The 44,304-nt window shown below is 66.3% G+C and carries 38 protein-coding genes and 1 pseudogene (1 of these 39 cut by a window edge); 12 read left to right on the top strand and 27 right to left on the bottom strand.

Features of this window, described 5'->3' with window-relative positions; all coding sequences use genetic code 11:
• Positions 1–76: 76 nt before the first annotated feature.
• Positions 77–1,507 (top strand): isochorismate synthase, encoded by a 1,431-nt coding sequence (locus JMF86_RS17445; protein WP_011547167.1) that lies wholly within the window; start codon positions 77–79, stop codon positions 1,505–1,507.
• A 13-nt stretch (positions 1,508–1,520) separates the two neighbouring features.
• Here JMF86_RS17445 and JMF86_RS17440 read toward each other — a convergent pair whose 3' ends face one another.
• Complete coding sequence (locus JMF86_RS17440) at positions 1,521–2,405, bottom strand: LysR family transcriptional regulator (protein WP_011547166.1); 885 nt, start codon at positions 2,403–2,405, stop codon at positions 1,521–1,523.
• A 78-nt stretch (positions 2,406–2,483) separates the two neighbouring features.
• Between JMF86_RS17440 and JMF86_RS17435 the strand changes: the two genes are divergently transcribed.
• Positions 2,484–3,785, top strand: a complete 1,302-nt coding sequence (locus tag JMF86_RS17435) for an aspartate aminotransferase family protein (protein ID WP_011547165.1) — start codon at positions 2,484–2,486, stop codon at positions 3,783–3,785.
• A gap of 73 nt (positions 3,786–3,858) precedes the next feature.
• On the opposite strand, the gene JMF86_RS17430 is transcribed toward JMF86_RS17435, so the two are convergent.
• A complete protein-coding gene (locus JMF86_RS17430) occupies positions 3,859–4,608 on the bottom strand; it encodes an SDR family oxidoreductase (protein WP_011547164.1) in 750 nt (249 codons plus the stop codon).
• 41 nt (positions 4,609–4,649) lie between these two features.
• Here JMF86_RS17430 and JMF86_RS17425 point away from each other — a divergent pair, with 41 nt between their 5' ends.
• The 3 genes and pseudogenes from JMF86_RS17425 to JMF86_RS17415 all read left to right on the top strand — a co-directional run bounded on the left by JMF86_RS17425 (position 4,650) and on the right by JMF86_RS17415 (position 7,011).
• Positions 4,650–5,627 carry an AraC family transcriptional regulator gene (locus JMF86_RS17425; protein WP_011547163.1) on the top strand — a complete coding sequence of 326 codons (978 nt, stop codon included), beginning with the start codon at positions 4,650–4,652 and terminating at the stop codon, positions 5,625–5,627.
• A gap of 73 nt (positions 5,628–5,700) precedes the next feature.
• A pseudogene (locus JMF86_RS17420) lies at positions 5,701–6,559 on the top strand (helix-turn-helix domain-containing protein).
• 44 nt (positions 6,560–6,603) lie between these two features.
• Positions 6,604–7,011, top strand: a complete 408-nt coding sequence (locus JMF86_RS17415) for a DUF2000 domain-containing protein (protein ID WP_011547161.1) — start codon at positions 6,604–6,606, stop codon at positions 7,009–7,011.
• A 30-nt stretch (positions 7,012–7,041) separates the two neighbouring features.
• Here JMF86_RS17415 and JMF86_RS17410 read toward each other — a convergent pair whose 3' ends face one another.
• The 4 genes from JMF86_RS17410 to JMF86_RS17395 form a co-directional block, all read right to left on the bottom strand.
• Entirely contained in the window at positions 7,042–7,392 is a 351-nt protein-coding gene (locus JMF86_RS17410; RefSeq protein WP_011547160.1) for a VOC family protein, read from the bottom strand.
• 65 nt (positions 7,393–7,457) lie between these two features.
• Positions 7,458–8,381 (bottom strand): DMT family transporter, encoded by a 924-nt coding sequence (locus tag JMF86_RS17405; RefSeq protein ID WP_011547159.1) that lies wholly within the window; start codon positions 8,379–8,381, stop codon positions 7,458–7,460.
• Between the two features lie 13 nt (positions 8,382–8,394).
• A complete protein-coding gene (locus tag JMF86_RS17400; protein WP_011547158.1) occupies positions 8,395–9,381 on the bottom strand; it encodes a 2OG-Fe(II) oxygenase family protein in 987 nt (328 codons plus the stop codon).
• A 29-nt stretch (positions 9,382–9,410) separates the two neighbouring features.
• Complete coding sequence (locus tag JMF86_RS17395) at positions 9,411–10,391, bottom strand: hypothetical protein (RefSeq protein WP_011547157.1); 981 nt, start codon at positions 10,389–10,391, stop codon at positions 9,411–9,413.
• Positions 10,392–10,523: 132 nt separating this feature from the next.
• On the opposite strand from JMF86_RS17395, the gene JMF86_RS17390 reads away from it, so the two are divergent.
• Positions 10,524–11,375 (top strand): LysR substrate-binding domain-containing protein, encoded by an 852-nt coding sequence (locus JMF86_RS17390; RefSeq protein ID WP_011547156.1) that lies wholly within the window; start codon positions 10,524–10,526, stop codon positions 11,373–11,375.
• Positions 11,376–11,468: 93 nt separating this feature from the next.
• Here JMF86_RS17390 and JMF86_RS17385 read toward each other — a convergent pair whose 3' ends face one another.
• From JMF86_RS17385 to JMF86_RS17365, 5 genes are all read right to left on the bottom strand, one after another.
• The gene (locus tag JMF86_RS17385) at positions 11,469–12,170 is read right to left on the bottom strand and encodes an ABC transporter ATP-binding protein (protein WP_011694813.1); all 702 of its coding nucleotides are present in this window, start codon (positions 12,168–12,170) and stop codon (positions 11,469–11,471) included.
• Entirely contained in the window at positions 12,170–12,943 is a 774-nt protein-coding gene (livG, locus tag JMF86_RS17380; RefSeq protein WP_006480715.1) for a high-affinity branched-chain amino acid ABC transporter ATP-binding protein LivG, read from the bottom strand. The genes JMF86_RS17385 and livG overlap by 1 nt, the downstream gene beginning before the upstream one ends.
• A complete protein-coding gene (locus JMF86_RS17375; protein ID WP_006480714.1) occupies positions 12,940–14,211 on the bottom strand; it encodes a high-affinity branched-chain amino acid ABC transporter permease LivM in 1,272 nt (423 codons plus the stop codon). The genes livG and JMF86_RS17375 overlap by 4 nt, the downstream gene beginning before the upstream one ends.
• Positions 14,212–14,222: 11 nt before the next feature.
• Positions 14,223–15,149, bottom strand: a complete 927-nt coding sequence (livH, locus tag JMF86_RS17370) for a high-affinity branched-chain amino acid ABC transporter permease LivH (protein ID WP_012339584.1) — start codon at positions 15,147–15,149, stop codon at positions 14,223–14,225.
• A gap of 183 nt (positions 15,150–15,332) precedes the next feature.
• Positions 15,333–16,451 carry a branched-chain amino acid ABC transporter substrate-binding protein gene (locus JMF86_RS17365; protein ID WP_006480712.1) on the bottom strand — a complete coding sequence of 373 codons (1,119 nt, stop codon included), beginning with the start codon at positions 16,449–16,451 and terminating at the stop codon, positions 15,333–15,335.
• 785 nt (positions 16,452–17,236) lie between these two features.
• Between JMF86_RS17365 and JMF86_RS17360 the strand changes: the two genes are divergently transcribed.
• Complete coding sequence (locus JMF86_RS17360) at positions 17,237–17,890, top strand: hypothetical protein (RefSeq protein ID WP_011547153.1); 654 nt, start codon at positions 17,237–17,239, stop codon at positions 17,888–17,890.
• A 156-nt stretch (positions 17,891–18,046) separates the two neighbouring features.
• Here the strand turns inward: JMF86_RS17360 and JMF86_RS17355 are convergent, their stop codons facing one another.
• From JMF86_RS17355 to JMF86_RS17320, 8 genes are all read right to left on the bottom strand, one after another.
• Positions 18,047–18,487: a hypothetical protein gene (locus JMF86_RS17355; RefSeq protein ID WP_226292312.1), complete on the bottom strand. Its 441-nt coding sequence runs from the start codon at positions 18,485–18,487 to the stop codon at positions 18,047–18,049.
• Between the two features lie 493 nt (positions 18,488–18,980).
• Positions 18,981–19,370, bottom strand: a complete 390-nt coding sequence (locus JMF86_RS17350) for an SMI1/KNR4 family protein (protein ID WP_226292313.1) — start codon at positions 19,368–19,370, stop codon at positions 18,981–18,983.
• A 107-nt stretch (positions 19,371–19,477) separates the two neighbouring features.
• Entirely contained in the window at positions 19,478–23,962 is a 4,485-nt protein-coding gene (locus JMF86_RS17345; RefSeq protein WP_011547150.1) for a DUF6531 domain-containing protein, read from the bottom strand.
• A gap of 7 nt (positions 23,963–23,969) precedes the next feature.
• On the bottom strand, positions 23,970–24,392 hold the full coding sequence (locus JMF86_RS17340; protein WP_011547149.1) for a DcrB-related protein: 423 nt from the start codon (positions 24,390–24,392) through the stop codon (positions 23,970–23,972).
• Between the two features lie 28 nt (positions 24,393–24,420).
• Positions 24,421–26,541, bottom strand: coding sequence for a type VI secretion system Vgr family protein (locus JMF86_RS17335; protein WP_011547148.1), 2,121 nt, complete (start codon positions 26,539–26,541; stop codon positions 24,421–24,423).
• A 404-nt stretch (positions 26,542–26,945) separates the two neighbouring features.
• A complete protein-coding gene (locus tag JMF86_RS17330) occupies positions 26,946–27,458 on the bottom strand; it encodes an OmpA family protein (protein ID WP_011547147.1) in 513 nt (170 codons plus the stop codon).
• 86 nt (positions 27,459–27,544) lie between these two features.
• The gene (locus JMF86_RS17325; protein ID WP_011547146.1) at positions 27,545–28,813 is read right to left on the bottom strand and encodes a diguanylate cyclase domain-containing protein; all 1,269 of its coding nucleotides are present in this window, start codon (positions 28,811–28,813) and stop codon (positions 27,545–27,547) included.
• Complete coding sequence (locus JMF86_RS17320; protein ID WP_041489359.1) at positions 28,810–29,517, bottom strand: YfiR family protein; 708 nt, start codon at positions 29,515–29,517, stop codon at positions 28,810–28,812. The genes JMF86_RS17325 and JMF86_RS17320 overlap by 4 nt, the downstream gene beginning before the upstream one ends.
• Before the next feature lie 424 nt (positions 29,518–29,941).
• Here JMF86_RS17320 and JMF86_RS17315 point away from each other — a divergent pair, with 424 nt between their 5' ends.
• The 5 genes from JMF86_RS17315 to JMF86_RS17295 all read left to right on the top strand — a co-directional run bounded on the left by JMF86_RS17315 (position 29,942) and on the right by JMF86_RS17295 (position 36,555).
• The gene (locus tag JMF86_RS17315) at positions 29,942–30,829 is read left to right on the top strand and encodes a LysR family transcriptional regulator (RefSeq protein ID WP_011547144.1); all 888 of its coding nucleotides are present in this window, start codon (positions 29,942–29,944) and stop codon (positions 30,827–30,829) included.
• Between the two features lie 164 nt (positions 30,830–30,993).
• Positions 30,994–32,430, top strand: coding sequence for an amidohydrolase family protein (locus tag JMF86_RS17310; RefSeq protein ID WP_011694815.1), 1,437 nt, complete (start codon positions 30,994–30,996; stop codon positions 32,428–32,430).
• Positions 32,431–32,502: 72 nt separating this feature from the next.
• Positions 32,503–33,843, top strand: a complete 1,341-nt coding sequence (locus JMF86_RS17305; protein WP_011694816.1) for an MFS transporter — start codon at positions 32,503–32,505, stop codon at positions 33,841–33,843.
• 14 nt (positions 33,844–33,857) lie between these two features.
• Complete coding sequence (locus JMF86_RS17300) at positions 33,858–35,198, top strand: amidase family protein (RefSeq protein WP_011694817.1); 1,341 nt, start codon at positions 33,858–33,860, stop codon at positions 35,196–35,198.
• A 115-nt stretch (positions 35,199–35,313) separates the two neighbouring features.
• The gene (locus JMF86_RS17295; protein WP_011547140.1) at positions 35,314–36,555 is read left to right on the top strand and encodes an FAD-binding oxidoreductase; all 1,242 of its coding nucleotides are present in this window, start codon (positions 35,314–35,316) and stop codon (positions 36,553–36,555) included.
• 52 nt (positions 36,556–36,607) lie between these two features.
• Here the strand turns inward: JMF86_RS17295 and JMF86_RS17290 are convergent, their stop codons facing one another.
• The 8 genes from JMF86_RS17290 to JMF86_RS17255 all read right to left on the bottom strand — a co-directional run.
• Positions 36,608–37,753, bottom strand: coding sequence for an alpha-hydroxy acid oxidase (locus tag JMF86_RS17290; RefSeq protein ID WP_011547139.1), 1,146 nt, complete (start codon positions 37,751–37,753; stop codon positions 36,608–36,610).
• Between the two features lie 182 nt (positions 37,754–37,935).
• Positions 37,936–38,703 carry a FadR/GntR family transcriptional regulator gene (locus JMF86_RS17285; RefSeq protein ID WP_006480703.1) on the bottom strand — a complete coding sequence of 256 codons (768 nt, stop codon included), beginning with the start codon at positions 38,701–38,703 and terminating at the stop codon, positions 37,936–37,938.
• A gap of 68 nt (positions 38,704–38,771) precedes the next feature.
• Positions 38,772–39,662: an amidohydrolase gene (locus JMF86_RS17280; protein WP_011547138.1), complete on the bottom strand. Its 891-nt coding sequence runs from the start codon at positions 39,660–39,662 to the stop codon at positions 38,772–38,774.
• A 67-nt stretch (positions 39,663–39,729) separates the two neighbouring features.
• Positions 39,730–40,671, bottom strand: coding sequence for an ABC transporter substrate-binding protein (locus JMF86_RS17275; protein WP_011547137.1), 942 nt, complete (start codon positions 40,669–40,671; stop codon positions 39,730–39,732).
• 82 nt (positions 40,672–40,753) lie between these two features.
• Positions 40,754–41,791: an ABC transporter permease gene (locus tag JMF86_RS17270; RefSeq protein WP_006480700.1), complete on the bottom strand. Its 1,038-nt coding sequence runs from the start codon at positions 41,789–41,791 to the stop codon at positions 40,754–40,756.
• Between the two features lie 36 nt (positions 41,792–41,827).
• Positions 41,828–43,366 carry a sugar ABC transporter ATP-binding protein gene (locus tag JMF86_RS17265; protein ID WP_011547136.1) on the bottom strand — a complete coding sequence of 513 codons (1,539 nt, stop codon included), beginning with the start codon at positions 43,364–43,366 and terminating at the stop codon, positions 41,828–41,830.
• A 12-nt stretch (positions 43,367–43,378) separates the two neighbouring features.
• Positions 43,379–44,155 carry an SDR family oxidoreductase gene (locus tag JMF86_RS17260; protein ID WP_011547135.1) on the bottom strand — a complete coding sequence of 259 codons (777 nt, stop codon included), beginning with the start codon at positions 44,153–44,155 and terminating at the stop codon, positions 43,379–43,381.
• An 87-nt stretch (positions 44,156–44,242) separates the two neighbouring features.
• Positions 44,243–44,304, bottom strand: partial view of an L-fuconate dehydratase gene (locus JMF86_RS17255; protein WP_011547134.1) — the 3' end only. The gene runs 1,216 nt beyond the window's last position; 62 of the gene's 1,278 nt are visible here — the last part of the coding sequence; the start codon falls outside the window, past its right edge — the gene reads right to left on this strand; its stop codon occupies positions 44,243–44,245.

The raw sequence follows: 44,304 nt of genomic DNA, 5'->3' as shown, positions 1-44,304 counted from the left end.
AAACGCTGTTCGCCCAGCTCATCGCGTGGTACATCGCACAGCAAACGCAATACTGGCGACAACAGCGGGGGCTTGCATGAACGCCGGCCTTCCGCTGCTGCACGACACGTTCGCGCGTGCGGCCCGCGCCGCCGCCACCGGCACGCCGACGCTGGCGTCGGTCTCAGTGCCGCTGCGCCCGCTCGACTTCTTCGACCTGATCGCCGCGTGGGACGACGGCGTCACGCCGTGGTGCTTCCACGAAGCCGGCGATGCGTCCGTCACGCTGTACGGCTGGGATTGCGCGGTCGAACTGAGCGCCACCGGCGACACGCGCTTCGCGCAGATCGATGCGCGCTGGCGCACGCTCGTGAGTGATGCAATCACGGCCGGCCCGCAGCCGCCGCGGCTGGTCGGCGGCTTCCGGTTCGATTCGCGCGGCCCGCGCAGCGCGCACTGGGCATCGTTTCCCGATGCGAGCATGACGCTGGCGAAGCTGCTGATCGTGCGCGAAGGCGATGCGCACTGGGCCGTCTGCCAGCAGGTCGTCGCCGCCCACGACGATCCCACCGCGCTCGCGCATGCGTGCCTCGCGCGGATCGAGTCGCTCGGCACGCTTGCACCGGCCGCGGAAGACGACGCGCCGCACCTGCTGCACACGCAGGCGCTGCAGGCGGGCGAATGGCAGCACGAAGTCCGTCGTGCGGTGGATGCGATCCACGACGGCGCCTTCGGCAAGGTCGTGCTCGCCCGCGACGTGCTCGAACAGTACGCGCGGCCTGTGGCGATCGCGCCGCTGCTGCGCCGGCTGCGACGGCGCGACGCGCATGCGCACCTGTTCGCGGTCCGTCGCGACGGAGCGTGCTTCGTCGGCGCGACGCCGGAACGGCTCGCGCGTGTCGCGGCCGGCGACGTGCGCACGCATGCGCTGGCCGGCACGATCCGGCGCGGCGCCACGCCCGACGACGATCGCGCACTCGGCGCCGCGCTGATGGCTTCCGCGAAGGAGCGGCTCGAACATGCACTCGTCGTCGACGCCATCCGCGCCGCGCTCGCGCCGCTGTCGCGCGCGCTCGACGTGCCCGATCAACCGTCGCTGCACCGGCTGCCGAAGCTCCAGCACCTGAGCACGCCGATCCGCGCGACGCTGAATGCGGATGCGACGCTGTTGCAGGTGGTCGCGGCGCTGCACCCGACGCCCGCGGTGGCCGGCCATCCGCGCGCACCGGCGCTCGACCATATCCGTGCGTACGAAGGCTTCGATCGCGGCTGGTATGCGGCGCCGATCGGCTGGATCGATGCGCACGGCAACGGCGATTTCATCGTCGCGCTGCGCTCGGCGCTGATCGCGGGCGGTGCGTGCCGGCTGTTCGCGGGCTGCGGCATCGTCGCCGATTCCGAGCCGGTCAACGAATATCAGGAAACCGAACTGAAGCTGTCCGGCATGCAGGCGGCGATCCGCGTGCGCGACGCGGCGGCGGAGCGGCCGGGCCACACGCAGGCGTCGGCTTCGTCGATGGTCGACTGATTCCCGTCGGCCGTCAAAGCAACGGCAGCGTTTGCCGGATATGGTCGGCGAAGGCTGCCGTCAGGTGCGACGGCCGCTTCCGGTCGAACCGCAGCGTAATGCCCACGGCGGGCAACGGCGGCAAGCGCGGATCGCCGTTGACGATCGCGAGGTCGGCCGGCACGGCCGTCTGCGTCATCACCGCGAACGCCTGCCCCGAGCGCACCAGCGCGATCAGCCCGGCGAGGCTGCTGCTCGCATACGCGACGCGGTAGTCGCGGCCGACGCGGTTCAACGCGTCGCACGCCGCGAGGTGATCGAGCGTGTCGCGATCGGACAGCGCGAGCGGCAGCGGATCGAAATGCGCGGGTGCGAGCCCCGGATAGCCGATCCAGACCAGCGGCTCGCGGCGAATGACGTCGTCGGTCGCGCCGTCGTCCGGCACGGAAATCATCGCCAGATCGACCGCGCGCTTCTCCAGCTGTTCGACGAGTCGCGGCGTCGGCCCACAGACGACTTCGACGATCGCCTGCGGATGCTGGCTCGAAAACTGCCGCAGCAGCGACGGCAGCCACACTTGCGCGTAATCGTCCGGGCACCCGAACCGGATCGTCCCCGACAGCCCCGTGCCGCACAGGTCGGCCATCGCCTCGTCGTGCAGCCGCAGGATGCGCTGCGCATGCACGAGCAGCCGCTCGCCCGGCTGCGTCAGCACCACGCCACGGCCGGTGCGCTGGAACAGCGGCTGGTCGACCACTTCCTCGAGCCGCTTCATCTGCTGGCTGAGCGCGGATTGCGTGCGGCCGACGCGCGCGGCCGCGCGGCTCAGCGCGCGCACCTCGGCGATCACGACGAACGAGCGCAGCAGGTCGATTTCGAGCGAAAGCGCCAAGGTATTAGCCCCTTTTCTAGCTTGCATTAGAACTATTCGATTCCATCAAACCAGACGCGCGCCTAGACTGCAAGCGATCCCTGCCCTTTTGCCCGGAGCCGCCCGATGTCCCTGAACGACGACGCAACCTTCTGGCGCAACGCCAGGCAGCACCTGGTCCGCTACGGCGGCACGTTCGAGCCGATGATCGTCGAGCGCGCGAAGGGCAGCTTCGTCTACGATGCCGACGGCCGCGCGATCCTCGATTTCACGTCGGGCCAGATGAGCGCGGTGCTCGGCCACAGCCATCCGGAGATCGTGTCCGTGATCGGCGAATACGCGGGCAAGCTCGACCACCTGTTCAGCGGGATGCTGTCACGGCCGGTCGTCGAGCTCGCGACGCGCCTGGCCGACCTCACGCCCGCCGGGCTCGACCGCGCGCTGCTGCTCAGCACCGGCGCGGAATCGAACGAGGCGGCGATCCGGATGGCGAAGCTCGTCACCGGCAAGTACGAGATCGTCGGCTTCGCGCAGTCGTGGCACGGGATGACGGGCGCCGCCGCGTCGGCCACGTACAGCGCCGGCCGCAAGGGCGTCGGCCCCGCGGCGGTCGGTTCGTTCGCGATTCCGGCCCCGTTCACGTACCGGCCGCGCTTCGAGCGCAACGGCGCGTACGACCCGCTCGCCGAGCTCGACTACGCGTTCGACCTGATCGACCGCCAGTCGAGCGGCAATCTTGCCGCGTTCATCGCGGAGCCGATCCTCAGTTCGGGCGGGATCATCGAGTTGCCGAACGGCTATATGGCCGCGCTCAAGCGCAAGTGCGAGGAACGCGGCATGCTGCTGATCCTCGACGAGGCGCAGACGGGCGTCGGCCGCACCGGCACGATGTTCGCGTGCCAGCGCGACGGCGTGACGCCCGACATCCTGACGCTGTCGAAGACGCTCGGCGCCGGGCTGCCGCTCGCGGCAATGGTCACGTCCGCGGCCATCGAGGAACGCGCGCACGAGCTCGGCTACCTGTTCTATACGACCCACGTGTCCGACCCGCTGCCGGCGGCGGTCGGCCTGCGCGTGCTCGACGTCGTGCAGCGCGACGGCCTCGTCGCGCGCGCCAACACGATGGGCGAGCGGCTGCGGCGCGGCCTGCTCGACCTGATGGAGCGCTTCGACTGCATCGGCGACGTGCGCGGACGCGGGCTGCTGCTCGGCGTCGAGATCGTCAAGGATCGCCGCACCAAGGAGCCGGCGGACGGGCTCGGCGCGAAGATCACGCGCGAGTGCATGAAGCTCGGGCTCAGCATGAACATCGTGCAGTTGCCCGGCATGGGCGGCGTGTTCCGGATCGCGCCGCCGCTGACCGTCAGCGACGAAGAGATCGACCTCGGCCTGTCGCTGCTGGAGCAGGCGATCGAGCGCGCGCTGTAACGTAACGCCGTTCTCTCCGTCACGCGGTCCGTCGCGCCGGCTCAACCGGCCGGCGCGACGGATTGACGCTCGATCAACCCGCTTCCGCCGCCCACGCCTGCGCATCGGCGCCGGCCGGCATGCGCATCGGGCTGGACGGATCGGTCGCCGCGCGCCACACGGCTTCGGCGACGTCCTGCGCGTGGGTGATCGGCCCCGACGCATCGAGCATCCGCGCGACGGCCTTGCCGACGAAATCCGCATACGCCTCGTGCTCGAAGCCGTGCATGTTGGCTCGTGCGTTGTCGGAGAAACGCGTGTCGGGCGCGCGGCCCGGCAGCACGAGATGCGCGCGCACGCCGAACGGCTCGAGCTCGGCCGCCATCGATTCGGTATAGGCATTGACTGCCGCCTTGCTCGCGCGATACGCGCTGACCAGCGGCAGCGCTTTCAGCGTGACGCTCGACGTGACGTTCACGACCACGCCGGCCCCGCGCGCGCGAAACTGCGGCAGCACGACCTGCGTCACCGCGATCGTGCCGATCGTATTGGTGTCGAACAGCGCGCGCACCGTGTCGAGCGGCAGGAGTTCGGCCGGTGCGGCCGCGCCGACGCCCGCGTTGTTGACGAGCACGTCGATCGGGCCGGCGGCGTCGATCGCGGCGCGAATGCTGTCCGCGTTCGTCACGTCCAGCGGCAGCACGCGCAAGCGCTCCGACGGCGGCAGCACGTCGTCGTTCGGCTTGCGCATCGTCGCGACGACCTGCCAGTCGCGCGCCAGGAAATGGCGCGCGATTTCGAGGCCGAAGCCGGAGGAACAGCCGGTAATCAGTACGGTCTTCATGCGAACTCCTCGGGTGTGTTGAGCATGTGTCCGTACGATAGATGGCCGGAACCGTATTCGCTACAATCGACAATCCGCTTTTCTTTTGCGAGAGTCCGACCATGATCGACCCACTGACCGAAGTCGTGACGCTGCTGCAACCGGGCGCGCGGTACTCGAAGTACGTCCGTGGCGCGAGCCCGTGGGCGATCAGCCGCACGGTCGCCGGCGAGCCGTTCTATTGCGCGGTCCTCGACGGCGGGTGCCGGATCGCGATCGACGGGCACGCGCCGATCGAGCTGCTGGCCGGCGATTTCATGCTGATTCCGGCGGCCTACGGCGTGGCGATGTCGAGCCTCGAACCGCCGCCGCCGGGCGTCGACACCGCGCCGCCCGTCATGCTCGACCACGGCGAATACCGGATCGGCGATCCGGCCAATCCGGTCGACACGCGGATGATGGCCGGCAACTGCAGCTTCGGTTCGCCCGACGCGGCGCTGCTGGTGTCGTTGCTGCCCCGCTTCGTGCACGTACGCGGCGAGCCGCGGCTGACCACGCTCGTGCAACTGGTGCGCGACGAATCGCGCGCGCAGCGGCCGGCCCGCGAGATCGTGCTGGCGCGCCTGCTGGAAGTGCTGCTGATCGAGGCGATGCGCTTCACGACCGGCACGCATGCATCGCCCGGCCTCGTGCGCGGGCTCGCCGACAGCCGCCTCGCGGCCGCGCTGCGCCGGATGCACGAGCGCCCCGCCCATCCGTGGACGATCGTCGAACTCGCGAAGGAAGCCGCGCTGTCGCGCTCGACGTTCTTCGAACGCTTCAGCCGCGCGGTCGGCGTCGCGCCGATGGAGTACCTGCTGACATGGCGCATGGCGCTCGCGAAGGATCTGCTCCGCCGCAACGAAGGGCGCATCGCGGAGATCGCGGCGCGCGTCGGCTACAGCTCGGCGAGCACCTTCAGCGTCGCGTTCGCGCGGCACGTCGGCCGGCCGCCCGCGCAATATGCGCGCGACGAACAAGCGATGGTGAGCGAATCATGACCCGCACCCGTCCTCCCTGTTCCGCCACCCGCCACCCCGTTTCGTCGCGCCACGACGACGGTCGAGGCCCCCGATGACGACCGACGCCAAGGCCGTGGGCACGACCGACCACTGGCTCGTCGCGCGCCGCGACGCGGAAACCGGCATCGAGATGCCTGCACGCGCATTTCAACGGCCATGCGTACGATGCGCACGATCACGACGACATGCTGGTCGGCTTCACCGAACAGGGCGTGCAGCGCTTTCAGTGCCACCGCTCGCTGCATACCAGCGTGCCGGGCCGCGCGATCCTGATCGAGCCGGGCGCGATGCACGACGGCCACGCGCCTGAGGCGGGAGGCTTCACGTACGGGATGCTGTACCTGCCGCAAGCGTGGGTCGAGCGCGCCGCGCGCCGGCTCGACCTGCCGGGCCTCGGCAGCGTCGAAGCCACGTTCGGCCATACGCTCGTCGACGATCGCGGCCTCGTCGACGCGATCCGGAACGCGTTCTTCGCGATCCACGACAACGAAGGCCGGCTCGCGCGCGACCAGACGCTCGACCGCCTGCTGATACGGCTCGGCAGTCAACTGGGCGGCCCGCTCGCACTGGAAAGCGGCGTCGTGCCGCCCGCGATCGCGCGCGTACGCGACCTGCTGCACGCACACATGGACGGCAACCTCGGCCTCGACGAACTCGCGAGCGTCGCCGGCATCGACCGGTTCCGGCTGACGCGGATGTTCCAGCGTGCGTTCGGCACGTCGCCGCACGCATACCTCGTGCGCTTGCGGCTGCGCGCCGCGCGCAAGCTGCTGGCTGCCGGCCGCACGCCCGCACAGGCGGCCGCCGACGTCGGCTTCGCGGACCAGAGCCACCTCGGCCGCTGGTTTCGCCGCGCGTACCGGATCACGCCGGCCGCGTACCGGCAACTCTGCACAAACGTTCCAGACTGATCGCGCACGACGTCCGATCATGGGCGCTCCAACGAGGAGCAAGCATGTTCGATACCAAAGTAGCGCTGATCGTGCGCGACGATCTCGCCGCGTGGCAAAAACTCAACGTGGTCGCGTTTCTCGCGACGGGCGTCGCGGCCGGTGCGCCGGACGCACTGGGCGAGCCTTACGAGGATGCGGCCGGGCGCCGCTATAGCCGGATGCGGGGCCAGCCGATGCTGGTGTTCGCGGCCGATCTGAACGGATTGCAGGCCGCGCACCGGCAGGCGCTGTCGCGCGAACTGACGATCGTGCCCTACGTGCGCGCGATGTTTTCGACCGGGCACGATGCGGCCAACCGCGCGGCGTTTCGCGCCGAGGATGCGGACAATCCCGATCTGGTCGGCCTGGCATTGCACGGGCCGAAGAAGGCCGTCGACAAGGCGGTGAAAGGGCTGGCGTTGCATGCGTGACCGCCGGCGTGCCCGGTTCGCCGTCGCCGGTCAGCGATGCGCGAGCACGTTGACGAGCTTGCCGAACGGGTCGCGCACGTAAAACCGCCGCACGCCCCACGGCTCGTCGGCCGGCCCGTATTCGACGGAAATGCCGGCCGCCCGGACCCGCGCGAGCGCTTCATCGACATCGTCGACCTCGATCGACAGATCGGGCGTCGGCGTGCCCGATCCGCCGTGCGACGCAAAGCTGATCTGCACGTCCATCTGCTCGGCGTTGCCGTAGGTCGCGATCCAGCCGTGGTCCATCAGCAGGTCGAGACCGAAGATCCGTTGATAGAAGCGCTTTGCATCGTCGATCGAGCGCGTGTCGACGTTGGCGACGATCCGTTTGACTTTCATCGGGTTCCTTCACGAGTCGGGCAGTCTCGCGAAGCTACACCGGAATCGCGCGCGCAACCAGTGCGTCAGCGGCCGGCCGTCTCCAGGTCCGCGCAGCGCGGCCGCGCGGGCCGCGCACCGGGCTTGCCGGCCAGCCAGACGCCGACCGCGACCACGACGATGCCGACGTAGGTCGTCACCGCGATCCGGTCGCCGAACATCCACGCGGCCCACAGCAGCGTCACCGGCGGTTCGAGATAGACGAGCGTCGCCACGCGCGTCGCCGGCATGCGCTTGAGCAGCGCCCACAGCGACAGGTAAGCGATGAAGGTCGAGAACACCGTCAGCCACACGACCGACACCCACACGTTCGGCTGCGTCGGCACGTGCAGGTCGCCGGTGACGATCCCGCACGCCGCGAACAGCACGAGGCTCACGCCACCCTGCACGAACAGCGGCAGGAACAGCCCGTCCTCGTTGCTGCGCGCGGCCGTCAGCGCGCGGCGGCGCTGATAGATCGTCGCGATCGACAGCCCGAACGCGGACACCAGCGGCAGCAGGTACATGACGATCCCGACCGACCCGGCCGGCAGCGCATATTGGCCGCCGATCACGATGCCCACGCCGACGAACCCGACGACGAGCCCGGCCCACTGGCGCGCCCCGCTGCGCTCGCTGCCGCCGAACGACGTCATCGCCGCCGTGATGAGCGGCTGCAACGCCGCGACGATCGCGGCGATGCCCGGCGGCAGGCCGTGCTGGATCGCGACGTACACGCAGGCCAGATAGAGGAATTGCGACAGGAAACCGATCACCGCGTGATAGCAGATTTTCTCGAGCGTCAGGCGCCCGAGCTGCCGATTGAGGACGATCGCGAGGCACAGCGTGACGAGCAGGAACCGCCAGAACAGCAGGTTGAACGCACCGGCCGTCTCCGCGCCGAGCTTGGCGCCGATGAATCCGGAACTCCACGACAGGACGAAAACGAGTTGAAGCAGGAAGAGCTGCATGGCGCGACGGTTCTCAGAAAGTGGCCGAAGCCAGGCGCTGGTCGCCCAGATCGTCCGGCCGGATCGGTTCGAGCCCCAGGCGGCGGTACTGCAGCTCGGCGTCGTCCCTGAGGGCACGCCGCAGCGCCAGCCAGTTCACGGCGGTGCGCGCAATGCCGTCGTCCGACGCGAGATGCCAGAACCCGTTGTCGTCCTCGCGTGTGTAGGGGCAATGAAACGACAGCACCAGCGACATGCGACGCCCGGCCTCGACCGGTTCGACGCCATGAAAGAGCTTGCTGCCGTAGATCAGCAGCGCATCGCCCGCGTGGTCCAGGTTCGCGGTCCTCACGTGCCGGCGCTCGGGATCGTGGCGATCGAACGTCTCCGCCCTCGATTCGTAGAACAGAAAGTTGCCGCCGGCGTAATCGGCGCGATCCGACAGCACGATGTTCAGCACGAAGCTGGTGCCGTCGGTGTGCCACATGCCGAGTTGCGCCTTGCCGTCGCGCTGATCCGTCGGATAGTAGTAGTTGAACTGCGAGCGCGCGTTGGCCATCGGATACGGGATCAACGGCACACCGGCGAGGCGCGACACCCGCAGCAGGAACGCGCGATCGTGCATCATGTCGTCGATGAAGCGCGAGCGGTTCGTCACCGCACGCACGCGCTTCGAGATGATCCAGTTGCTGCTCGACGCGCTGCGTTCCAGCGCGCGGCCGATCTCGCGCAGCGCGTCGACCGCTTCGTCGGAAAACAACCGGCGCAGGTGACACACCGCATTCAGCGCATCCGAGCGCGTGCCGCGCATCGGCACGTCGCGATAACCGAGATCGTCGAGGTTGCGGCGGTAGCGCACCTCGTAGCCGTCGCGCAGGCACGCGCCGCTCCAGCGCATCGGTTCCGTCGATGCGTCGAGCGTGCCGCCGACGTTCGCGCCGACGGACAGCGACGTCCGCAGCGCCAGCGTCACCCGGCCGAACCCGCGCGCAAATACCGGCAATGCATGTCCCTTGTTCATCGCGTGCCTCGCTGTCGACGTTTCGCCATTCAGCCCTTGTACTGCGCAATCTGGTACACGACGCTGCCGTCCCCGCTATGCAATTCGTCGATCACGCGGCAATTGCCGTGGCTCAGGCGGACGTGGCGGAATTGCTCCGGCGTGTATTTCAGGCAGACATTGGTGATCAGATGCCCGTCGGCCCCCGCTTTCGACACCGGCTGCAGCGTGACCGCCACATGGAACTGGTCGCCGAGCAGATTGAGCCGCACGATCGAGACATGGTGCTTGCCGAGCGGCTCGAAGCCCTGCTGCCGGCTGACGATTTCGGAGAACCGCACCATGTTCTCGTTCTGGTAGAAGTCGTAGATGGGCTCTTCGCGCCCTTCCACGAGCAACTGCATCTCCGACACGACGTAAGTCGACTTGCCGCCGAGATTGCGAATCAGCCGGCCGATCGTCACCGGCAACTCGTTGCCTTCCTGGAACCCGAGCATCGTGATGAACGTCACGTCCTGGCCCAGGTCGATATGGTTCCACTGCACGTTCCGGTAATCGTCGGCGATGTAGTTGAAACAGCCGGGCGTTTTCAGGAACGGCATGATCGCGTGCCGCATCGCGTCTTCCGACGACTCGTTGATGTCGACGGCCGTGTAACGCAGATGATCCGGCCCGCCGCCGCTGACCGCTTTCATCAGCTCGGTCGTCTTGACCGGCTCGGGCCCCAGCTCGATGTAATGGACATGGCGGCCGCGCGACAACGTCGCGAGCCGCTCGCTCAATGCGCCGATCGCTTCGCGCAACGAACCCTTGCCGTCGCGATCCGCGCACAGCGCCGGGCTTCGCACGCCCAGTTCGTTCAGGTTGCGCATCAGCGCAAAGACTTCGCGCCCCGCTTCCCGTCGCCGCGCGTCATCGCCAGTGCGATGCAACGTCGAATATTTTTCGTGATTCTCGACCGTCCATACCGACTCCGCCTTCAGCTTCCTGTCCCGCACCAATGCATCTACGACAAAATCATTGATCGACATGAATCGTTCCCCGGATGCGTGCAACGCCCGACCGGCTGCCTGCCGTTGTCTGCCTGTTGACCCGAGAATAGGGATGCCCAATAATTCCGTCAATCGACATTACCTGAATCACTGATTCTGAAAAACAAAATCATGCCGCGTACCCTGGACGTCGACCTGCTGCGTACCTTCCACGCCGTCGCGAAGCTCGGCCGCTTCAAGGATGCGGCCGTTCATGTGAACCGCAGCCCGTCGTCCGTCACCGCGCAGATTCAGAAGCTGGAAGAGATGGTCGCGCAGCGGCTGTTTACGCGAAACAACCAGGCGGTCGAACTCACGCAGTTCGGCCACAAGCTGCTGAGCGACACCACCGAGTTTCTGTTGAGCCACGACCGGCTCGTCGAATCGCTGTCGCCGCAGATGCTGACCGGCAAGCTGCGGCTCGGCATCCCCGATTCCTACGCGGCGCATTTCATGGCGGAGTTCCTGCCGCGCTTCGCCGCCGACCGGCCGCTGCTCGAACTGACGGTCGAAGCGCGCTCCAGCGAAGAGTTGCAGCAGCTGTTCGCGCGCGGCCAGCTCGACATCACGATCGCCGTGGTGCCGAAAGCGCTGCCGCACGCCGAGCTGCTCAGCAAGACCCATCCGGTGTGGGTCGCCGCGCGCACCTTCAAGTTCAATCCCGATGCACCGCTGCCGATCGCGGTGCAACTGCAGGGCTGCCCATACCGCGATACCGCGCTGAATGCGCTGAAGAAGGCGAAGATCGCGCACCGGATGCTGCTCGAAAGCGCCAGTTCGCCGGCGGTCGAAGCGTGTATTGCGAACGGGCTCGCGGTCGGCCTGATCGAGCACGATCGCGTGTCGGGCAACCTGACGAGCCATGTCGCCGGCATCGTGCTGCCCGATCTGCCGCCGCACCTGATCACGGTGCTGACGGACGACAGCAATCGCGCCGCGCTGCATCTGCGCGACGTATTGAAAAGTACGTTCAGGATCGGATAGGGAAGACAAGGCCGGGAAACCGGCCTTGCAAGCAGAAACGAACCGCCGGAAAAACTGCCGCCGGCCCGTTGCAGGCCGGCGGCTTCCCGTCGATCAACCGCCGAGATACGCCTGCTTGATGCGGTCGTTCGCGAGCAGGTTCGCGCCCGTGTCGGCCAGCACCACGCGCCCCGTTTCGAGCACGTAGCCGCGATCGGCCACGCCGAGCGCCTTGTTCGCGTTCTGCTCGACGAGGAACACCGTGACGCCTTCGTCGCGGATCGTGCGGATGATGTCGAAGATCTGCGCGATCACGAGCGGCGCGAGGCCGAGCGTCGGTTCGTCGAGCAGCAGCAAACGCGGCTTGCTCATCAGCGCACGGCCGATCGCCAGCATCTGCTGCTCGCCGCCCGACATCGTGCCGGCCCGCTGCGTCGCGCGCTCCTTCAAGCGCGGAAACAGCTTGAACACGTGCTCGATGCCGTCGTCGATCTCGTGACGGCTCGCGAAGAAGCCGCCCATCTTCAGGTTCTCGAGCACCGTCAGGCTCGGGAACACGCGCCGCCCTTCCGGCGAGATCGCCATTCCCTGCCGCATGATCTGGTGCGTCGACATCGCGGTGATGTCGTTGCCCTCGAACAGCACGCGGCCCGACGACGCGCGCGGCGTGCCGCACACGGTCATCATCAGCGTCGTCTTGCCGGCGCCGTTGCTGCCGATCAGCGTGACGATCTCGCCCTTGTTCACCTCGATCGACACGCCCGCGAGCGCTTCGACCGCGCCGTAGTGCGTATGGACCTGTTCCAGCTTCAGCATCACTCTTCCCCCAGATACGCCTTGATCACGCGCGGGTCGTTGCGGACCGCTTCCGGCGTGCCGATCACGATCGGCCGGCCGTGCTCCATCACGAGGATGCGGTCGGACACGCCCATCACGAGGCTCATGTCGTGTTCGATCAGCAGCACCGATACGCCGAATTCACGGCGCAGCTTGTCGATCAGGTGCTGCAGCTCGATCTTTTCCTGCGGGTTGAGGCCGGCCGCCGGCTCGTCGAGCATCAAGAGGCGCGGCTCGGTGATCATGCAGCGCGCAATCTCCAGACGCCGCTGGTGCCCGTACGACAGCGTGCCGGCCGGCCGGTTGGCGACCGCCGTCAGCCCCATCCGGTCGAGCCACACGGCCGCGCGCTCGAGCGCTTCCTTCTCGGCGTGACGGTACGCGGGCGTCGCGAACAGGCCGTGCAGCAGCCCCGCCTTCACCTTGCGATGCTGCGCGACGAGCAGGTTCTCGACCACGGTCAGCGACTTGAACAGGCGAATGTTCTGGAACGTCCGCACCAGGCCCTTCAACGCGATCTTGTGGCTCGGCAGCCCGGCGATCGCATGGCCGTCGAGCACCACGTCGCCGCCGGTCGGCTTGTAGAAGCCGCCGACGCAGTTGAACACCGTGGTCTTGCCCGCGCCGTTCGGCCCGATGATCGCGAACACCTCGTCGCGGCGCACGTCGAAATCGATGCCGTCCACCGCGAGCAACCCGCCGAAGCGCATCTGCAGCCCGGCCACCTTCAACAGTTCTGCATTCGCGCTCATTGCGGCAGCTCCACGTGGGGACGGCTCGCGGGCAGCAGGCCCTGCGGACGCCACATCATCATCAACACCATCACCAGACCGAAGATCAGCATCCGGTATTCGGCGAACCCGCGCGCGACCTCCGGCAGCACGGTCAGCAGGATCGCCGCGAGAATCACGCCGAGCTGCGAGCCCATCCCGCCGAGCACGACGATCGCGAGGATCAGCGCCGATTCGATGAAGGTGAACGATTCAGGATTCACGAGGCCCTGACGCGCCGCGAAGAACGCGCCGCCGATGCCCGCGAACGCCGCGCCGAGCGTGAACGCCGACAGCTTGATGCGCGTCGGGTTCAGGCCGAGCGAACGGCATGCGATCTCGTCGTCGCGCAGCGCTTCCCATGCGCGCCCCATCGGCATGCGGATCAGGCGACTCGTCACGAACAGCGTGAAGCCCACCAGCAGCAGCGCGATCAGGTACAGGAAGATCACCATGTGCTCGCCGCTGTATTCCAGCCCGATCAGTTCATGGAAGGTCTTCGCGCCTTCGACGCTCGCCGAGCGCGCCATCTCGAAGCCGAACACCGTCGGCTTCGGAATGCTCGAGATGCCGTCCGGGCCGCCGGTGAGGCTCGTCAGGTTGTTCGCGAGCAGGCGGATGATTTCGCCGAAGCCGAGCGTGACGATCGCCAGATAGTCGCCGCGCAGGCGCAGCACCGGGAAGCCGAGCAGGAAGCCGAACGTCGCCGCGGCGATCGCCGCGATCGGCAAGCACTCCCAGAACGACAACCCGAAATACTGGTTCAGCATCGCGTACGTATAGCCGCCGACCGCGTAGAACCCGACGTAGCCGAGATCCAGCAGCCCCGCGAAACCGACCACGATGTTCAGCCCGAGGCCGAGGATCACGTAGATCAGCGCGAGCGTCGCGACGTCCACCGCGCCGCGCGAGCCGAAGAACGGCCATACGAGGCCAACGGCGAGCAGCACCCAGATGATCACGCGCTGTTGCTGCGCGCCCATCGTCGGCGCCGCCGGCAGCTTCACGGCCGCTTTCGCGCGCATCAGCCACGGCTTGAACAACTGGAACAGGAACACGGCCGCGACCGCGATCCACACCGGGCGCCAATGCGGCGTCAGCACGACCTGGTAACCATCGAGCTTCAGTTGCAGCCCGAGCACCGGAATCGTGAGGATCGCCGTCAGGATCGCGGCGGCCACGGCGTTCTTCAGCGCCTGGCCGAACGACGCGTCGGCGGCCGGGCGGCGAACGGAAATGACTTGACTCATCTGCGTCTCCCTCAAACCTTTTCGATGTCCGACTTGCCGAGCAGGCCGGTCGGGCGGAAGAGCAGGATCAGCACGAGCAGGCCGAACGCGACCACGTCCTTGTACTCGGCCGGCATGTAGCCCGCGGCGAAGGTTTCGGCCAGGCCCAGCAGCACGCCGCCGAGCATCGCGCCCGGAATGCTGCCGATCCCGCCGAGCACCGCGGCGGTGAACGCCTTGATGCCCGCGACGAAGCCGATATACGGATTCAGCTTGCCGATCGTCAGCCCGATCAGCACGCCGCCGACGGCCGCCAGCATCGCGCCGAGCACGAACGTGAACGAGATCACGCGGTTCGTGTCGATGCCGAGCAGGTTCGCCATCTTCATGTCCTCGGCGCACGCGCGGCACGCACGGCCCATCCGCGAATGCGAGATGAACAGCGTGAGCGCGATCATCAGCACGAGCGTCACGCAGACGATCAACAGGCGCGCATACGGAATCGTCACGTCGTAGTCGCCGCCGAGATGGATTTCGAACGCGCCGGAGATCAGCACGGGCACCGACACGTCGCGCGCGCCCTGGCCGATCTGCACGTAGTTCTGCAGGAAGATCGACATGCCGATCGCGGAGATCAGCGGCACGAGGCGCGGGCCGCCGCGCAGCGGCCGATACGCGACGCGCTCGACCGCGAAGCCGTACAGGCCGGTGACGATCACCGACACGATCAGCGCGGCGCCGAGCACGAGCGGCAGCGGATAGCCGGCGGAGATGCCGATGGCCGTCAGGGTCACGAGGCCCACGTACGCGCCGATCATGTAGATCTCGCCGTGGGCGAAGTTGATCATGCCGATGATGCCGTAGACCATCGAATAGCCGATGGCGATCAACGCATAGATCGCACCCAGCGTCAGGCCGTTGACCAGCTGCTGGGCGAATTGAGGAAAGAAGTCAGTCATGTGCGGGAAGCTCCCGTTGGCATTGGGTCGCATGCCGTCGCCGGATCACGGCGGTCGGCCGCGCGCAACGCACGGTGTCGTCTCGGGCCGCCCTCCTTGGCCGCGCACGGGGAATGCGCGGCCAATACGCACCCGCCCCGTCCGGGTTTCGGACAGGGCGGGCGCACGGGCGGGTACTCCGTCTTACTTGGCGGCGGTCTTCGTCGCGTCCTTGTGCCACGTGTACACGACGAACTTGAACGCCTTCAGGTCGCCCTGTGCGTCATACGCGACCTTGCCGATCGGCGTGTCGAACGTCGTCTTGTGCATGTACGCGGCGACCTTCGTCGGGTCGGTCGTCTTCGCTCCCGCGATCGAGTCGGCGATGATCTTCACCGCGGCGTACGCCGGCATCTGGAACGGGCCGTTCGGGTCGCGCTTCTTGTCCGCGAACGCCTTCACGAGCGCCGCGTTGGCCGGATCGGCCGAGAAGTCGGCCGGCAGCGTGACCAGCATGCCTTCCGAAGCCGGGCCGGCGATCGCCGTCACGTCCTTGTTGCCCACGCCTTCAGGCCCCATGAAGGTCGCCTTCACGCCCTGCTCGCGCGCCTGGCGCATCAGCAGGCCCATTTCCGGGTGGTAGCCGCCGAAGTAGACGAAATCGACGCCTTGCGACTTCAGCTTCGTGATGATCGCCGAGTAGTCCGAATCGCCGGCATTGATGCCTTCGAACAGCACGACCGGGATCTTCGCCGCTTCGAGGTCCTTCTTCACCGACGACGCGATGCCCTGGCCGTACGACTGCTTGTCGTGCAGGACCGCGACCTTCTTCGGCTTCACGTTGTTGATGATGTAGTGCGCGGCGGCCGGGCCTTGCTGGTCGTCACGGCCGATCGTGCGGAAGATGAAGTGGCGCTTCTTGCCTTCCGTCAGCTGCGGCGCGGTGGCCGACGGCGTGACCATCACGATGCCTTCGTTCTCGTAGATGTCCGACGCGGGAATCGTCGAGCCCGAGCACACGTGGCCGATCACGTACTTGATCTTCTGGCTGACGATCTTGTTGGCGACGGCGACGGCCTGCTTCGGTTCGCACGCGTCGTCCATCATCACGACTTCAAACTTGTTGCCGCCCGCACCGCCGGCCGCGTTGATCTGTTCGATCGCGGTCAGCGCGCCGGCCTTCACCATGTCGCCGTACTGGGCGACCGAGCCGCTCATCGGACCAGCGATGGCGATCTTCACGGTTTCCGCTTGCGCGGCGGCGGCGCCGGCGGCGAACAGCACGGCGGCGACGGAAATGGACGTAAGACGGGACAGCGTCATCTGGGAGCTCCTCGATGTTGTTTAGTCATACGGGCAAAGGCGGCATGACTTGCGCAATCGAACAGCACCCGGGGCGAGGACATGGGACACGCCCGAGACACATAGAAGACGGAACTCCAGCGGAATGTTGCGTAGCGGGGCCCGGCTCTTGCAGTCCCCGAAGGGGACGTCTGGTTCGGAAAGACATCGTGATGCGTCTTGCATTGCGCAAGCGTTTCGCCTGCCCCGCTTGCCAACTGCTCGTTCGGAGGGATGGTCCGACAGCCGTTGGCAAGGCAACCGAAATTATATGGGCGTTTTTTAATCGTCTGTCAAAAATGCCTGTCGACCGAGGGAAAACACGTAGGCTTTTGAGATAGGTGGGTGGCGATCGGGGCGCAACCCCGGGGAGGCGAGAACGTTTGCTTCGAGTGCAATCGGGTTGCTATTTTGGCAAGAAGGCGGCGCGGGTTCCTTGCTGGGCTTGGCGTTCGGCGATGGAGACTCCCCGGTGATGCGTTTTTTAGGTTGCCAAGGGCCCTGGTCGCTGGAAATCAATCGACTGATGATTGTGTGAGCACGCACCATGACGGGGCGCTCGGTGAAGCGGCAATCCTTACTGTTTATCTACGAAGCCAAACAATTTGAAAGCTTTTTGATATTTCCGTGAAATAATACGAACTCGCTTCTGCAATCCAGCCAGCCTCCCTGCAAGTCGCCTTCGCCGCGCCTCGCAGTCGCTTCAGGGCCGCTTCGACGCCCCCTCGTCGCTCAGCCGCCAGCCAGTGATCTGCCGTTTTTGTTCAATGCACATCACCTGCTTCGGATCGCCCATGAATTGCCCCATCCGCCTCTCTTCCGCCGCCGCGATCGCGTGCGCGCTTTCTGTTTCTGCCGCCCATGCCTCGGGACGCGATACGCTGACCGATCGGTCGGCCGGTGCGAACGTGTTTCGCTCGGAGCGGCGTGCGGCTGCTCGGGATGACGGGCATGCGGCGCGGATGAGCCGCCGACGGGTGCAGTTCGCTGCGCCTGCCGAACGTAGCCCGTTCGATACGCCGGATACGCGGCCGTTGCGGGTGACGAGCGACGCGCTGGTGGCGCCGCTGCCCGCTTCTTCCGGGCGTGAACCCGATTTCGTCTTGCCGCCGAACCGCGTCGCGCTCGGCGCGGGCGGGAGCGATAGCCTGGGTCGCGCAGTGCCCGGGTATGAGCAGCGCGAGCAGAACTGGAATGAATACCTGCGCGCGAACGGCTCGCGGCCTGCTGGAAGTGGCGGTTCGTATGCACCGCAGCGGCCGTACGATGCGCCGCGCGGTCCGCATGGGGCGCCGAATCCGTTCGATCCGTCGGTGCCGCAGCCCGAGACGCGGACGTTTTATGACAATGGATCGGGGACGAAGTGCACGGCTACCGGTGGTGCGGGGACGTCGCGGTCGTCTTGCGATATTGCTTGGTGAGGTGGGGTTTTGGGGTAGCTGCCGCTTAGGGCTGTCTACCCTGTCCGGCGCGCTGCGCGACGTTGCGCAGCGCGGTCGCCTCTGTCGGCGTTGCGCTTGCAGCTGCGGGATGATCACGCTCGCCAGACTCAATCTCGATCCGCGCGATGAGTAGCTCTAGATAACTCTATCCCACGAGCCGTTTTCCGCCCTCTCCGGTTCCACGAATACCCAAATCGAATGACACCGAGTGCAGCGATAATACGTTGCAGCGCCTGCCGCCCCCTGCCCCTCGGAATCAAAAGGCGGCGGAACAATTTCCGCGAGAACTCCATTGGTAACGGCAACGTCGCGACGTTGCGAATACTGCTGATACTCTTGGCGCGATACGAATTGCTCGGGCGAACCAATCCCGAGACAGTAGTCGCATGCAGGAAGCAACTGCGCGATCACCCCATTGCCCTGCGCTTCGCTCCCTCGCTTCAACTTCTGCAATTGACCTCGCGGAATTTGTGCCTCGACACGCGCGCTTTCGTTGCCTAACCACACGCGCAGTTGCCGCAAATCAATGTCCCGATCACGATAACGCCGAAGCATGCTCTCAATATCTTGATCCACGGCTATCACACTCATTTATCAACCAGAGCACTCCAGTCGCCACGTCACGATTCGATTGCGCCAAAGAACCGATGATCATGGCGACTGCCGTGCGTCCGTCGAACAGTTCGATCAATAAACCATATCGGTCAAATCCGGTCGGCGATCCAGTTCGCGCCACCCGCTTCGCGCACAGCCCAAACGTCCCCGCAGATTTATTGCCCGCAAGGCAGGCACTGGCTCAGCCACGCGCGTTGCTTGCGCAGCTGTGTCGGGACACTGACTAGCACCGCGTCGTCCGCAACGTGGGCAAGATAGCCGTTGACCGCCTTGAGACCATCAAAATCGACACCCGAAAAATAAAAATCCGCACTTCAAAAAGACATCGGCCTGATGAAAATATTCTTCGAGATCGCGACACGAACAGGGCCAACTCGCTATCACGCCAAACGTGTATAGGCTTTGACTACCAAATAGACGTTTTCAGAAAACTTATTGAATACTCTTCCTAACATCACGCGTAAGCGTCGCCGTAATCCTTCGCTTTCCAAAAAATATCAGCCCCCGAACTTTTATATAGCTCATCAAGCAACTCAGAAAAACTTAACGCTATTATTGGACAACTCCCAACTACACCATGAACTTCGAAATTACTATCGTAACATCTTCCATTCCTTTCCTTGGAGGTATCAATGGATATGTAGTCACCGTTGTCTGTTTTACAGATTGCATACCACGAAAAAGAAATATCGTCCTCACACGGATCACCCACAATGATCATATTGGTTTGCAACACATCACCGGCAGGTAATATCTTGAAAGAAATATTATCTTTCCCGGGTCTGAACAAAATCACACCACCGCAAAGATTGTAGAATTCGACCATATCATTCGGATATGCCATGTCGGCATGTGGCAGCTGCGGTAGCTTTCCGCTCGCCGGCAACACTTGGCATCTACCATCGGATCTTATGATCTCGACAATTTCCTTAATCGACCTCATATGTCCCTCTAAAATTTCACCGGATCAAACTCACCCGTGTACAAATACTGATTCAACGCCCTGTAGTACGCATCCCTGCTCGCCTGCGGAACTTTTGCAGCATCAAACATTTGCTCGGACAGCGCCTGCATTTCTCGATTGCTTACGGCTTCCCAATCAACTTTTCCACCAACTGGGCGCCCGGTTTTCATAGTCAACCAATCTCGGTACGCAGCCTTTGTCGCAGCATGCGACTCAGCGGACAAAGCAATTGTTGGCGATTTAATCGGATATTTCCCACCGTAATCTGGAACATTCTTGGCCATCCATACATCGAGTACTCCATGGTGGTTTTCTAAAGGCGAATTGCTTGGTCGATATGGAACAACATCGTACTCTTTAACGTCCTCGCAGCCGCTCAATCCCAGCGGATCAACCCACGCGTCTGGCGCGTGCACATAGCCTTGCGTTCTAAATCCACCTTCAAGGCCAATCGGATCGCAACTAAGATACTGCCCTGAATCTGGATCGTAGTATCGATTCAGGTTGTAGCACAGTCCCGTCTCGTCGTCGGCCCATTGACCGGGAAAACGCAACGTCGTATCGATTGAAATTGCCGCGCCCTGCGCATCGTTCGCTGCTCGTCTGGCCGGCAGCGGTTTCCCCCACAGCGAGTACGCCCCCTTCCACACAGTCGTGCCATGTTCGTCGAACGCCGCCTTTGGCAAACCGACCTGGTCCGTCAGAATTGAAAAGATACCGCTGTCGGTCTCCTGCGCGAGCGGCGAGAAACTGCCCGGCTCGATATGCCAGGTCACGACTTGGCCCGTCGTACCATCCCGCTGCTCGATCCAGCGCTCGGCAAGCATCGGACCGTCCCACAGGAACCTCACCGTTTCACGGCCGCCGACTTGCTGCTTCTCGATCCGGCGATTGAAAGCGTCATAGCGATACGCCCAAACACCGCGCTCGGGCGTAACGACCTTCACGAGCCGATTGAGGCCATCCCACGTGTATTGCCACGTTTTCGGCCTGAACCCCGGCTGTTCGACCGTCTTCTCGATCGTGCGGCCACGTGCATCGTATTGATAGCGTGCGTAGCCAACCTGTTCCGGCAGACCTCCGCGGCGATAGTGGTGGGCATCCACAGGTGCCCGTTGCCCGTGCGCGGCAATGTTCATCACAGCGTCATAGCGGAAGTGCTCGCTTGGCTGCAGCAGACTTTCTGCGGAGATGATCTGGCCGCGCTCATCGCGCTGGTAGGTGAGCGTATCCGCGCCGGTGTCCACTCGCTCCAGTTGTCCGGCTGCGTCGTAGTGATAGACCTGCCGCGTCAATTGCTCGAGCGCCCGGGCCGGATCGGCTTGCAACGCATCGAAGGCTACGGCAGGCCCTGCAATCTGCCGGCGTATACGGCCGAGCGCATCGTACTGTTGCTGCGCGACAAAATCTCCCGCCTGCCGCCCGATCTCGCGCCCTAAGCCATCGCGCCGGATCGTCAGCCCGGCGACCTGCGTGAGCGCACCCAATGCATCATAGGCATAGGCCGTCTCCCGCCGAGGCGTCAGCCGAAGGCTCCGCTGGCCGTCCGCGTCGTAGACGTGCCTCAACAGTTCGCCATGCTGATCTTCTCCGATCAAGCGGCCATTCCTGTCGTAGGCAAAGCGCGTCACGTGAACGTGCTCGCCCTGGACCTCCGCCGACGCCAGTCGTCCGCTCGCATCGTAGCGGTAAGCAAGCTTCACGTCGCCGGCATCGATCTCGACGAGCCGGTCGGATGCATCGTACGTATAGCGCCACTGGCCACCGTCGGGCAGTGTCTTCGCCAGCAGGCGGCCGACGGCATCGCGCTCATATCGAGTCGCGCGGCCGCCCCAGTCGATCTCGGCCGCGAGACGCCCGGCCGCGTCGTAGCGGTACGTGTAAGTCTCTCCCAGAGCATTGATGACCTTCGTCAGCCGGGTGGCATGGTCGTACTCGAAACGCGTTGCATGACCGGCCGCGTCGATCGACGCCGTAAGCAAATCGAACGGGCCATAGGTTCGCCGGATCGTACGTCCGAGCGGATCGATCCACTCGACGGGCAGGCTCTCGCTGTTATATCGCGCCCTCGACACCGAGCCATCGGGGCGCGTGATCGCGCTCAGCAGACCGCGCGGATTTGCCGGGCCGTCAGCATAGTCGTAACGCGTCACGTGCCCATCGGGCGACGTCTCCTCCAGCAGCCGACCCAGTACGTCTATCCTGCGCCTGAAGCGCGCACCTGTCGGCAACTCGATGTCGGTCAGCCGCAACCGGTCATCGTAGTCCAGGCGCGTCTCGCGATCACCCTGAACCACCCGCAGCAGTTCGCCTCGGGGGCCGTAGCGATAGGCAGTTCTGTTGCCGTCCGGCTCGGTGCGAGCAATCAATCGATACAGATGGTCATACTCGAGCCTGATCCGGCCGCCGTTCGGCAAACGCGTGCCGGTAAGGCGCTGCTCGTCGTCATAGTCGAACTCGACCATCCTCCCCGAGCTTTCGACGACCGAAGTCAGTTGACCACGCTCGTCGTATCGATAGTCCGTCCGTCGACCCAGCGGATCGATCCGGGCCATCAAGCGACCAAGCTCCCATTCGGAGCGAGTGCAATGGCCGAGCGGATCGGTTTCGGCCGTTACGAGACCTTCATCGTTATAGTCATAGGTCCATTCTCCGTCGACATCGATCACCCGTGTGCGACCGGCCTCGTAGATGAACCGACCTGTGTGATAACCCTGCTGCGTGCCGGTCTCGACGACACGACCAGCGGTGTCGTACCGATATCGAACGTCGGTCTGGTCCGTATCCCGCCACTGGGTCATCCAGCCGTGTTCGTCATACGCGTAGTAGAACTGGCCAAACTGGAAGCTCGCCACGTGGGTAAGCATGCTGTTCTGGTAGTCGTAGTCCACGAGTGTCCGGGAACCGCCGTCCGCATCGTGAAGAACGATCCGTTCCAGCCGTCGGTCGCGCCCGTGACAAACAATCTCGAGCCGATAGCCGTCGCTATGGGCCATACCACTCAAACGGCCGGCAATATCGTACGAGAGAACGATTGCGTTACCGTCGAGGTCCTCGATCCGTTCGAGGCGAGACGAACGCCCATCGACGAGCGGCGCGAAAATACGTAGTTGCCGCGTATCGCGATCGAAGATGCGCGGTTCGAGCCGGCTTCCGACCAGCCGATAGCGCGGCTCGCGCAGGTTGATGCCGTTGAGCGCCATATCCGGCGCGTCAAAGCCGATCACCAGGCCGGCGCCGTCGTGGAATCTCACGAAGCGGCCGCCATCGAACGTCAGTTGTTGCGACCAGTTGTCCGACCAGCGGTGACCGAGCAATCCATGGTCGTCCGATCGAGTCCGATAGCGTCGCTTGAACTCGAGAGGCAGGATGCCGGGAATGACGAGATCCGTACGGATCTCGAGCATTTCGCCGGACACCGGATCAACCGGGTCCTTGCACGTCGGCCGGTTCTCGTCCTTGATGCCCTTCTGTTCCGCGGATCGGGTGGGCTCAGGCTTGAATTTTTCGCGCAACCCCCGCAGCCCCTTGCCGGCAAATTTTCCGACTCCGCCTCCTACGATCCCGCCGAGCAAACCCGCCAGGAATTCCTGAGTCGCGGACAACTCCGGGTTCTTCGGACCGTAGTGTCCAGTCGTCTTGTCGATCCAGATGCTGTTGCGCCCCGAATTGACCTTGCCGCTACAGTGCGTTTCGTGGCCGATCCGCACCAGCGGCAGACCGTTGACGAACACGGTCTTGCTGCCGTCGACGAGTGCCTGCGGCACGCCGGAATGGTGATCGCATTTCACCAGGTCCGTGACACGCGCCACCTTCTTGCCTTCGAAGTACACGTTGCTCGAACCGGTGACGATCTCGCCACAGTTGCTGCCCATGCTCTGGCTCGCCGACGCGAGCGCACTCCCCAGCGTCAGGCCGCCCGCCATGCACGCGCCGACGATCAGCGCGCCGGCGAGTCCACCGGTTGCCACGGTCGCCGCCACTGCCACGCCAATCGCGACTCCCACGGCAATGCCGGCGAGAATCCCCATAAAACCCGACGAGTGCGCGATCCGATCGCCAATGCAGGCGGGGTGCGGATCGCCGCGACCGATCGTGAGGCCGAGCGCGTCGCCAACCTGCGTGAATTCCTTCGATAGCCAGCCGGTCACGCCAACCTTGTCGAGCGCCCACGCACCGCCGACCGCAATCGCCAGCGGAAGCATGACGGTGCCCGCCGCAATCGCGCCCGCGCCCAGTGCCGCCCCGCCGGTCGCCCCACCCGCGAGCGCCGTACCGGCGGCACCCAGCCCGGCGGCCGTCCCCTCGACGGCGGTCAGGCCCGCATCGGCGCCGAGCATCCCGTAGTTGAGGTGCTCGTAAAACGGCTGCTCGGCCGCTTTCGCGGCTTCACCGTCCTCCAGCCCGGCGATCTGATCGAGACGCTCCTGGGCGCTGCCGCTCGGCTCGTTGTAGTTCGGCGTGTCCGACATTGCGGCCTCAGACCGGATCGCGCAACTGAAGGCTCTGAATCACGGTCCGGATTTGTTCGCGCTGTGTGTCGCTCAGCGTACCGGGCGCGGTGAAGGTGAGCATCAGGACAACCTGCCCGTATTCCACCATCGTCAACCGCTGATGAATGAGCGCCTGGTTGTTCGTCCAGGTGAACTCGTGCACGTGTGCAGCGCGCCCGGATACCGTGGCGTCTTCATTCGCCACCTCGGCGTAATCGGGAACCTGCTTCGCCACTTTCCGGATTTCGCTCGTCACATATTCGGCGAACTTCATGCCCCACGGCAGCCGCTCGCGCGTGATCACGAAACTCACGCCCTCCGTGCCAGTCGCCGCCGACACGAACACGTTCATCGTTTTGTCCTGCCATTCCACGGGCAGCGCCAACGTGCCTTCCTGCATCTGGTACATGCTTTGTTATCCTTATTGGTTATTGGTATTAGCCGTTCTTCGGGTTGATGTCGGTTCGAGCAGCCTGGATATTGATATTGCCGTCATCCAGATGGATCACCGACTCGCCCTTGTAGATGTCGATCGAGTCGGCTGTCATGTGGATCCGCGTGCCGCCGTCGCCGCCGATCTTGATCCAGAGTTCCTTGGCTTCCAGCGTGTGCACACCCTGCGGAGTCTGATGCAGCGTATTGCCCTGCACGACAACGTCCGACAGGTTGCCAACCGCGATGGCCGTCGTATGGTTGCCCTTGCCCACCTCGACGGTCCGGTCGCCTTTGAGAACCTGAGTCCACTGAGCGTCCTCGACCACGGTATGCATGTCCTTCTGCGCATGCATGTAGAGCATCTGCGCACCATTGACGTCGCTCATCAGCAACTCGTTCGACCCCTGCCCCTTGTGCGTCTGGCTCTTGATCCCCATCGTCTGGCCGGCCGCGCCGTGATACGGGTTGCCCTGCTCGCCGTTGAACACGCGGCCGACGATCACGGGGTTATCCGGATCGCCCTGATTGAACGCCACCAGTACTTCCTGCTTGATCCGCGGAATCGCGGCCGCGCCCCAGCCGTCGCCCGCCCACGGCTGCGACACGCGCACCCACATCGAATCGGAGCCGTCCTTCTTGCCGCGCCGATCCCACGGGAAATGCACTTTCACCGCGCTGCCGTTCGTATGAATTTCCTCGCCCTTCGGCCCGACGACGATCGCCGACTGCGTGCCGTGAATCACCGGCTTCGGCGTCGCGCGCGGCGCACGGTACGGAATCTTCTTCGGCAACAGCGAGAAGCTGTTCCGGTACGGCAGCTTCGCGCTGTGCTGCGTATAGTCGTTCACGGCCTCGTGACGCACGTGCAGGATCACGTACTCCTGGTTGTTTTCGAGGACGGGATGATTCGCGACGGTCACGGCGCCCGCCGTGGTCATGCGCCACGCGTAGCCGCCGCCGGTATAGCGATGGGCTTGCGCCTCCTCGGCCTCCATCGCGAAACGGGCGTAGCGGTTGCCGTCGTCGCCGTGGTCGTACAGCGACTGGTGCTCGAACCGCTCGGTCGCGTCGAGCCGCGCATGCTTGAGGTTTTGCGGGCCGGCCTCCACCAGCATCAGCGGCGACGACGGATTCTGGTGATTGAAGTCGCGGAACGTGACCTTGCCGACGCCGAAGCGCCGGCCTTCGTGCAACTGGTCGATGCCGCTGTCTTCGCTGGCCTCGGTCGCGGCGAACGGCACGGTGGCGAGCCCGTCGATCGGGCGGAACAGCAGGTTCGTGTCGCCGATCACGAGAAAGTGCTTGTCCTTCTCGTAGCGGTGCGTCCAGATGAGCCCTTCCTGCTCCATCAGCCGCGCGCAGAAGTTGTAGTAGCTCTCCTGGTACATCACGACGTACTCGAGCGGCTTCTGGCTGGTCCGGATGTCGAACGTGAAATCGGAAAACCCGTGTTCCTGGAAGATCTCGGTGAGGATGTCCTGCGCGGTCTTGTTCTGGAAGATCCGGCAGTCGGTCGAGCGCGTCAGGAACCAGAACCACGGCACGGCCGTCAGGTGGTATTGCGTGACGTTGCCGGGGTTGCCGGCGCGATCGAACGACGCGACGTAGCCGTCGAAGTAGCGGTCGTTGTCGCCGCCGCCCGCCGCCACGACGCGTTCGAGCGTCGACAGGCGCGCCTGCTGGTCGAAGCGGATCTTGACCTGCTGGCCGATCAGGTCCTCCGGGCGCAGGTCGTGGCGATGCGACAGCAGGTCGAGATGGATTTCCGGCAAGCGGTTCACGTGCTCGTCGACGACGGCCGCGCTGACCAGCAGCACATCCGGGCCGAGCGGCGTATCGAGCGTGACGTAACGATTGAGCTGGGTCAGGCGCGCGGGGTTGGCGGCGCCGTTGATCGCGTCGGCGATGGCGCCGGGCGTCTTCTCCATCAGCGAGAAACCGGTCTGTGCGAGCTGCAGCGCGCGCTGGACGGTGTCGACGTGCCCGGCCAGCCCCGCGAGCGGCCCGAGGCTGCCGGCCACACTCGACGCCACCGGGCCGGCGAGGCCGCCGAGCGCACTCAACGAGCCGAACGCACCACCACCCAATCCACTGGGAATACCCCCATTCGGAGCGAAACTCATTCTTGTTCCTTGCGTGTGATCTCAGGTTCCATCGGCCGGCTCGCCGGTCCGCAGCCACGATAATGTAGGGTAAAACCCGACCGCTTGAAAGTCTCCGGCAAACGTTTGCTTTCCGACCCTTAAAATCGGAAAAACGGACCGGCAGCCGGACGCGAGACCGCGGTCGCCCACGGCCAGGCAGCACGACGGTCGGCAATGGAAACCGTGTCACCCCGCATGTCTCGACAGGCCGCACGGCGCGGGACACGGCGGCGATCAACGGATGCTGGAGTATCCGCGTGACAATGGCGGGAAACAGCTGAGACTGACCGCGCTAGGGCCTTCCCGGGTCAGTGTTTGAACGAACATACTAGAGACGACCTCCTCGTCGGCAAGCGTGCAATCGCCATCCCGGCGCACCACCCTCATCGCGGCGAAACCACGATCGCCGCCCGCCGATTCTGCGCCCGCCCTGCCGGCGTCCTGTTATCCCCGACCGGGTCGAGCTTCCCTTTTCCGACGATCGCAATCCGCTTCGCATCCAGCCCGACGTCAACCAGCTCGACCGCAACGACTTCCGCTCGCCGCCTGGACAACTCGGCGTCGTAAGCAGCCGTCCCCTCGTCATCCGAGTACCCGTACACGCGCACTCCGTTGATCCCCGCCGACCGCAAGGTCCGCCCGATCCGTTCCACGATCCGGCGCACATCCGGCTTGAGGTTGTACCGGTCGAAATCGAACAGGATCGGCCCGGTCGACCCGAATTCGAATCCCTGTCCAGTCTCCTGGAACCCGGCCGACTTCAGCGCCGTCACCTGCGTCTGCGTCAGCCCCCGATGAAGCGGCGGCGGCGTCTGGCAGCCCACCAGCAGCATGCACAGCAGCAGCGCGCTCCCGACGCACGTCCGCCCCGTGCTCACAGGAAACGAGTGGTTCATTTTGCCTCCCCTTCCATCGCGCCCGCCCTGCAGGCGCTTCTTTTAACCGCCGCCGCGGCCTCGCCCGCGGCGCGAGTCGATCGAGCTCAAACCGGCCCTGCAACGCTCTCCGCCAACTGCCACGATCCCGGCCGCGCACGCTTGGCGCGGTACATCGCGATATCCGCCGCGCGCAGCAAGCCGCTCGCGTCCAACGCGTGATCGGGATACAGCGCAACGCCGGCACTCATCATGGTGGCCACCACGCGGCCGTCGGACAGCTCGATCGACGGTGCCATGCCGGACAAAATCTCGTCGGCGATCCGGCACACGCTGCCCGCTTCAGGCACCGCCGCCAGCATCACCGCGAATTCGTCGCCGCCCAGGCGCGCGACGAGATCGGTCTCTCGCACCCGCGTGCGCAGCCGCGATGCGATGTCGATCAACACCGCGTCCCCGGCGTCGTGACCGAAACCATCGTTGATCTCCTTGAAGCGGTCGCAGTCGAGATAGAGGACGGCGACCCGCTGCCCCGTCAACGTGGCATCGCAAAGCGCAAGCGCGAGGCGCGACTCGAACTGCACGCGGTTGGGCAACCCCGTGAGCGCATCGTGCGTCGCCTTGTGCTCGAGCGACGCGTTCTCGTCGCGCAGCGTGTTCTGCCAGTCTTCGAATTCGTCGAGCAGCGCGTTGAAGTCGTCGCCGAGCTGGTTCAGTTCCGCGATCGCCGCCGGCTCGACGCGCCGCGCGAACGCGCGCTCGCGCCGCACCGCGTGCGCGACGCCGGCCAGCGCGCGCAGCGGCGAAACGATGTCGCGCAGCAGGCGTTTCGAACTGACGTACGCGCCGAACACGCTGACGGCCAGGCAGCCGAGAATGCCGCCGACGCCGCCGAGCAGGAAGCCGAAGAACTGGTGGCCGCGGCCGCGCACGACGACGTGGCCGACGATGATGCCGTCGTGCATCACCGGGACGGTCACCGGCCCCGGCAGCGCCACGTCGGCCACCGCGCGCTCGAGCCGCGCGAGGCCGTTTCCGGCCGGCAACTGCCACGTGGCGAACAGTTGTCCCTTGCTGTCGGTGACGACCACCTGCGCGACGTCCTCGTCGCCGGCGATCATCCCGATCGCCTCGTTCGCCGCGACGCGATCGCCGAACACGAGCGCCGCCTCGACCGTATAACCGAGCGAGCGCGCCAGCAGGTTCAGGTTGTTGCCGGCATACGCGCGCAACGCGATCACGGCGACGACGATCAACGACACGGCGGCCATCGTCACCGCGACGAACGCGAGGCGCAGGTGCGCGCGCCGCAGCACGCTTTGCAGCGTCGGGCGCGGCGGGCGCGAAGCGCGAATGGGAGGCACGGCGCGTGTCATGGCGTCACCGGCCGTCGTGCGAGATTGAGAACGTTCGGATGCACGCGCACGCCGCTGCGTGCGACGGCGTCGAGATTGATGTCGAACGACACGCGGTCGCCGTCGACGTCGAGACAGAACATGCCGCCCGCCGTGCAAGACGGATCGTGTTCCGCGATCGTCAGCACCGGATGGCCGGCCAACGCGGCTCTCACCCGCGCGCGCGCGTCGTTGCTCAAGGCGCCCAGATAGACGACGTCGCACGCGATGCCGAGCGACGGATCGTCGGAGCGCACGCGTTGCACGTCGAGCACCGTCGAGCCGGCCTGCAGCGTGTCGGTCAGGCCGCCCGCATAGTCGGGCCTGCCGGTCACGCACAGATGCAGGCGCACGGGCGTGGTCGGCCAGCGCGTGAAGCTGATGATGCCGAGCACCACCTGACGCACGGCCGTGTCGTGTGACGAAAAGGCGGAACCTGTCGGGCTGGCCGGCGTGGCGGTGGTGGCAACTTGCACCGCATCGACCGCGGTCTCGTCCATCACGGCAGGCGCGCCGGCGACGACCGGTACGGCGCTCAGAACGCAAACGATTGCGGCAAACGCATGGCGGAACGTGGCGACTCGGCCCCACTGGCCGGACGCCTTTCGCGCGGCGAATGCCGCCGCACACGCTGGCGTCGATGCGACCGCAAGACTCGCAGCCGCCGCGCACACACTTGCATCCATGATGGAAACATCTGCCGCAGTCGTTCCCGGCCCCGCCTCCTGCCTGCCATGCGCGTGCAGGCACCGTATCACGCGCACGATTCCTTCCATCTTAGGTAAAAATTCGTATCCCAAACCAGTGGGATACACCCGCGAATCCTGCCGGAAAGCATGCCGAACCGGTGCTGCGGCAACCCACGGCGGTCCGGTGTCGGCGTCGGCACATTGATCTGCGGATTGAACCCCGGCTCACGGCAAACTTCATCCATCCGCCAGTCACGCATTCAAGCATCTCGCGGGCGTCAAACGGCTCGATCCGCCATGCGTGTACGCTCCACGGCCGTACGGGCCACGCGGTGGACAATGAATCGATATCGACGAGAATGTCCGCTCGTCCCGCGGCCATACGTCGGAATGCCGGATCCAGCCTGCACAACGGAGCGTCATGAAAATCGAAAACTCGGAACTCGAAGCATTCGTCGCCGTCGCGGAACTCGGCACGTTCCATCGCGCGGCGGAAAAACTGAACCTGACCCAGCCGGGGCTGTCGCGCCGCATCCAGAAACTCGAGCAGACGCTCGGCGTCGAGTTGTTCCAGCGCACCACGCGAAGCGTGACGTTGACGGGTGTCGGCCGCCAGTTCCTGCCGATGGCGCGCGAGCAGATCGCGCAGCTCGGCATGATGCTGTCGTCGATCCAGGACATCGCGCAAAAACGTTACGGCAAGGTGCGGCTCGCGTCGATCCCGACGATCGTCGCGCAGGCGCTTCCCGACGTACTGCGTCGCTACGCCGCAAAGTATCCGCACGTCGCCGTGCAGATCCTCGACGGCAATCACGACTTCGTGCTGTCGCAGGTGCGCGCGGGCATCGCCGAATTCGGCGTGAGCCTGCATCCCGGTGACGACGACGATCTCCTGTTCGAACCGCTCTTCACCGACCGTTACGTGCTCGCGGCGCACAACGACGATCCGCTGGCGCGCGCGGACGCCGTCACGCTCGGGGAGTTGCGCCAGGCGAAGCTGATCATCGGCGGTCGCGACAGCGGCAACCGCCTGCTGCTCGAAATGCTGATGGGCCAGGAAGCGGTGCGAGCCCGCTGGTTCTACGAAGTCGAGCACATCTCGTGCGTCGCGGCGCTGGTGGCGGCCGGGGTCGGCTGCGCGATCCTGCCCGAGAGCGCACTGCGTGCGTACGGCTCGCCGGCGGTGCGCGCGGTGCCGATCGCGAGCCCGACGATCGAGCGCACGGTCGGCATCGTTCGGCATCGCGGCATTTCGATGTCCAGCTTCGCGGGCGACCTCCAGGCGCTGGTGAAGGCGTCGTTCGCGTGACGCCGCGGGGCGGCACGGCGGCGCGCCGCATTGATGCCGGTTTCGCATGAATCGCGAGCCGAACGGCATTGGACACCCGAAAAATGGCTGGGGACGATGGGGGCGAACATGAACGACGGAAACGGGTAACGCCCCGAATCCGGACGGATTCAGGAGGAACCACCATGCATTTCGACGTGATCCTGCGTCGCGGCGAGTTGATCGACGGCACCGGGGCCGCACGCTTCGAAGCCGATCTCGGCGTGACCGGCACGCGCATCGCGGCGATCGGCGACCTGGGCGGTGCGACGGCCGCGCATACGGTCGATGCGAGCGGCCTCGTCGTCGCGCCGGGCTTCATCGACAGCCACACGCACGACGACGCGTTCGTGCTGACCGATCCCGACGTCGAGCCGAAGGTCGCGCAAGGCGTCACGACGGTGATCGCCGGCAACTGCGGCATCAGCCTCGCGCCGCTGCTCGCCGAAAGGGACGTGCCGCAGCCGCTCGACCTGCTGGGCGCGTGGCAGGCGTTCCGCTTCCCGTCCTTTCGCGCCTATCTCGACGCGCTCGACGCCACGCCCGCCGCCGTCAATACGGCGGCCCTGATCGGCCACTCGACGCTGCGCGTGCGGCACATGGCCGATCTCGATCGCGCGGCCAACGCGGCTGAAATCGCGGCGATGGCGGCCGACGTGCGCGAAGCGATGGCGGCCGGTGCGTTCGGCGTCTCGTCGGGCACCTTCTACCCACCCGCGGCAGCCGCGACGACGGACGAACTGATCGACGTGTGCGCACCGTTGCGCGAGACGGGCGGCGTGTTCGCGACGCACCTGCGCGACGAAACCGACGCGATCATCGCGTCGCTCGACGAAGCGTTCTCGATCGGCCGCGCGCTCGACGTGCGCGTCGTGCTGTCGCATCACAAGGTGGCCGGCAAGGCCAATCACGGCCGCTCGGTCGAAACGCTCGCGCATATCGACGCGCAACGCACGCGTCAACCGCTGTGTCTCGACTGCCATCCGTATCCGGCCACGTCGACGATGCTGCGCGCGGATCGCATCCATCAGTCGTCCCGCGTGATCCTCGCGTGGTCGAAGCCGCATCCCGAACTCGCGGGCCGCGACTTCCATGAACTGCTGCCGCTGTTCGGCGATTCGGTCGACGCCGCGATCGACGCGCTGCGCCCCGCCGGTGCGATCTACTTCGTGATGGACGAAGCGGATGTCGAGCGCATCGTTCGTCACGAACTGACGATGGTCGGCTCCGACGGCCTGCCCAACGACATGCGCCCGCACCCGCGGCTGTGGGGCACGTTCCCGCGCGTGCTCGGAGAATTCTCCCGCGAGCGCGGCCTGTTCCCGCTCGAAACCGCGGTGCGCAAAATGACGGGGCTCACCGCCGAGCAGTTCGGCATCGCCGAACGCGGGCGGCTCGCGGTCGGTCATTACGCCGATCTCGTCGTGTTCGACCCCGTCCGCGTGATCGACCGTGCGACGTTCGCGAGCCCGACGCTGCGCCCCGAAGGCATCGAGCACGTGTTCGTCAACGGGCAGGCCGTGCTCGAACATGGCCGGCACACCGGCACGCGTCCCGGCCGGGCGCTGCGCCGCGACATCTAGAACCGGCCGATCGGCGGCGCGCGCTCGCGCGGTCGCGGCAGCCGCCCCGAAGGCCACCTGCACGGAGTCACCATGACGAATCCCAACGGCGCCGCCACGCCGCGCGGCATGCAAGCCGACCCGCCCACGCACGCGCAAGCCGCCGCCCCCGGCCTCGATGCACTGTATGCACGCCTGAGCCGGCGCATCATTCCGCTGATCCTGGTCTGCTATTTCTTCGGCTATCTCGACCGCGTCAACGTCGGCTTTGCGAAGCTGCAGATGGTGACGGACCTGCACCTCACGGACGCTGCATACGGCGTGGGTGCGGGCCTGTTCTTCGTCGGCTACCTGCTGCTGCAGGTGCCGGCCGGCTGGCTCGTGCGGCGGATCGGCGTGAAGCGCTGTCTCGCCGGCTCGATGCTGACGTGGGGCATCGTGTCGGTCGCCACGCTCACGACCCGCGACACCGCGAGCTTCTACGCGCTGCGCTTCCTGCTCGGCGTGACCGAAGCGAGCTTCTTTCCGGCCGTGATCGCGTACTTCAGCGTGTGGTTTCCGTCGCACCGGCTCGCGAAGGTCATGGCGTTTCTGTTTCTCGCGATGCCGCTCGGCGTGATCGTCGGCGGCCCGCTGTCCGGCTGGATCATGGACGCCACGCACGGCGGCTTCGGGCTGCGCGGCTGGCAGTGGATGTTCCTGATCGAAGGTCTGCCGGCCATCGTGCTGGGGGTGTACCTGCTCGCCCGTGTCACGGAGCGGATCGACGATGCAACCTGGCTGACCGATACGGAAAAGCGGATGATTCACGCGGAGATGGCGCAGGAAGCGGCCGGCAAGCGCACCCGCCTCGGCGCCGCATTGCGCGAGCCGACCCTGTGGCTGCTGTTCGCGACGTCGTTCCTCTACAACATCGGCAACTACGGGCTCGTGTTCTGGATGCCGACGATGATCAAGGCGCTCGGGTCGTCGAGCAACCTCCAAATCGGCCTGGTCAGCGCGATCCCGTATCTGGTCGCGTCGGTCGCGATGGTCGCGAACGCGCAGCATTCGGTGCGGACCGGCGAGCGCCGCTGGCATACGGCGCTGCCTGTCGCGATCGGCGGCATCGCGCTGCTCGCGAGCCTCGGCATGCGCACGCATCCCGTGCTCGCGGTCGCGTGCCTGACCGTCGGCGTGGCCGGCATCATGAGCACGCTCGCGATGTTCTGGAGCCTGCCGTCGCGAATTCTCGCGGGAGAAGCGGCCGCGGGCGGCGCCGGGCTCGTCAACATCGGCGCGGCCGTCGCGGGTTTCGTCGGCCCGACGCTGATGGGCTATGCAACCGGATTGACGGGCAGCACCGAGCTCGGTGTCGCGCTGCTCGCCTTCACACTGTTCGCCGCCGCTGCGCTGATCCTGTCGATTCCGCGCCGGCTCATGGTGCGCACGTGAGCGCGGCGCCATCGATGCGCAGCGCGCTGGCGTTGGCGGCGACGGTGCGCGCCGGGCAGGTGAGCGCGATGTCGCTCGTGCAAGCCGTGCTCGCCGACATCGCCGCCCGCGACAGCGCGATCAACGCGTGCGCAGCCACCTTCGACGAGCGAGCACGGCGCGATGCGCTGCGCATCGACCGCCTCGTGCGGGCCGGACGCGACCCGGGCCCGCTGGCCGGCGTGCCGTTCCTCGTGAAGTGGAACATCGACGTGGCGGGTTATACGACGGTTGCCGGATCGCCAGCGCGCGCGGCATTGCCGCCCGCCGTCGCCGATGCGACGATCGTTGCGCGAATGTGCGCGGCCGGCGCGATCCCCATAGGGGCGACGCAGATGGATGAACTCGCGTGCGGCGCCACCGGCGTAAATCCGCACTACGGCGCGGTGCGCCTCCCGGCCGACCCGACACGCATGACAGGCGGCTCGTCGAGCGGCTCGGCCGCCGCGGTCGCCGCCGGCTACGTGCCGCTCGCGCTCGGCAGCGATACCAACGGCTCGGTCCGCGCACCGGCGGCGCTGTGCGGCGTATGGGGGTTCCGGCCCGGCGACGGACGGCTGTCGCGGGCCGGCTGCCTGCCGTATGCCGACTCGCTCGATACCGTCGGCGGGTTCGCGAACGATGTCGACGATCTTGCGGTGCTGTATGACACGCTGCGCGAAACGCATGCACCGCGCGCGCAACGGCCGCGCGATCCGGCCGCCCCGCTTCGCGTCGCCGTGCTGACCGGCGATTTCGAAACACATGCCGATGCGGATGCGCAACGCGCTGTCCGGCGTGCAGCGGCCCGTCTGCGGGCGGGCGAAACAGTAGCCGTCGCCAGCGACGAAGTCGCGCACGTGCGCGAAGCGGCGCTCGTGATCTCGAACGTGGAGCTCGCGCGCGCCCATCACGGCTTGGTCGACGCGCCGGCGGCGCTCGTCTCCGAACACCTGCGGTCGCGCCTCGCTGCCGGCCTCGCGACGTCCGACTCCGCGTATCGGCACGCGCTTGCCGACCGTGCCGCCTGGCGTACGCGCATCGCGGCGCTGTTCGCGCGCCACGACCTGCTGCTCGCGGCCGCGACGCCTTGTGCGGCGCCGCGCTTCACCGACGCGACTGTCGATATCAATGGCGTCGCGCTCGAACCCGCGAAGACGCTCGGCCTGCTGACGCAACCGATCTCGTTCGCGGGGCTGCCGGTCGTCAGCGCGCCGTGCTTCGCATCGGGCGAGCTGCCGGTCGGCGTGCAATTGATCGGTGGGCCCGGTGGCGACGCGGTGTGCTTCGACGCCGCGCGGCAGTTCTCGGCCGCGTGGGGCGACATGCTCCGTTAGCGACGCGCCCCTTGGTGCCGCGCGCCGCCGCGAGTATGCTTGCAGCTCGAACATTCTCCAACCGGGCGCGCGCCGCACCGCGGGCAAGCGCCCCGCCAACCGTCACTCACCATCGATGGATTTCGACGTCATCGTTCTCGGCGCCGGCATCGTCGGCGTCTCCGCCGCGCTGCACCTGCAGGATCGCGGCCGCAAGGTCGCCCTCGTCGATCGCGGCGCGCCCGGCGAAGGCACGAGCTTCGGCAATGCCGGGCTGATCGAGCGCTCGTCGGTCGAACCGTATCCGTTCCCGCGCAGCCCGTTCACGCTGATGCGCTATGCGCTGAACCGCTCCACCGATCTCTACTGGCACAGCGCGTCGCTGCCCGCGTTCGCGCCGTGGCTCGCACGGTTCTGGTGGGAATCGGCGCCGCCGCGTCATGCGGCGGCCTCGCGCGACATGCTGCCGCTGATCGAACGCTGCATCGTCGAACACGATGCGCTGATCGCGCGGGCCGGCGCCGGCGAACTGGTCCGCGCCAGTGGCTGGCTGGAAGCGTTCCGCACGCCGGCCGCATTCGAACGCGGCGTGGCCGAGGCCGGCCTCACCGCGCGCCGCCACGGGCTCGGCATCACGCCGCTCGATGCGGCCGCGCTGCGCGCGCACGAACCGAGCCTCGCACCGGGCTTCTGCGGCGCGCTGCACTGGCTCGACCCGAAAAGCGTCGTCGACCCGGCCGCGCTCGTCAAAGCGTATGCGCACCTGTTCGTGCAGGGCGGCGGCACGCTGCTGACCGGCGACGCCGCGAGCCTCGACGCGCTGTCGCCCGGCTGGCAGGTGAGGACCGACGACGGCCCGGCGGCCGCGCCGGCCGTCGTCGTCGCGCTCGGTCCGTGGTCCGACACGGTGTTCGGCAAGTTCGGCTACAAGATCCCGTTGCGCGAGAAGCGCGGCTACCACATGCACTACGCGCCGTCCGCGCGCGGCGTGCCGTCGGCGCCGATCGTCGATCGCGAATACGGTTATGTAATCGCGCCGATGCGGCGCGGGCTGCGGCTGACGACCGGCGTCGAGATCGCGCGGCGCGGGCTTCCGCCAACGGGCGTGCAGCTCGAACGCGCCGAACGCGTCGCGCGGCCGGTGTTCGGTTTCGGCGAGCGGCTCGATCCGCATCCGTGGCTCGGCTTCCGGCCGTGCACGCCCGACATGCGCCCGGTGATCGGCCCCGCGCCCGCGCATCGCGGGCTGTGGTTCGCGTTCGGGCACAACCATCACGGGCTGACGCTCGGCCCGGTCAGCGGCCGCCTGCTGGCCGAGATGATGACCGGCGAGGCGCCGTTCACCGACCCGGCACCGTATCGCGCGGACCGCTTCTGAGCGCGCGATGCCGGCGCCGGCACGCAGGCCCGGATGGCGCCGAAACGCGCCGTCAGCGAAAACGCAGCTGGTTTCGCCCGAGCTGCGCGACGGATGCGCAGCCCATCAGCCGCATGTCGCGTTCGATTTCCGTGCGCATCAGTTGCAACGCGCGCTCGACGCCGGGCTGCCCGGCGGCGGCGAGCGGGAACAGGTAATAACGCCCCAGCCCGACGGCCTTCGCCCCCAGCGCCAGCGCCTTCAGTACGTGCGAACCGCGCTGCACGCCGCCATCCATCATCACGTCGATCCGGTCGCCCACCGCGTCGACCACCTCGGCAAGCTGGTCGAACGCGGCGCGCGAACCGTCCAGCTGCCGCCCGCCGTGGTTCGACAACACGATGCCGGTGCAACCGATGTCCGCCGCCCTGCGGGCGTCGTCGACCGACATCACGCCTTTCAGGCAAAACTGCCCGTTCCACTCGCGCACCATCGCGGCGACGTCGTCCCATGACATCGACGGGTCGAGCATGTCCGTGAAGTAGCGGCTGATCGACATTGCGCCGCCGCCCATGTCGACGTGCCGGTCGAGCTGCGGCAAACGGAACCGCTCGTGGGTCAGATAGTTGACCGCCCAGGCCGGCTTCAACGCGAACTCGGTCAGCCCCGCGAGCGTCAGCCTGAATGGAATCGAGAAGCCGGTGCGCTTGTCGCGCTCGCGATTGCCGCCGGTGATGCTGTCCACCGTCAGCATCATCACGTTCACGCCGGCCTCCCTCGAGCGGTTCATCATCTCGCGGTTGAGGCCGCGATCCTTGTGAAAGTAGAACTGGTAGACCTGCGGGCCCGGGCTGATCGCACGGGCCTCTTCCAGGCTCACGGTGCCGAGCGACGACACGCCGAACATCGTGTCGAATTTCGCGGCTGCTGCGGCGACGGCCCGCTCGCCGTCATGATGAAACAGGCGTTGCAGCGCGGTCGGCGAACAATAAACCGGCATGCCGAGCTTTTGCCCCATGACCGTCACCGACAGATCGACATCGCGCACGCCGCGCAGCACGTTCGGCACCAGATCGCAGCTTTCGAACGCGCTCGTGTTGCGTCGATACGTGGTTTCATCGTCGGCCGCACCGTCGATGTAATTGAAGATCGGCCCCGGCAACCGCCGCTTCGCCAGTTCGCGGAAGTCGTGGAAATTATGGCAATCGTTCACGCGCATTCGTCACACTCCATTCGGCGCGCGAGCGGCATGCCGGCGGGCCGGCACGCGTCGCTCGCGTCGCTGCGTTCGTTCTATACCGACGGCCGGTGTCCTCGCAAGGGATGGTAGCCGTATCGGCACCCGGAATCGCGCCGCATCGCGCCACCGCTGCCGACCCTGCAGCGAATCGATTCGCACGCTCAGTCGAGCGCGCGGCCGAAGATGCGAATCACTTCATCGAGATGCTCGGCCATCGCACGGCGCGCGGCGTCGGGATCGCGCGCACGGATCGCATCGAGGATCGCGCGATGCTCGAGCTCCGACCGGTGCGGCATGTCGTTCGGCATGTACAGCGACTGCAGCCGCTGGAACATCAGGTCGTACTTGTGCGCGAGCAACTGCTTGATCATCAGCGCATACGCGGCGTTGTCGCTCGCCTCCGCGATGCGGATATGGAACAGCCGGTCGCCCGGGTGCGTGAGCGAGCCGCTGCGGTTGTCGTCCTGGTTGCGCAGGAACGCTTCGTGGATGCCTTCGATCTGCGCGTCCGAGCCGTGCTTCGCGGCCAGCGACGCGGCTTCCGGCTCGATCAGCCGGCGCGCCTGCAGCAGCGCGAACGGCGGGATTTCGGTGTCGAGATCGAGTGCGATGCCGAGCTCGGGATCGATCTCGACGATCGAGAACGGCGCGACCGTCGCGTCGGGAGCCGGCGCGGGTTCGGGCGCCGCGGCCGCTTCGGGATGGCGCACCTTCACGCCGTCGCCGACACGCACGCTGACGAGTCCGTTCACTTCGAGCGCGATCAGCGCCTCGCGCACCGACGTGCGCGACACGCCGAACCGTTCGGCGAGTTCGCGCTCGGGCGGCAGATAGCTGCCCGGCGGGAAATCGCCGGACTCGATCATCGCACTGAGCTTGTCGGCGATCTGCTGGTAGAGGCGGCGGTTCTGAATCGGCTGGATGGACATACGTTGACGCTGGTAATCGGTTTCGTTGCGGACGGCCTGTCAAATCGCACAGACCGTTCGCACCTATTTTATATGCCGCGCTTCACATCGCCCGGCACCGCGTAGCAGCGCGCGGCCGTGCCGCCCCACAACGCGCCCCGCTCGGCCGCCGACAGGCGCGCTTCGGCCCAGCGTTCAACCAGCGACGCGACCTCGTCATACGACGCCGCGAGCAGGCACACGGGCCAGTCCGATCCGAACATCAGCCGCTGCGGGCCGAACGCGTCGAGCGCCGCGTCGAGGCACTGCTCGATATGCCGGATGTCCTGGCCACGCAGGCCGCGCCGCCAGTCGGCCTCGGTCACGAGCCCCGACAGCTTGCACGCGACGTGCGGCAGCGCACCCAACTCCCGCAGCGACGCGCGCCAGCGCGCGAGCGCGGTGTCGTCACGCTCGAACTCGGCCAGCGCCGGCTTGCCGACGTGGTCGAGCACGAGCCAGTGCGCATCGTGCCGCGCGCAGAACGCACGGACGTCCGGCAACTGGCGCTCGAACACGAGCACGTCGTACACATAGCCATTCGCCTGCAGCCAGGCGACGCCGCGATTGAAAGCGGGATCGGCGACGAACGCGCCGACGTCGGCTTCGTCCTGCACCTGATGACGAAAACCGCGCAGCTTCGGGCTGCGCCACTCGGCGACGCGGTCGGCCAGCGCCGGCGCACCGAGATCCTCCCAGCCGACCACCGCCGCGATGCGTGCATCGTCGCGCGCCAGGTCGAGCAGGAACGCCGTCTCGTCACGGCCGGCGCGCGCCTGCACGGCGATCGACGCGCCGAGCGCCTGCGCATGCATCTGCGGCCACAGTTCGTCGGGCAGGTAATCGCGTGCGAGCACGCCCATCCCGGGGCCGATCCACGGATAGTCGGCCGCGCGATAACGCCAGAAGTGCTGATGCGAATCGATACGCACTGCGCCCATGATGCCCTCGTGTTCAATCACCGCGGCGACGACGGCCCGGAGCGTCGCCCCCGCCCGTCCGCCACGTTCAGTCGTACAACACCGCCGCGATCTTCGGATCGTCGATATTGGTCTTGTCGTACCAGTAGAAACCGGTATCGATGACCTTCGGCAGCTTCTCGCCCTTGATCGCCTTCACGGCCGCCTCGACCGTCTTGTAGCCGATCCCGATCGGGTTCTGCGTGATCGCGCCGGCCATCAGCCCGCTGCGGATCGCGTCCTTCTGCTGCTTGCCGGAATCGTAGCCGACGATCACGACCTTGCGCTTCATCTCGCGCACGCCGTTGACCACGCCGATCGCCGAGCCTTCGTTGGTGCCGAACAGCCCCTTGAGCTTCGGATACGCCTGCAGGATCGACTTCGTCACTTCGGTCGATTTCAACTGATCGCCTTCGCCGTACTGCACGGTCACGACCTGCACCTTCGGGTGCGCGGACTTCATCCGGTCGAGGAAGCCGTCGCGGCGGTCGATGCCGGTGCGGCTCGTCTGGTCGTGCGCGACCACCGCCACCTGCCCTTCGTCCCCGATCAGCGCGGCGAGCTTGTCGGCCGCAAGGGCGGCCGCGGCCTTGTTGTTGGTCGCGGCCGTCGTCACCGGAATGTCGCTGTCCACGCCCGAGTCGAACGCGATCACCGGGATCTTCTCGGCCTGCGCCCTCTTCAGCAGCGGCAGTGCAGCCTTGCTGTCGAGCGCCGCGAAGCCGAGCGCGGCCGGCTTCTTCGCGATCGCGGCCGACAGCATGTCGATCTGCTTGTCGACCATCGCCTCGGTTTCGGGCCCTTCGAACGTCACCTTCACCTTGTAGTCCTTCGCGGCCTGCGTCGCGCCCGATTTCACGGCCTGCCAGAACTGATGCTGGAAGCCTTTCGAGATCAGCGGGATATAGGTTTCCTGCGCCTGCGCACCGGCCGTGACGCCGGCGGCGAACGTCAGCCCGACGATCGCGTTCAACACCTTGCTCCTGATCACTTCGCGTCTCCTTGGTTGGTATCGACTGAAATGCCGGCCCGGCCGGCGGTGAAGCCCATGCCCTGGCGCCTCGGTATCGGCGTCAGCGGCGACGCCGGCGCAGGATGTCCACGTAGACGGCGAGAATGATGATCACGCCCGTCACGACCGTCTGCCATTCCTGTGCGACCGACATGATGCGCAGGCCGTTGGTCAGCACGCTCATGATGAACGCGCCGATGATGGTGCCGACGATGCTGCCCGCGCCGCCCGACAGCGACGTGCCGCCGATCACGACGGCCGCGATCGCATCGAGCTCGTAGCCCTGCCCGAGCGCCGGCTGCGCCGAGTTCAGCCGCGACGCGATCAGCAGGCCGGCGATCCCGCACACCGCGCCGCTGAACGTATAGACGGCGATCTTCCACGCATCGACGTTCACGCCGGACAGCCGCAGCGCCTCCTCGTTGCTGCCGAGCGCGAACGTGTAGCGGCCGAAGATGGTCCGGTTCAGCACGATCGACGCGCCGATCGCGACGAGAAACAGGATCAGCACCGCGTTGGGAATCGGCAGCGCGGGAATGAGGTTGCCGATCAGCGAATCCTGCGCGATCGACGTGAAGCCCGGCGTGTCGTTGAAGTAGATCGGCCGCGTGCCCGAGATCACGAGCGACAGTCCCTTGAGCAGCATCATCATGCCGAGCGTCGCGATGAACGGCGGCACCTTCATCTTCGCGATCACGAAGCCCGACACGCAGCCCGACAGCGCGCCGAAGCACAACGCGGCCAGAATCCCGAGCGGCAGCGGCATCCCCCACTTCGTCAGCACGACGCCGGCCATCACCGCGCAGAACGTCATCAGCGTGCCGACCGACAGGTCGATGCCGGACGTGATGATCACGTACGTGCAGGCGACGGCCAGCACGCCGTTGACGGCGGTGGCCTGCAGGATCGACACGAGGTTGTCGACTTCGAGGAAGTTCGACGACGCGAAGCTGAAAAACACGATCAGCAGCACGAGGCTCGCGAACGCGAGCAGCTTCTGCCGCGCGGCCGGGTTGAAGAAGCGCGATTTCAGGCTCGATGCGGCGGCCGGCGTGTCGCCGGTGGCGAGGGGCGGAACGGGATGCGTATCGTTGGACATGATCGTTAGGCGTCTGAATCGGGACAGTCAAGGCAATCAGGACAACACGGTCGACTCGCGCTGCGTCGCGAGCTGCATGATCTTTTCCTGCGTGGCGTCGGCCGCGCGCAATTCGCCGGTCACGCGGCCTTCGCACATCACGAGAATCCGGTGGCTCATGCGCAGCACCTCGGGCAATTCCGACGAGATCATCACGATCGCCTTGCCGTCGGCGGCGAGCGCGTCGAGCAGCTTGTAGATTTCGCTTTTCGCGCCGACGTCGATGCCGCGCGTCGGCTCGTCGAAGAACAGGATGTCGCAGTCGCGCAGCAGCCATTTCGCGATCACGATCTTCTGCTGGTTGCCGCCCGACAAGAGCCGCGCGGGCTGCGCGACCGACGGCGTGCGGATCGCGAGCTGCCGCACGTACGACCGCGCGGCGTCGCGCATCCCGCGCGCATCGAGAAACAGGCCGCGGCGCACGAAGCGGCGCATGCTCGACAGCGCGATGTTGTTCTGCACGTCCATCCCGATCGCGAGCCCGAAGTGCTTGCGATCCTCGGACAGGTAGCCGATGCCATATTTCACCGCGTCGGCCGGCGTGCGGATCGTCACGGCCCGGCCATGCACGCGGATCTCGCCCGCATCGACCGGATCCGCGCCGAACACCGCGCGCGCGACCTCGGTACGGCCCGCGCCCATCAGCCCGGCGAAGCCGAGGATCTCGCCGCGCCGCAGCGTGAAGCCGACGTCGCGGATCGCGCGGCCGCGCGACAGCCCGCGCACTTCGAGCGCAATCTCGTTCCCGGACGTATCGGGCGGCGTGCGGGTTTCCGTATCGAGCTGGCGGCCGACCATCATCGAGATGATCGATTCCATCGACGTGTCAGCCATCGGCACGGTCGCGACGTACTTGCCGTCGCGCATCACGGTCACGCGATCGGCGATCTGGCGCAACTCGTCCATCTTGTGCGAGATGTAGATGATGCCGACCCCATGCGCGCGCAGGTCGCGGATGATGCGGAACAGCTCGGCGATTTCCGCGTTGTTCAGCGCGGCGGTCGGCTCGTCCATGATCAGCGCGCGCGAGTCGAACGACAGCGCCTTCGCGATCTCGACCATCTGCTGCTTCGCGACCGTCAGCCGGCCGACCGGCGTGCGCGGATCGAGATCGAGCCGCATCCGCTGGAAGATCGCGGCGGCGTCGCGGTTGAGTTTCTCTTCGTCGACGAACACGCCGAAGCGGCCGCGCGGCTCGCGGCCGATGAAGATGTTCTGCGCGACGCTCAGGTGGTTCATCAGGTTCAGCTCCTGATGGATGATGCCGATGCCGAGCGCCTGCGCGGCACGCGGGTCGGCGATCTCCACCGGGCGGCCGTCCATCCGGATCTCGCCCGCGTCGCGCTGGTAGACGCCCGCGAGGATCTTCATCAGCGTCGACTTGCCGGCGCCGTTCTCGCCCATCAGCGCATGCACTTCGCCCGCGCGCAGGTCGAAACGGCAATCGTCGAGCGCCTGCACGCCCGGAAAGCGCTTGCCGATGCCGGTCAGCGCGATCAGCGGCTGCGTGGTGTTCGGGTTCAGGTCGGGTTGCATCGCGCGCGGCCCTCAGCTGATCGCACGATCGAGATGCGTGTAGCCGCCGTCGACGAACAACCACTGGCCCGTCGTGTGCGACGCACGCTCCGACAGCAGGAACACCGCTGTATCGGCGATCTCGTCGGCCGTCGTGAAGCGCTGGCCGAGCGGCACCTTGCCGGCAATTTCCGCGACCTTCGCTTGCGGATCGTCGAAGCCGGCGATCCAGTTCTGATAGAGCGGCGTCATCACCTCGGCCGGAATCACCGCGTTCACGCGCACGCCGTCGTCGCGCAATGCGACGGCCCATTCGCGCGTCAGCGCGAGTTGCGCGCCCTTCGACGCGCAATAGCCGCTCGTGTTGCCCTGCCCGGTCACGGCCGTCTTCGACGAGACGTTGACGATCGCGCCACGCGCCGCCTTCAGGTGCGGCACGCAGTAGTGCGCCATCACGTAGTAGTGGATCAGGTTGCGTTCGAGCGACGCGACGAACGCATCGCGCCCGGCGTCGAGCCCGATGCTGTCGTTGATGCCCGCGTTGTTGACGAGGCCGTCGATACGGCCGAAGCGCGCGAGGGTCTGCGCGACGCCGTCGCGGCACTGTGCGTCGTCCTGCAGTTCGACAGTGACGCACGCGGCGCGCGGCTGTTGCTGCGTGAGCTCGCGCCAGAAGCCGTCGTCCGGCGCGTGGCGCGCGAACACCACGGGAACCGCGCCTTCACCGGCCAGCCGCATCGAGATCGCGGCGCCGATACCCGACGCGCCGCCGGTCACGATCACGACCTTGTCTTGCAGATTCAAATCCACTTCGCGTCTCCGTCGTTCATGTTGTCGCCGCGCACGATGCCCACGACGCACGCCATGCAAATGGCGCGCCGTCGTGCATTGCCCTGCTCAGCCGCGGAACCGGTACTGCTCCAGCGATTCGGGCTTCATCTCGATCGAGAAACCGGGCG

It is taken from the genome of Burkholderia sp. E168m15, assembly GCF_016586105.1.
Lineage (GTDB): Bacteria > Pseudomonadota > Gammaproteobacteria > Burkholderiales > Burkholderiaceae > Burkholderia > Burkholderia orbicola.
This window is presented reverse-complemented; position numbering and strand designations above follow the sequence as displayed.

Bases quoted from the DNA above. Each gene is read 5' to 3' on its own strand.
- JMF86_RS17375 (WP_006480714.1), bottom strand. From the start codon at position 14,211: ATGAGTCAAGTCATTTCCGTTCGCCGCCCGGCCGCCGACGCGTCGTTC.
- JMF86_RS17310 (WP_011694815.1), top strand. From the start codon at position 30,994: ATGCATTTCGACGTGATCCTGCGTCGCGGCGAGTTGATCGACGGCACC.
- JMF86_RS17300 (WP_011694817.1), top strand. From the start codon at position 33,858: ATGCGCAGCGCGCTGGCGTTGGCGGCGACGGTGCGCGCCGGGCAGGTG.
- JMF86_RS17325 (WP_011547146.1), bottom strand. From the start codon at position 28,813: ATGACACGCGCCGTGCCTCCCATTCGCGCTTCGCGCCCGCCGCGCCCG.
- livG (WP_006480715.1), bottom strand. From the start codon at position 12,943: ATGAGCGCGAATGCAGAACTGTTGAAGGTGGCCGGGCTGCAGATGCGC.
- JMF86_RS17330 (WP_011547147.1), bottom strand. From the start codon at position 27,458: ATGAACCACTCGTTTCCTGTGAGCACGGGGCGGACGTGCGTCGGGAGC.
- JMF86_RS17315 (WP_011547144.1), top strand. From the start codon at position 29,942: ATGAAAATCGAAAACTCGGAACTCGAAGCATTCGTCGCCGTCGCGGAA.
- JMF86_RS17430 (WP_011547164.1), bottom strand. From the start codon at position 4,608: ATGAAGACCGTACTGATTACCGGCTGTTCCTCCGGCTTCGGCCTCGAA.
- JMF86_RS17395 (WP_011547157.1), bottom strand. From the start codon at position 10,391: ATGTCGATCAATGATTTTGTCGTAGATGCATTGGTGCGGGACAGGAAG.
- JMF86_RS17360 (WP_011547153.1), top strand. From the start codon at position 17,237: ATGCACATCACCTGCTTCGGATCGCCCATGAATTGCCCCATCCGCCTC.
- JMF86_RS17290 (WP_011547139.1), bottom strand. From the start codon at position 37,753: ATGCGCGTGAACGATTGCCATAATTTCCACGACTTCCGCGAACTGGCG.
- JMF86_RS17270 (WP_006480700.1), bottom strand. From the start codon at position 41,791: ATGTCCAACGATACGCATCCCGTTCCGCCCCTCGCCACCGGCGACACG.
- livH (WP_012339584.1), bottom strand. From the start codon at position 15,149: ATGACTGACTTCTTTCCTCAATTCGCCCAGCAGCTGGTCAACGGCCTG.
- JMF86_RS17440 (WP_011547166.1), bottom strand. From the start codon at position 2,405: ATGCAAGCTAGAAAAGGGGCTAATACCTTGGCGCTTTCGCTCGAAATC.
- JMF86_RS17390 (WP_011547156.1), top strand. From the start codon at position 10,524: ATGCCGCGTACCCTGGACGTCGACCTGCTGCGTACCTTCCACGCCGTC.
- JMF86_RS17340 (WP_011547149.1), bottom strand. From the start codon at position 24,392: ATGTACCAGATGCAGGAAGGCACGTTGGCGCTGCCCGTGGAATGGCAG.
- JMF86_RS17345 (WP_011547150.1), bottom strand. From the start codon at position 23,962: ATGTCGGACACGCCGAACTACAACGAGCCGAGCGGCAGCGCCCAGGAG.
- JMF86_RS17425 (WP_011547163.1), top strand. From the start codon at position 4,650: ATGGCCGGAACCGTATTCGCTACAATCGACAATCCGCTTTTCTTTTGC.
- JMF86_RS17305 (WP_011694816.1), top strand. From the start codon at position 32,503: ATGACGAATCCCAACGGCGCCGCCACGCCGCGCGGCATGCAAGCCGAC.
- JMF86_RS17295 (WP_011547140.1), top strand. From the start codon at position 35,314: ATGGATTTCGACGTCATCGTTCTCGGCGCCGGCATCGTCGGCGTCTCC.
- JMF86_RS17410 (WP_011547160.1), bottom strand. From the start codon at position 7,392: ATGAAAGTCAAACGGATCGTCGCCAACGTCGACACGCGCTCGATCGAC.
- JMF86_RS17350 (WP_226292313.1), bottom strand. From the start codon at position 19,370: ATGGCATATCCGAATGATATGGTCGAATTCTACAATCTTTGCGGTGGT.
- JMF86_RS17405 (WP_011547159.1), bottom strand. From the start codon at position 8,381: ATGCAGCTCTTCCTGCTTCAACTCGTTTTCGTCCTGTCGTGGAGTTCC.
- JMF86_RS17320 (WP_041489359.1), bottom strand. From the start codon at position 29,517: ATGGATGCAAGTGTGTGCGCGGCGGCTGCGAGTCTTGCGGTCGCATCG.
- JMF86_RS17400 (WP_011547158.1), bottom strand. From the start codon at position 9,381: ATGAACAAGGGACATGCATTGCCGGTATTTGCGCGCGGGTTCGGCCGG.
- JMF86_RS17415 (WP_011547161.1), top strand. From the start codon at position 6,604: ATGTTCGATACCAAAGTAGCGCTGATCGTGCGCGACGATCTCGCCGCG.
- JMF86_RS17335 (WP_011547148.1), bottom strand. From the start codon at position 26,541: ATGAGTTTCGCTCCGAATGGGGGTATTCCCAGTGGATTGGGTGGTGGT.
- JMF86_RS17285 (WP_006480703.1), bottom strand. From the start codon at position 38,703: ATGTCCATCCAGCCGATTCAGAACCGCCGCCTCTACCAGCAGATCGCC.
- JMF86_RS17435 (WP_011547165.1), top strand. From the start codon at position 2,484: ATGTCCCTGAACGACGACGCAACCTTCTGGCGCAACGCCAGGCAGCAC.
- JMF86_RS17445 (WP_011547167.1), top strand. From the start codon at position 77: ATGAACGCCGGCCTTCCGCTGCTGCACGACACGTTCGCGCGTGCGGCC.
- JMF86_RS17385 (WP_011694813.1), bottom strand. From the start codon at position 12,170: ATGCTGAAGCTGGAACAGGTCCATACGCACTACGGCGCGGTCGAAGCG.
- JMF86_RS17265 (WP_011547136.1), bottom strand. From the start codon at position 43,366: ATGCAACCCGACCTGAACCCGAACACCACGCAGCCGCTGATCGCGCTG.
- JMF86_RS17365 (WP_006480712.1), bottom strand. From the start codon at position 16,451: ATGACGCTGTCCCGTCTTACGTCCATTTCCGTCGCCGCCGTGCTGTTC.
- JMF86_RS17280 (WP_011547138.1), bottom strand. From the start codon at position 39,662: ATGGGCGCAGTGCGTATCGATTCGCATCAGCACTTCTGGCGTTATCGC.